The following is a 52,046-nucleotide window of genomic DNA, read 5'->3' on the forward strand; positions in this document are numbered from 1 at the left end:
ACGTCTGCCCACAGCCGGGCCGCCGCTGTCCGCTCCAGCCCCCGACGCCCCGATCAACCCACTTCACGAAGATTATTTCGCTGAGAAAACCTCAGTGCCCCGCTTCCACCCCCGAGCACGCCAGCGAACACAGGGTCCATAGCGATCGGATACACCTGAAACACTCCTGGTCGACTGACGAAATAAGCGTATGGTGAAAATCGTAGACCATTTCGAAGAGCTATGGCCTCCCGCCTTTGGCACTCCCAGAGGAAGCCTGCGAGATTTCCTCGGAGAGTCTCCCCACGAAGACGAAAAGGAAATCCTTCAATACCTCCAGAACGGTCACGACCTCTTCAATGTCATGGGCTCATCCGATGACGCCCTCGGCTCCGGCAGGACAATCCTCGGAGGAGACTCCATCTATTCTGACGGCGAGTGGGTTTGGAGAGGTGACCTCTGGTTCTACGTGTGGAAGCATCACGTCATCCTGCCTACCGAGTTCGTTGACCGAGTGAGGAAGCTCGGCCACTCAGTGCCCGACGAAGACATCCCAAGACTCATGGAAATTGCACAAGAAATCCGCGCCAGAATATAGAATTGAGCCGAGACGGCTGGCAGCCGTCCGGAAAGTTTCGATCAAGGGCGGCTTCGGGATCGAGGCAGGCAGCTTTGTGTTCCCGACCGCCGAGGAGGCAGAACAAATGAGGCCACGCGAGGCCGACACTCGAAAATGGGCAGAAGACAGACACCGGAACGCAATCGAAGTTGCCGGCATGCTCGGCATTCCCCCAGAGGTTTACACCCGCGACCCGATGACTGTGATCCCGGCCCTGGACGACTACGCGTCCCGCGCCCCCTTGAATGAATTCGAGGAGTCCGACTGGATCACGCTCCACCTCGATCTGGTATCTTTCCTTGCCGATTTTCTCACCCAGAAGTACGACGCACGCTGGATACTCGAAGACGACCCGGAAGGTCCCGTTGGACACCGCTACGTCATCGAGGCGACCGGGTTCGACGGACAGACTCACCGAATCGATCCTGTCGACATCGTGAGGATGGAATTTTCCAGCCCTCCCATCGAGATCGCCCGGCTGCTGGCCACCGCAGAGCTCAACCTGGGTCTGGCATCGCACATCAACAGTGACCGACCAGCAGCGCCCTGTCCCGCAGAAAAAACGGAGACATCCACGTAACCAAGGAAAGACGACATCAAATCAATCGTTAAAAGAACGGCCGGGCATATGATGTCATCTGGTACCCGTAGCGGCTGGTTTCCCTCCAGGTTTCCACCAGATGAGGCTGCTGCGCAGCGGCTTTGGGAATGGCTCGAAGAAGAGGGCGGACTCGACGCAGGCGGGATCGACCTGAGCAGCGCCGACCTTTCTCATGGCGACTTCTCGGGATCATGGTTCACCGACGCGAAGCTGGTGAACACAAAGCTTGTCGCGCGGATCTCTACCACTCCGACACACAGGGCGCCGACTTCACCAGAGCCGATCTCACACGCTGCTCTCTGGTACGCGTCACCATGGACAACGCAGTACTGGTAAATGCAGTACTGGACGGAGCCGAACTCGTGAAGGCGTCGTTGTGTGATGCCGACGGCTCCGGGGCGAGCTTCCGCGGAACCAAATTTGTAGACACATTCCTCATCAACACAAACTTCCGCAACGCCGATCTGCGAAACGCCGTTTTCGAGGAAAACTCGTTCAAGGTGACGCTGGACGAGGAGACCAAGCTGGAAGGCGCGAGCGGAACAGTGTTCGGTCCAGCGGTCGTCGTTGAAGGGCAAGCATCCCGCGAGCTGTCTGGGGACGCGCTGGAGCAATGGATTCGCAGCAGAGGAGGAAACCTGCGTGTCCTCACTCCACGCGGGGCATGACCCGGTGGCAGAACGCGGGAAATGGTCTCCCCACGGCTCCCGCCGGGCCAGGCCGCCGCACAGATTCCTCAGGGCCATCAATAACGGTGGAGATCATTCAAAACACTTCCTGGCAGCGAACGGCAGCAAGTTGCTGAAAGGACCCACGACCAAGGTCAGGCTGTAGCGCGGAGTCGTTCCAGGAGTTCAGCCACAGGAGCGATCTCTGCGTAAGTAGAGAGGCTAGGCTCCAGGTCGCGAATCATCGTCACGCACCGAGGGGCGTTGATCCGGGTGGCCAGGTCCAAGGAGAGCGTTGCGGCCGCTGCGGCGATTTCGGGGTCGCCGTCCTGGAGGTAGGTCTCGGCCTGGTAGGCGCGGAAGATAGCGCGTGTCTTGTCACGAGTGGTGGGCAGCAGGGCAATGCCTTCCTCCATGAGCCGGTGAGCTTGTCGGCGCTGGCCGAGTTCAGCGAGACAGCGTCCGCTGTCGGCTGCGAGGTCGGCATGCGACATCCATGAGCACCACTCGGGCGGCGGATCACCTGACGGGCTGTTCAGGGCCTTCTCCGCAGCGGTGAGGGCCTGGAGGCACTGGCCGCCTTCATCGAGTGCGGCAAGAGCGCGGGCCTGGCGAAGGTGAAGAAGGGCCCGCGCGATGGGGTGCTGGGTGCGAGGGATGACGTGTTCGAGAATCGCGGCCGCGGTGCGGGCGTCCTTGAGCCACAGCATTTGATAGGCGAGATCGGAGAGGATGCCGGCCCCGAGGTCACGTTGCCCGGCGGTGTGGGCGTTGTGGAGAGCTGTGTGCCAAAAGCGGCTGGCGGCGGCATGTCGGCGCTCATCGAACTTCTGCCAAGCAATGGCCTGGCAGAGGGATGCGGCCAGGGTATGGAGTCTTTGTTCGGCAGAGTGCGAGTAGCGGCCTTCGCTGATGATGTCGGTGACGGTGCTCAAATGTTCGTTGAGCAGTCGGTGGGTGCGCGTACGGCGTTGGGTGGCGAGGCGGATCAGCTCGGCACTGGTGGTCTCCAACCAGTCGAGTAGTTCGGCGTCGACCGGGAGCCGGGGAGTCCAGCGGGGGGATGGCCCCGGTTCGGTGACGGCCCACTGGTGGGCAAAGCCGGCCAGGGCGCCGCTGGTGTAGGCGATGAACGACCGGCGGTCCAGGGAGTTCATCAGGGCCTCTCGCAGGGAGGGAACGGCGTTGTGCGAGCCGAGGGGCAGCGGCTTGTCCTGGCCGGGGAGCCAGTTGGGCCAGCCGAGATGGGCGACGGCCGCGTAGTCGATGCCGAAGACCTCAGCGATGAGCGGCTGAGACTCTTCTTCGTCGGGGATGGCCCGGCCGGTCTCCCACTTGGAGATCCGTGACCCTCGGGTGCCTGACCGCAGGCCGCGGCGGGCAGCAGCCTGCCGGATGCGACGGGCCAGGTCCTCCTGAGACCAGCCGCGCTGGTTTCTGGCGTACGCGAGTGGGTGGTGGATCTCGTCGTCCACCTGTTCATTGCACCATCCGCGCCGGCTGCGGAGAACGGTTCCTGCAAACCGGGGATAGGGCGGGGATAGGGCTTCACTCTAGGCGTGGCGGTCTGCGGGCGCTGTACTCGTCGTGGTCTCGCCCAGCGCCTGTGAGACCGGGCGGACCGGCTTGGTCCCGTCCGCCGGACTGCGCTCTGGGCCCATCGACGAGGGAGCCGTGCAAGCTCCCCGTTCTCTGGCGGGACATTTCCGATGCTTTCGACGCATAGGAAGGGGGCTGCCATGTCGTACGACCACTGAGCCCGAGGTACCGGGGCGGGTCAGCACGGCGGCCCGCCCCGTCCGTCTCCGAAAGGGATATGAGATGCCGCCTGTGACCAACCGCTATGACCCCCTGGATGCTCGGGTCCTGCGTGACCCGTACCCGGTACTGGCCGAACTGCGGCGAACGGAGCCGGTGTTCTGGCACGAGAAAATGGGCTCGTGGGTGCTGACCCGGTACACCGACTGCGTGCGGGTGCTGCGTGACCACACCCTCTTCGCCCGTGACCCGCGGCGGACCGGGGGCACCGTGCCGGAGCCGAGCCTGAGCGTGCAGACCCTCGACCCGCCGCAGCTGAGCCGGGTGCGGTCGCTGTTCATGGCGGCGCTGCGAGCCCAGGACCTCGCGGCCATCGAGGAACGCGCCCGCCGGCTGGTGACCAGTCGGCTCGACGAGCTGGCCGGAGCCGGACAGTTCGATGTGGTGGCAGAGCTCGCGGTGCCGCTGTCTGTGGCGGTGGTGGCGGACCTGCTCGGGGTTGAGCCTCCGCCGTACGCCGAGTTTGCTGCCGTTTCGGACACCATCATGCGGAGCATGGACGGCGGGCTGGACCCGTCGCTCGTGGAGCCGGGGCGGATCGCCCGCCAGCGGCTGAGCAAATTGGTCGACGAATGGTTCACGGCCTCGTCCCGGCCCGGCCTGCTGGAGCATGTCCGGCAGGCGGCGCCGGATACCGGTCTGATGACCCAGCTGGTGAAGAACACCGCCAGGGTCATGTTCCAAGGCGGCTACAGCACGATGACGGCCGCCCTCGGCAACGCGGTCGCCGTCCTGCTCACCCGTCCCGATGCTCTGGAGCGGATGCGCGATGCCGCGCTGCTGGCCACCGGTGTGGACGAACTGGTGCGGTTCGACGGTCCGGTGCAGGGCACCACCCGCACGGCGGTGCGAGCGTGCCGGATCGGCGGGATCGACATCGCTCCGGGGCAGAAGGTGGTACCGCTGTTCGCCGCCGCCAACCGCGACCCGGACGCCTTCCCCTTTGCGGATCAGTTGGTGCTGGACCGTGCGCCGAACCCGCACCTTGGCTACGGGTGGGGTCCGCACGCCTGCATCGGGACGACCGTCGCCCAAGCAGGCCTGCGCGCCCTGGTCACGGCCCTGGCCAACCACCCAGCCCGGCTGATCGCTGTCAGCGACGCCGTGCGGCGCCGCACGGCGACCATGCGGGCGTATCAGACGCTGCCCGCGCTTCTTCGCTTCTGACCCCTTCCCTCCTCCCGACGGCGGTGTGCGGCCGCCGCCCGGAGCATCCTCCCACCTGCGTCAGGAGATCCGTCGTGCGCATTCTCATCGGCAACCACATAGATCCGTCGATCCGTGAACGCGGCGACATGCGGGCCTGGACACAGCGCTTGTTATGGTTCGCCCGCCCCGGTGACCTGCTCGTCCTGTGCTGCGAGCCGGACAACGCGTTCTGCGACTACGTGCTGGCCCACACCGGCGTGAAGCGGAGCGAGCTGACCATCCTGGTCGCGCCCGCCGGGGCGTGGGGCGACAGGCTGCTCGATCCGGCCTCGCTCACCGACCCCGCCTTCGTAAAGACGGTGCGGGCCGCGCTCGACACCGTGGGCGGAGCCACCGGGGTGAGCGAGGTGTTCGCGCTGTGGCCGTCCGCCTCCGTCTCCCACTTCGCCGCCTCCCTGGGCATCGCGGACCGCTTTCCGGGAGCCGCGTTCTTCGCCCAAGGCGGCGGAGAGATCGGCAACAACAAGGCGAACTTCCGGGCCCTGGCGGCGGCGGCCGGGGTACCGATCCTGCCCGGCCGGGTGTGCCGCAGCCGCGCTGAGGCGGTCAACGCAACCCGAGAGCTGCTGGCGTCGTCCGGCAGCGGGGCTGTCGTGGTCAAGCAGGCCCACAACGGCGCCGGGGTCGGCAACCAGCTCCTCGTACGCGACCCACAGCTGGCAGTGGACCATGTCGGTGCACGCCACCTGCACCATCTGGCGCCCGGTGAGGACGGCATCACGGCGTACTGGGATCAGCGCTGGACGTGGGCGAGCGGCGGTGGCCGGTGGCCGGTCGTCATCGAAACCTTCGCACCCGGCGCAGACGCGGTGTACTCCGAGCACTACGCCACCGACACCGGCACTCAGCCGACCGAAATGGGCCGCCTGTTCTACGTCGGCCGACGCCTGAGCCACCAGGTCGTCCCTCTCGACCGGGTCAGTGACCGGGTGCGGGCGGCCCTGCTGGATGGCGGCACCCGCCTGGCCGAGGCATACCGGGCTTTCGGCTACCGCGGGCACCTGAGCGCGGACGCCCTGGTACTGCCCGACCAGAGTGTGGTGTTCACAGAGGTCAACGCGCAGGTCTCCGGGTCGCTGCACATCTACCAGCAGATCGCCCACCGCGTGGTCGATGTCGCCGCCACCCCGCGCCGCCAGGTGGTCGAGTACCACGTCCCGCCCACCTGGGCTGTGCCCGACTTCACCGCGTTCCTGACCGCGCTGGACGAGACTGGCCTGGCCTACGACCCGGCCACCCGGACGGGGGTGATCGTGTCGATGCCCGCGATCCCCCTCGCCCCCGGGGCGCCGGCGCAGTTCGTTTTCTGCATCGCCTACGACCCCGCCACCGGTTACGAGGACACCTTCGCCCGACTGGGCGAGCGCTTCCAGACTCTGCCCGCTACAGCCATCGACGCCAGTGTGCACGTCGGCCACGCGCCCGTGTCCTTCTCCTCCTGATCAGGAGCTCGATCATGACCACCACCGCGGCCGCCGAAGCGGCCCAGCTCACCCCTCCCTTCGATCTCGATGCGGACCGGCTCGCCGCCGAACTCGCGGCCGTCACCACCCACACCTGGAACGTACAGCGCACGCACACCTACGGCGGACAGGTCGGCCGGCCGGCCCCGATCGACTGGCGTGTCCTGCCGTTGCGCAGTCTCGGCGGCGATGCGGACCGCACCGACCCGGGTGGCCCCGGCCCCCAGCCGTTCGCGCCGACCCGCTGGCTTCAGCACCTGCCCTACCTGGCCCAGCTTCTGCACCAGATCCCGGCCCCGCTGAACGCGGTCCGGCTGATGGCCCTCGGGCCGGGTGCCGTCTCCACCGCGCACTGTGACCCCAAGTACCGGCTCGACCGGGGCATGGTGCGTCTGCACATCCCCATCGTCACCACGCCGGACGCGGTGCTCGTCCTGGACGGCGTCGAACACTGCTGGCAGCCGGGAACCCTGTGGTACGGCGACTTCTCCCGCAAGCACCTGGTCCGCAACACCAGCCCCACGGTGACCCGCATCCACGTGGTCATCGACGCCCTCCTCACAGCCGACCTCGCCACCTGGTTCCCCGACTCCTGGCGGGACTTGTTCACCCACGGGGAGATCCTGCTCAACCGACCCGCTCCATCGGGCACCCCTGCGTGGCCCACGGCACTGCCGTACGACGCGCTTCTGCCGAGCGGTTTCGCCGACTTCGACGCATCCGCCCCACTGGACGGCCCCCTCCTGTCCGCCCGCTTCGACCACACCGCCGACGGCGTCCTCACCTTGACCGTCGCTGAGCGCTCCTTCGCGCTCGTCCCGGTCGGCGACGGCGAGTGGCGGTTCTCCGGCTGGAGCGAGCAGCGCACCCTCCAGCCCGACGACCACGGTGGCCTGCTGCTGCGGGTACGCCGTGGCCGCGCGCTCGCTGACCGGCATGTGCCCGCCGAACCCCGCACCTCCTGATGCGTATTCACCTCGGAAGGAGCATCTTCATGCGTCTGCACAGCTATGAGGACTTCACCCAGCTGAGGGAGATCATCGTCGGGTCTGCGGAGAACTACCTCGGTCACGACCGTGATGTCAGCTTCGAGTTGTTCCACCATGAGAACCTGACCGGTTTCCGCTCGGACTGGGCCTATCCCCGGCTCGCGCAGAACCAGGCCGGCGCCCGCGGACAGAACTGGGCCGTCAAGCAGCGGTACGTCGAGGAACTGCACGAGGACGTCGAGAACCTGGCCACCACCCTCGCCGGCCTCGGGGTCACCGTGCACCGGCCGATCCCGCTGCCGCCCGACGCGGCCCTCATCGCGGGCCTGGGCTGGGAGGCCGCCCCCACCCCTGCCCTGAACATCCGCGACAACACGCTGATCCTCGGAAACCAGATCATCGAGACGCCGCCGGCGATCCGCTCGCGGTACCTGGAGACCCAGCTCCTCCACGGCATCTTCCGCGCCTACTATGAGGCTGGCGCCCAATGGACGGTGATGCCGCGCCCCACCCTCACCGACCTGTCGTTCGATCTCTCCTACGCTCGCGACGCCACCACCACACTGGGCGGACCGACCGAGCCGATCCAGGACCCGCAACCCAGCCCGTACGACGTGGGCCAGGAGATGATGCTCGACGGCGCCCAGGTTCTGCGCCTGGGCCGGGACCTGGTTGTCAACGTCGCCCAGAACAACCACGAACAGGGCCTCAACTGGCTTCAGCGGCACCTCGGCCACGACTACCGCATCCACCGGGTGTGGCGGATGGCGGACAACCACATCGACTCGATGCTTCTCGCCCTGCGGCCCGGCGTGTTCCTCGCCCGGCACGACGGTATCCGCGACATGATGCCCGAATCGCTGCGCTCGTGGCGGTACATCGTGCCACCCGAGCCCGACCCTGGCGACTTCCCTGTCTACGACGACGAAGACCTGGTCCTCACCAGCCCCTACATCGACCTCAACGTCCTGTCCGTCAATGAACACACGGTGCTCGTCAACCAGGACTGCACCGGCCTGGCCAAGACTCTGGAGAACGCGGGCTTCGACGTGGTGCCCGTCCGCCACCGGCACCGTCGCCTCTTCGGCGGCGGCTTCCACTGCTTCACCCTGGACACCCACCGGGACGGCGGCTTCGTGGACTACCTGTCATGACCGGCGCCGCCGTGCTGCTGCTGGACGCGGCGGGCCCGGAATCCGCCGCCCTCGTCCGCGCGGCGTCCAAGCGCGGCCTCCAGGTCCACGCTGCGACCACCACGGCGGACGCACAGGTACCGGCGCCGGAACTGGCCGGGCAGGTCGTCACCGACTTTGCCCGGCTGGACCGGGCCGTGGAGGACATCAGCACGTACGCCCGCCGCCGCAGTGTCGGCGCCGTCCTCACCGCCAACGAGTACCTGACCGAACTCGCGGCGCTCGTGTGCGCCGAACTCGGCCTGCCCGGCAACGCCCCCTCCCTCGCGCACGCAGCTCGCGACAAGGCAGCGATGGCCGGCGTGCTCACCGCGGCCGGCGTACGCATCCCCTGCACACGGCTCGTGCACGATGACACCGATCTGCAGAACGCGCTCGCAGACATGAGAATCGGCCTCCCCTGCGTGATCAAGCCGGTCGACGCGGCGGGCTCGGCCGGGGTCACCGTGGTGACGTCACCAGCCGACACCGCCGCAGCCGCCAACGCCGCCCGCGTGGCGCGCGGGCGGTACGGCGTCAATAACGCGGGCAATGCAGGCATCCTGGTTCAGGCGTATGTCGCCGGCGACGAGTACAGCGTCGAGTCCATCACCCAGAACGCCGTCACCACACACCTTGCCGTCACACGCAAGGTGGTGACCGGCGGCGCCCACCGCGTCGAGACCGGACACAGCCTTCCCGTCCGCCTGCCCCCGGCCACCGAGGCGGCCGTGCACCGGGAGGTGGACGCGGCAATCCGCGCGGTCGGCATCCGCCATGGCGCTTCGCACACCGAGGTTGTCATTGACGCCGACGGCCGATGCACAGTCATTGAGATCGCCGCTCGGCTCGGCGCCGGGCACATCGGGCTCCTGCTCCAGCACGCCCTCGGCATCGACGTCTTCGCGGCCCTGCTCGACGTCGCCTTGGGGCACCCTGCCGCGCTTACTCCCACCGCCCACGGTCACGCCACCGTCCGCTTCATCACCGCCCCGCACGCCGGACGGCTCACCGCTCTCACCGGATTCCCGAAGCAGGGGCCGGGAGTACCGTTCGTCCGCTGGCGGGCGGCGATGGGTGGCCTGGTGAACACCGCCGCCTCCAACGCCGACCGGCTGGGCTGCTTCGTCGTCACCGGCCCGGACGCGGCCGAGGTGGAACAGCGGGCCGACGCACTCGCACGGCAGATCCATGTCCAGGTCGACCCGACGCCCGCACCGGACGACTGTGATCAGCTCAACTCGGCGAGCAGGTCGGCCATCGCCCCGTAGCTCTCGGCGACTGCGTCCGTCTTCCCCAGCCGGTACCGCTCCAGCCGGATCGCCCCCAGGTGCCTCGCCTCGTAGATCCGCGACCGCCACACTGCGGCCGCCGACCGGTCCAGCTGCCCATAGACCTCCCAGAACGCGGTTCGCTCATCGCTCTTGGCCGACGCCATACGGATGGTCCAATCCGCCTCCGGCACCCCGAAAGTGCAACGGTCGAAGTCCAGCACGCCGCTGATGGTCGGCACGTCGGCGTCCCGGTCGAGCAGAGTGTTGACCGTCCAGAGGTCACCAGTCAGAAGACAGGGTTCAGTAACCTCGTCCAGCACGGCCCGGCCCTGACCGGCCGCGGCAGCGACCTTGCGCACGTCCGCCGAGTCCAGGCCCACCCCGTCCAAGTCCGCGGCAATGTCCTCCAGCGACGCAATCACCGCCTCGCTCCACGTGGCGAAGGCAGGACCGGCCACGGGCCCGAAATGCGGTCCCCGCACGTCATGCACAGCGCGGGTGATCGCACCCATCTGCCGGAAGAAGCCCGGCCAGGTGCTGCGCGGGTAGGACCCCAGATGCTCCGGCGCCGGAACACCGTCCAGGTAAGTCTGGATCATCCAGTCCCGGCCGATCACCTGCCCCGTCCAGTCCACCGCAATCACCTGCGGCATCAGATGCGCGATCGGCGCCAGCCACGGCTGGCTGGCATGCTCGTTCCTCATCAGGTGCCGCTCGCTGCGAAACTGCCGCTCTTCCGTCGGCGCGACCCGCAGAATCACCGGTCGATCCCGCCCGGCCAAAGCCACACGGTAGACGTTGTTGTACATGCCTGTACCCAGCTCGACCGCGGACACAGGAACAACAGCATCGCCGAAGGCGCGGCGGCACACCGCCTCGATCTCCTCTGCGGTCAAGGACTGTTGGAACGCGCCTGCCGTCCGTTCAACTGGCTGAAAGTCCATTCCGCTCACACCACCCCAAATACGCCTCTTCCTTCATGAGAAACCTATGCTGCCCCGCCGCCACGACTGTCCGACTCCATCGACATCCAGACAGACGTCCATCGACATCCAGACAGACGCCACGGGCGCCCCAGCACGCACTGGGGCCCGAAAACCGCCGTGGTGGACGCGATCCGGGTGCCCCGGACCGTCCCCGGACGCCCACGGGCGCACCCCGCCCATGTACGGGGCGACACGGGCCACAGCTCCACAGTGACCCGGACCTGACTCAGGAGCCGGAGAGCCGGTCATAGCCGTCCGGAAGGGGCTGTAGCGAATACTGAGCTGTTCTCCTCCACGCAGCCGGTGAAGAGCAAGTCGGACGCGTTCGCCGATGACCTGGAGAAGGTGGCCTCGGCTCTGTCCGAGTACGCCTCCACGGTCAAACCACTGGTCGAACGACTGGAGTCGCTCAAGACGGAGGCCACGGCGTTCGTGAACTCCGTCTCCGGCGACGACGACTGGCGCAAGGACCACGACAAGGTGGAGACCAACAACCGCCTCTGGCGTGAGGTCAACCACACGGTCGCCGCTTTTCAGGCCGCCGAGCGCACCTGCCACAACAAGATCACCGCTCTGATCGGCGGAACGACGCTCACCGTCGACGACGGCTCGCACGGCAAGAACATGTACGGCTACCGGGCCGACGACCTCGACCGTGCCGCGAAGACCCCCTGGGGCGCGCCCGTCGAGCAGGAGTACGAGGGCTGGGACTGGGTGACCCACCAGGCCGGACAGCTTTGGGACGGTTTCTGGACCGACGGGGTGATGGGCACCATCCACGGCCTGGGCACCCTGGTGGGCGCGGACGGCTGGGATGCGGCGGGTGAGGCGTGGAAGAACCTTGCCAAGCTGGGCACCGCCTCGGCCCTCACCAGTGCCACCCTCGGCACGTGGTGGCTGGTGCCCGACGACAAGCTTCCTTCCTGGCTGCGTGACTCGCGCACCGTCTGCAAGCAGACCGTCAAGGGATTCGTCGCCTGGGACACCTGGAAGACCAATCCGTCCCGCGCGGCCGGCGCCGTCGGCTTCAACGTGCTCGGCCTGCTGGGCGCCGACGGCGTCGGAGCAGCAGCCTCCGGCACCGGCAGGACCGCCACGGCAGCCCGTGCCCTGTCGGCCGCGAGCAAGGTCGGCCGGGCCGTCGACCCCCTCACCTACGTCGGCAAGGCAGGCAAGTTCACCTTCGTCAAGGTGAGTGACGCCTTCACCCGGCTCAAGAACGTCAACCCGACCGCTCCGCTGGACGCGGCGGTCACCGGCGGCAGATACACACCGTCCGACCACCCGGTTCCGCCCCTCGAGCGCCCCGCCTCCATACCCGAGCATGCCGTCGAATACATAGACAACGCGGGCAAGCGCGTCTACCTCGACACCAAGACCGGCGACATCCTCAACGCCGACGGCACCGTCCGCCAGCACGCCGGTGAAGCCCCGTACGAGCTCTCTGCGAAGGACCACGCCGAACTCAATTCGGCCAGCCACACCGACCGCTCGGAGGAACTGGTCGAATCCGGCGCCCGGGCTGAGCACGAGCACGGCGTCGGCCCGTCCGCCGGCCATGAGCCACCATCCCACCGCGCCGAAGGCCGTCCGTCCGACCTTGGTCCCGGCGGACATGAAGGCTCAGGCGGAACCGGACACGGTGACCAAGCAGGCCACGGGCACGAAAACCCGACAGGCAGAAGCGATCACACACCCGGCGACACGGACAGTCCTGGCAGCAGCCCGGAGGCTGCCGGTACGGGAACGGAGCCGCACGCGCCGCGTGCCAACGAACCGTTGCCCGAGATGACCCCTGAGGAGCGCGCCGCGCACTGGGGGCACCTAGAGGAGGTCGAACAACGGAACGCGGAGGATTTCGACTCGCTGCAGCGTGATCCCGATAAGAATGGGGGCATAACCCCATCGTCGCAGGACGAGGCGCGAGTGGGACTGGATCTTCGCGAGCAGGGACGTCTCCCCCATGACATCCAGCGACCTTCACAATACGGAAACGGTGAGTTCTACTCGCCCAGCACGGGTCGCTACTACGACATAAAAGGCGTACACTCAGACTGGCCTCCTTTCAATAACGTACGCGACAAGTCACAGCCGTTTCGCGGCGCATATGATCCGGCCAATAATGGGACATGGGTCAAGAAACTTCGACAGCAGATTGTCGACAAAAACAGAATCGTCATCCTAGATGTCAGGAACGCGAACCAGGCAGCGATCGACGACATCAAATCAATCGTTGAAAGGAATGGCTGGACAGATGATGTCATCTGGTACCCGTAACGGCTGGCTCCCTTCTAGATTTCCGCCAGATAAGGCTGCTGCGCAGCGACTTCAGGAATGGCTTGAAGAAGAGGGCGGCCTTGATGCGGTCGGGATCGACCTGAGTGGCGCCGACCTTTCTCACGGCAACTTCTCGGAGTCATGGCTCACTGACGCAAGGCTAGTGAATACAAAGCTTGTCGGCGCAGATCTCTACCGCTCCGACGCACAGGGCGCCGATTTCACCGGAGCCGATCTCACGCGCTGCTCTCTGGTGCGCACCAACATGGACAACGCAATACTGGTAAATGCAGTGCTGGACGGAGCTGAACTCATAAAGGCTTCGTTGTGTGACGTCGACGCCTCCGGGGCGAGCTGCTGCGGAACCAAATTTGCGGACACCTTCCTCATCAACACAAACTTCCGCAACGCCGATCTGCGAGACGCCGTTTTCGAGGAAAACTCGTTCGAGGTGCTGCTGGACGAGAAGACCAGGCTGGAAGGCGCAAGCGGAACAGTGTTCGGTCCAGCGATCATCATTGAAGGGCAAACGTCGCGCGAGCTGTCCGGAGAAACGCTGGAACAATGGATTCACAGCAGGGGAGGAAACCTGCGTGTCCTCACTCCACGCGGGGCGTGACCTAATGGCAGAACGCAGGAAATGGACTCCCGCACGATTCCTGCCGGGCCAGGCCGCCACCCAGATGCCTCAGTCATCAATAACGGTGGAATGACAGCGTCCGCCCACATACCTGCCGGAGCCCCCGCATGACCAAAGAAGTCGTAGCCCTCACCCCGAAGATGCCGGACACCCGTTCTCTGCTGGCCGGTCTCTTCGCGGGTGGCCCCGAGCTGGGTCTGGCCACCGACCAGGACGGTGCCGTCATTCGGCTGTGCACGCGTACCGGCCGTCCTCTGGTCTCCGTCGAGGCTCCGCTGCTTGTCCACACACCGGGTGAGGCCGAACGTCTCCTCGGTCCCGAGGTGTCCGCGCCCACGCCGCCCTACTGGTGGACAGAGACCCGCGCCACGACCGCCGCTCCGGAAGCCGAGCAACTCGCGGGTTCGGTCTGCGGGCGTCTGACGACTCTGCTGGGCGGCACAGTGTGGCCACACGGCGCCGCCACGACATGCACGGTGTCCGTCCCCGACATCCCGCAGCCGGAATCAGAGGAACAGGACACCCTCGCCGCCCTCTCCGTCGACATCCTGACCGAGTCGACGGCCGTCGTCCTCTCCGAGCGTCCCGTCCTCGCCCTCACCACCTGGCTGTCCGACGTGCTGCGCACGACGGCCGCCGCGAACCGCGCCCTGCACCTGGTCACTCCCGCCCACACCCGTCTCACCCTTCCCCTGCGGCAGGCGCTGGCGGGCGCGCCCAACCGGTGGGTGGTCCAGGATCCGGAGGGCGGCTACTACGACGGCCTGTCCGGCGCCCGGCTCGTCTGGCGGGACGGCACGTTCTCCGCCGACGGCGGCACGGTCGCCGAAGCCTTCACTCAGCGGTCCGCGCCCACACAGGAACGCCAGCTCACCGTCTCCTTCCGCACGGTCCACGCCCCCGACGCCGATCTGACCCTCGGTCTCGGGCTGGAGGCAGCCTGGCGGCACCTGACGGGCGCGCCACCCGCCGGCTGGGGCACCGCGGAGCCGGTCAACCTGCCTTGGTCACCCCGCCAGTTGACGGACCTGGCCCGGGACCGCTCTCCCGCGCCGACGCATCTCCTCGCGGTCGGCGATCCGGCCCGCCCGGCCCTCGCCACCCTCCGCGTCTCGCGTACGACGGCGGGTATCGCACAGGAGATCACGCTCACGCTGGGATACAAGTCCACCGAGGACGTTCCACTGGACGCCCTCGAACCGCTCGCCACCACGCTGGTCGAGGAGCACGAGCTGGCGACGATGCTCACCACTCTGCGCGCGGCCCGCGCTGATCTGACCCTGCCACCGTGCCTGGAGGCCCCGCCAATCCCGGTCTCTTTCACCCTCGGCGCCCGGGACGTTCGCACCACCGGCCTCGATCACACCCGTCGACCGCCCATGGCCGTACGCCCCCGGCTGCTGGGCCCGCAATCACGCCCGGCCCTGTATTACCCGCTGGGCGACGGAACCGATGCTCAGGCATGGACGGCTCTGCAAAGGCTCACCACTCATCTCAAGGCCGGAAAAGCAGCTTGAGCCCTGAGGGGCAGGTGCAGTGGCAGAACACGGACCAGGCAATCCACCCGACGGGAAGTCCCCCGGCCAGGTATTCCGCACTCATACACAGCGGGTGAATGCAGGCACATGGGCAGTCTGGGTGGGCGCTCGGGCAGCGCGTTCCCTCCCATACCGCCCACCCGTGCGGAAGCCGTGCCTACGGCCAGTGGGCTCCGGGGCTGCCGATCGAGGGTTTGCGGCAGTCCGGGGTGTGGCGCGCGGGGGTGGTCACGGGCTCGTCGGCGAGCGCGTAGCACAGCTGGGCGTGGAGCAGTTCGGCCTCGGCGGGCGTGAGGTGCAGTGCCACGTCCGCGTCGAAGACCCCGTCGCGGCGCAGCCACAGGTCGATGGCGATGGTTCCGTCGTCCCGCCGGCGGACCGGTTTGCTGGGGACACGGCTCACCTGGACCCGGGCGTTCGGTGTCGTGCTGCTCATCAGGCCGCCGCCCCCACGGGAGCGCCGACCCGGTGGCCGTGGATCACCCAGGGGCCCACGTCGATCCCTTCGAGCGCCAGGACGAGTGCGGCGCGGCGTTCCTCCTGCCGTTGCCAGCGTTCATGGGCGAGCAGGTAGGGGCGTACAAGGGGGCCGGTGTCCTGGAGAGGAGCCGAGGTTTCGGACCTGGTCCGGGTGCGGGGCCTGGCCGGAAGGGCGGCGCACAGTCCAGGTACGGCGGTGTGGCGGATCAGCAGGCGCAGTCCGGACAGGGTGCGCGGGGATGCGGGTGCGTGTCTCGGTCGTCCCGGCCTGCGGCGTCGGCCGGTGGCTGGAAGGAGAAGGGACAGAAGGGGCAGGATCAGGGCACGTGTTCGTTCCACGGCACACCAAATAGGCTTGGGCATGCTGACGCTCCTTGGCAGCGTTGGCTGGCCCCGGGGTGATGGCGCACCACCGGGGCACTTTTTGCATGCGGTAATCGCCTGACTACCGCACGAAGTCAGGCTAGCGTCAACAGTGCTGCCTCATCAACATTGATGCCGTCAGAGCAGGTCGTCGAACTCCCCCGCCTTGGCCCCGGCGAGGAAGGCCGCGAGCTTGGCGCGCGTGGTCCTGACGACGACATCGGGCTCGTCGCTCTCCCTGACAAGCACCAGATCGCCGGCCGTCGCCAACTCCAGGCAGTTGCCGGACTGTTCGGAATATGACGATTTGCGCCATTGGATGTCCATGCTGATTCACGCTCTCACAGTTCCTGCAACACCTTGTGGATGAAGTCGCGGGAAGGGCCCGGCTCCAGGGACCGCTGCTCCACGCGGTCCAGTACAGCGCGGTAGTTCGTCAGATGCGTCTCCGAGTCCAGGAACGTGACTCCGTTCGGCACGTCGATCTGCACGGTGTCGAGCTGCCGCACAGGACCGCAGGCGTACATGGTCGAACTGCCCGCGCTCGGGAACCCTCCCGCCGAGAAGGGCACCACGCGGAGCGTCACCGTCTCCCGCTCCGACTGCTCCAGCAAGTGCTCCAACTGCCGTCGCACGACATCCGGTCCACCAAAGAGCATCCGCAGCGCGGCTTCATGGAGGAGAAAGGAACAAGGAGGCGGATCCGCGCGGTCCAACAGCTTCTGGCGACGCATGCGGAAGGCGACCTGGAGGTCCAACGCCTCGAGGGACAGCGGCGGTACGGCCTCCCTGAACACGGCACGGGCGTAGTCCTCGTGCTGGAGCAGACCGGGCAGATGCGTGATCTGCACGTGCCGAAGCGCAGTGGCGTGATGCTCCAGTTCGGCCAGATCGAGCATGTAGGAGGCGATGGAGCCCCTGAACTCGTCCCACCAGTGGGAGCCGGACCGCTCCTTGGCCATGTCCGCAAGTGCGTCGACGTAGGCGGGATCGGGACAGGAGTAGTTGGCCGCCCACACCCGCACTCGGTCGGCGCTCACACCGAACCGGGCGGACTCGGTGTTGCTGATCGCCGTCTTGTCCACACGGTGCAGCGCGGCGGCCTCGGTGAGGGAGAGCCCGACGTGCTCACGCATCCGGCGAAGCTCGATCCCGAGCCTCCGCTGTCGAGCGGTCGGTGGCTTCCGGACCGGCACGAAGTCTCCTCCTTGGCTCCAAACTGCCCGGCCGACCATCTTTCCACCAGGCGGATCAATGCGGAACGGCCGGTACGGTTCACCGCACCGGCCGTCCTGCCACATCTCCCGACGGGCGACGCCTACAGAAACGAGTTGATCTGGATTGTCTCGTCGCGGCCCAGCCCACGCCGATCGCGGAGATCCGAATTCGCATATTTCCGTGTACTACGTCGTGAAGCGGTCGAACTCGCCGGCCTTCGCCCCTTCCAGGAAGGCTCGCAGCTTGCGGCGCGTGGTCCGTACGACGACCTCCGGGTCGTCGCTCTCCCTCAGAAAGATCCGGTCGCCCTGCTCGGCGATCTCTATGCAGCTTCCGGTGTCCGCCGAGAAGGACGACTTCTGCCAGTGAAGTTCCACCTGCTCCTGCCTCAGGTCTCTTGTGCCACCCGCCGGATGAAGTCGAGGGACCCGCTGGGTTCCAGGGCCCGTTCCCGCATCCGGTCGAGAACGGTGCGGTGGTTCGCCAGGCAGGTCTCGGCGTGCGGGAAACTCACGCCCGAGCGGGCCGACTCCGTGTTGCTGACCGTCGTGCGGTCCGTACGGTGCAGGGCGGCGGCCTCGTTGATGGACATGCCGATGTGCTCGCGCATTGTGCGCAACTCGGCACCCAGACGACGCTGTCGTTCGGTGGGCGGCTTGCGTACGGGCATCGGGCAGCTCCCCCTGTCACCGCTTTCGACGATGCGGAACGGCCGGTACGGTTCACCGCACCGGCCGTCCTGTCAAATCTCCCGACGGGTGACGCCTACAGAAACGGGTTGATCTGGATCGTCTCGTCGCGGCCCGGGCCCACGCCGATCGCGGAGATCGGGGCGCCGGACATCTCCTCCAGGGCCTTGACGTAGTTCTGCGCGTTCTTCGGCAGGTCGGAGAAGGTCTTGGCCTTGGTGATGTCCTCCTGCCAGCCGGGCAGGTACTCGTAGACCGGCTTGGCGTGGTGGAAGTCGCTCTGCGAGTACGGGAGTTCCTCCACGCGCCAGCCGTCGATCTCGTAGGCGACGCAGACCGGGATCCGCTCCCAGCCGGACAGGACGTCGAGCTTGGTGAGGAAGAAGTCGGTCAGGCCGTTGACGCGGGTGGCGTAGCGGGCGATCACCGCGTCGAACCAGCCGCAGCGGCGGTCGCGGCCGGTCGTCACGCCCCGCTCGCCGCCGATGCGGCGCAGCGCCTCGCCGTCCTCGTCGAACAGCTCGGTCGGGAAGGGACCGGCGCCGACGCGGGTGGTGTAGGCCTTCAGGATGCCGATGACACGGCTGATCCTGGTCGGGCCGACGCCGGTGCCGGTGCAGGCGCCGCCCGCGGTCGGGTTGGAGGAGGTGACGAAGGGATAGGTGCCGTGGTCGATGTCCAGCAGCGTTCCCTGTCCGCCCTCGAAGAGGACCACCTTGTCCTCGTCCAGCGCCTGGTTGAGGATCAGGACCGTGTCGGCGACGTACGGTTTGATCTGCTCGGCGTAGCCCAGCAGCTCCTCGACCACCTGGTTCACGGCGATCGCGCGCCGGTTGTAGAGCTTGGTGAGGATCTGGTTCTTGACGTCGAGGGCCGCCTCCACCTTCTGGGTGAGGATCGACTCGTCGTACAGATCCTGCACCCGGATGCCGACACGGTTGATCTTGTCCGCGTAGGTCGGGCCGATGCCCCGGCCCGTGGTGCCGATCTTGCGCTTGCCGAGGAAGCGTTCCGTCACCTTGTCGAGGGTGACGTTGTACGGCGTGATGATGTGTGCGTTGCCGCTGATCAGCAGCTTGGAGGTGTCGACACCACGCTCGTTCAGACCGCTCAGCTCGGAGAGCAGGACCGACGGGTCGATCACGACGCCATTGCCGATGACCGGAATACAACCGGGTGACAGGATGCCGGAAGGAAGGAGGTGCAGTGCGTACTTCTGGTCACCGACGACGACGGTGTGGCCGGCGTTGTTGCCGCCCTGGTAGCGCACTACATAGTCCACCGAACCACCGAGCAGGTCGGTGGCCTTCCCCTTCCCCTCGTCACCCCACTGAGCACCGAGCAGCACAAGTGCGGGCACGCGCGTACACCCCTTCCGGGCGGGGCATGTCCAAGGTCAGGGGCGTACGCGGGCTCACGGTCACGTACTTCCGCGACCACGGCCGAGCCGTACGACCCATCGGACCGGATGCCCCGGAATAGACGAAGCCCCCGGGCGCAATCGCGCAAAGGGGCTCTTGCACAAAGATGCTACCCGAGGAAGCGAGGCAGGACCGAGGTGGCGACTCATCCCACGTCCGATCAGCTGCTGGTGGTCATTGACCCGGTCGCCCGGCGGACGGACGGGGAATCCGTACGCATTGCGAAGGACGTGCTCAGCGGGGGTGCCGTCCTCAAGGTGTGTCTGCCGGAGGGGCCGGAGGAGTTCGCCCGCGCGCTGACGCGGCGCGGTGCCCGGCGGCCGGTGGTGATCGGTGACGACAGGGCGCTGCTGCGGGCGGTGTCGGTGCTGCACCGGCAGCGGGAACTGGCCGCGTACGCGCTGTCGGTCGTACCGGTCGGGGGTGCCGTGTCCCTGGCCCACTCGCTCGGTGTGCCGACGGGGGTGGTGGCGGCGGCACGGGCGGTGCTGGACGGCGTCGAGCGGCGGCGGGATCTGCTCGTCGACGACAGCGACGGCGTGGTGCTGGGGACGCTGCGGATCCCGCCGGTCTCCCCGCACAGCGCCCCGGCGGGGGCCACGGCCGTCCCGGCGGGGGCCGGACACCCGTGGCTGCGGACCTGCCAGTCCCTGGTGCGGACGCTGGTGGCCCGTCCGCCCCGGACGACGAACGGGACGGGGCCCGCCCGGCTGCGTGTGGAGGTCGACGGGACGACGGTCGTGGACCTGGACCAGCCGGTGGAGGCGGTGACGGTCACGCCCGAGGGCTCCGGAAGGGCGGCGGTGGAGGTCCGGCCCCTGTCGGGACCCGGCGCGGAGGCCTCCCCCCTGCTGGCGCGGGGGCGCACGGTGACCGTCGCGGGCGCGGACTTCCGGTACCGGGCGGACGCGGTGGTGTCGGGGCCGGTACGGACCCGGACCTGGCGGGTGCGGGAGGACGCCTGGCGGCTCGTGCTGCCGGCCGCGGCGCGGTGACGCCGGGCCTCACACCGCCCCGCCCAGGTGCTTCTCCCGGTACGCGCGCCACCGCTCCATGATCCCCGCCACGTCCCGCTCGACGAACTCGAAGAAGACCAGCGTCTCGGCCAGCCTGCGCCCCGCGGGGGTCTCCTCGCCCAGGCCGGCGACGCCCTGGCGCAGGGCGTCCTGCCACCGTTTGATGAGCGACTGGCGGTTGGTGAGCGCCTCGTACCACTGATCGCTGTGCACCCGGTAGCGCTCCCGGCGGGAGCCGGGTTCCCGCTCCCGTGACACCAGGTGCACCTGGGAGAGGTAGCGCACCGCGCCGGAGACGGCCGCGGGGCTGATCTTCAGCTGGCCGCTCAGCTCGGCGGAGGTCAGGGCGCCCGAGTCGGAGGCGAGCAGCGCGGCGAAGACCCGGGCCGGCATGCGCGGCACGCCCGCCTCGACGAGCTGGGCCGCGAAGTGTTCCACGAACCGCGACACCGTCTCGGGGTCCCGCTCCACCGTCTTCGACTCCGCCATGCCGTCCAGCCTAGTCGGAGTTCATCCTATTTCTTAACTTCACAAATTTCTGAAAGAAGCGTACGTTGGCCGGCATGACGCAGGCAATCACGGTCCGCGGGCTGCACAAGTCCTTCGGCCGGACCCACGCTCTGGACGGTCTCGACCTGGAGGTCGCCACCGGCGAGGTCCACGGCTTCCTCGGGCCGAACGGCTCCGGCAAGTCCACCACCATCCGGATCCTGCTCGGTCTGCTCCGCGCCGACTCGGGCGTCGCACGGATACTGGGCCGCGATCCCTGGACGGACGCGGTGCAGGTGCACCGCCGGATCGCCTATGTCCCCGGGGACGTGACCTTGTGGCGCAACCTCTCCGGGGGAGAGGTCATCGACCTGTACGGCAGGCTGCGCGGAGGGCTCGACCGGCGGCGCCGGGACGAGCTGATCGAGCGGTTCGAGCTGGACCCGACGAAGAAGGGCCGGACGTACTCCAAGGGCAACCGGCAGAAGGTCGCCCTGGTCGCCGCCTTCGCCTCCGATGTCGGCCTGCTGATCCTGGACGAGCCGACCTCGGGCCTGGACCCGCTGATGGAGGAGGTCTTCCAGCGCTGCGTGGCCGAGGCGCGCGACCGGGGCCGCACCGTGCTGCTCTCCTCCCACATCCTCAGCGAGGTCGAGGAGCTGTGCGACCGGGTGAGCATCATCCGCAAGGGCCGCACCGTGGAGAGCGGTTCGCTGGCCGATCTGCGCCATCTCACCCGCACCAGCATCACCGCCGAGCTGGCCGGGCCGCCGGACGGGCTCGCCCGTCTGCCCGGCGTCCACGACCTCGACGTCCAGGGCCACCGGGTCCGCCTCCAGGTGGACACCGACCGGCTGACCGAGGTGCTGCGCCTGCTGAGCGGGGCGGGCGTACGGTCGCTGACCTCCACCCCGCCGACGCTGGAGGAGCTGTTCCTGCGGCACTACCAGGAAGAGACCGGGGAGGCTGAGAAGACCGGCGCGGCCGGCGCGGCCGACAAGGCCGGTGCCGGGCCGGGTCCGGGAGCCGTGGAGGTGGCACGGTGACCGCCGCGGCCCCGCCCGCCCTCGCCGTGCCGGGCGGTCGCTCCCGTCCTCTCGCCGGCACGGGGATCCTGCTGCGGTTCGCCCTGCGCCGCGACCGCGTGATGATCCCGGTCTGGGTCGCGGTCAACGCGCTGATGGTGCTGTCCGTGCCGGGCGCGATCACGGGCCTGTACGCCACCCCGGCCGAGCGCGCCGAGCTGATGCGCCAGATGGCGACCAACGCCTCCCTGCGCGCCATGATCGGCCCGGTGTTCGGCGACTCGGTGGGGGCGCTGACGGCCTGGCGGGCCGGGGGGTACGCGGGCATCCTCGCCGCCGTCATGAGTCTGCTCGTCGTCATACGGCACACCCGGGACGAGGAGGAGAGCGGACGGCAGGAACTGGTGTCGTCCGGCAGGGTGGGCCGCCGGGCCCCGCTGACGGCGGCGCTGCTCACGGCGGCGGTCGCGAACACGGCCCTGGCTCTGCTGATCACGGCCGGTCTCGCCGGACAGGGCGCCTCGGGTGCCCTCGCCCTCGGGCTCGGGGTGGCGGGCGCGGGCATGGTCTTCGCCACGACGGCGGCGATCGTCGCCCAGCTCACTCAGAGCGCCCGGCTGGCCCGCGGCCTGACCTCCGCCGTCCTGGGCATCGCCTTCGTCCTGCGGGCGGCCGGCGACTCCGCGACGACGGGGGACGCTTCCCCCGCGCTCGGCGCGGGAGGAGAGCCGGCCGGGGGAGAGTCCTCCGTGCCGACCTGGCTGTCCCCGCTGGGCTGGCTGGAGAATCTGCGGGCCTTCGCCGCCGAACGCTGGTGGGTGCTGCTGCTGTTCGCCGCGGCGACGGCCGTCCAGGCGGGGATCGCCTACGCACTGGCCGGGCGCCGGGACCTCGGCATGAGCTTCCTGCCGACCCGGCCGGGTCCCGCCCGGGGCCGTATCGGAACGGCGGGCGCGCTGGCCTGGCGACTGCAGCGGGGCAGCGTGCTCGGCTGGAGCGCCGGCTTCTTCGTCACGGGGGTCGTCTACGGCGGGATGGCGGACGGCGCGGCCCGGCTGGTCGGCGACAACGCCAGGGCACGGGAGATCTTCCAGCGGATGGGCGGGCAGGCCGACCTGACGGACTCCTTCCTCGCCGCGATGGCCGGGATGATCGGGCTGGTCGCCGCGCTCTTCGCCGTCTCCTCCGTGCTGCGCCTGAGCGGCGAGGAGAGCTCGGGCCGCGCCGAGCCGGTGCTGGCGGGCGCGGTGGGCCGGCTGCGCTGGGCCGCCGGACATCTGCTGATCGCCTTCGGCGGCTCGGTCCTGATCATGCTCATGGCCGGGCTGGGCCTCGCGGTCGGCCACGGCGGGCAGCTCGGGCCGGTGCTCGGCGCGTGCCTGGTGCAGGTGGCCGGGGTGTGGGTGATCGGCGGCATCGCCGTCCTGCTCCACGGCGTCCTGCCGCGGGGCGCCGTGGCCGCGTGGGGCGTGGCCGGGGCGGTGCTGCTGATCGGCTGGATCGGTCCCGCGCTGGACGTCCCGCAGCTCGTGCTGGACCTCTCCCCCTTCGGGCATCTGCCCAAGCTGCCGGGCGGGCGGATGGAGTGGGGGCCGGTGGGTGTGCTGTCGGCGCTCGCGGTGCTCCTGGTGGCCGGAGGGCTGACGGGTCTGCGCAGACGGGACATCGGCGGCTGAGCCTGCGGCCCGGCCGGACCGCCGGGCCCGGCCGGTGTACTGCGGGCTCAGCCGGCGTACTGCTTGAGCTCCCCGGTGTCGAGGTCGAAGCCGAGGGGCTCCGGCAGCGAGAGCGTGACTCCGAACGCCCTCTTGTCGGCCCTGCGGTATCCCTCGCCCGGGGCGGGGTCGCTGTAGAGCGTGACGGAGGCGTCGTCGCGGTCGATCAGCAGGTAGAAGGGAATGCCCGCGTCACCGTAGGCCAGGGGCTTCTCCTTACGGTCACGCTGATCGGTGTACGAGTCGTACGACGTGACCTCCAGGACCAGGAGCACTCCCTCGGTCGACGCCCACTCGCCCTGCCCTGCGAAGTGCGCGGCGGGCACCAGCACCCCATCCGGACGCGCTCGTCCTTTGCAGTACTTCTCCACCCTCAGACCTCGCCCCTGGTACAGGTCCAGGTCCGGCCGCGACTGCATGCACCGGCGCATCAGCCACATCACGATGGTGTTGTGGTTGCCGTCCGTCATGCCCTCGATCCCGACCCGTCCGTTGATGAATTCCAACCTGACGGCGTCGAACCTTTTGGCCACGTGTGCGGCGAGCTCCTCGAACTCCTCCACGGACATCTGAGGCGTGTGCTGCGCCTTGACCGTCACGGTGCCTCCTTCAGCAGGCCGGCACCAGCTTGCCGAGCCTGCGACCATGACCGGACGTACTCGTACGGAGATCATCCGAAGGGATGAACCGCCCCCGGCCTCAGCGCACCACCACGCTCAGCCCCTCCAGCCCCGGCATCACGAAGGTCGGCTTCCGCCGCGGCTCCTCGGCCAGGTCCAGCGTGGGGGCCTGTTCCAGCAGGGCCCTCATGGAGGCCTCCAGTTCGACGCGGGCCAAAGGCGCGCCGATGCAGTAGTGGATGCCCGCGCCGAAGGAGATGTGGGGGTTGTCCCGGCGGGCGAGGTCCAGGCGCTCGGGGTCCGTGAAGACCGCCGGGTCGCGGTTGGCCGAGCCGAAGAGCAGGGCGACCTCCGCTCCCCTGGGGATCGTCGTGCCGCCGATCTCGATCTCGTCCAGGACCCAGCGCTCGAAGAGCTGGTGCGGGGTCTCGTAGCGCATCAGCTCCTCGATCGCGGTCGGGACCAGGGAGTGGTCCGCGCGCAGGGCGTCCAGCCGGCCGGGGTTGCGGAACAGCGCCCACCAGCCGTTGACCGTGGCGTTCACCGTGGCCTCGTGACCGGCGTTCAGCAGCAGCACGGCCGTGGAGATCATCTCCTGTTCCGTCAGCCGGTCGTCCTGGTCGTGCGCCGCGATCAGCCCCGAGATCAAGTCGTCACCCGGGTTCTTGCGGCGCTGTGCGATCAGCTCCCGCAGATAGGCGGAGAACTCGACCGATGCCCGCACCGCCTTCGCCGCCGCCTCCTCGGACGGGTTCAGCTCGTACATTCCGCAGATGTCCGCCGACCAGGGCCGCAGCAGGCCCCGGTCCGCCTCGGGGATGCCCAGCATCTCGGCGATCACGGCGACCGGCAGCGGCTCGGCGACGTCCGTGAGCAGATCGCCGCCGCCCGCCTCGACCAGCGAGGCGACCAGGTCGTTCGCCAGCCGGTGCACATACGGCTTCATCCGCTCCACCGTGCGCGGGGTGAACGCCTTGGACACCAGCCGCCGGATCCGGGTGTGGTCCGGCGGCTCCAGCTCGAGCAGCCCGTGGTCGTTGAGGACGTGGAACGGCTCGTGCTCCGGCGGGGGCGGCGTACGGCCGAACTCCTCGTGCGTGAACCGGTGCAGATAGGTCCGGCCCAGCCTGCGGTCCCGCAGCAGCGCGGAGACATCCGCGTGGTGCGGGACCAGCCACTGGTCGCTGGGCTCGAAGTAGTGCACACGGCCCCGTGCGCGCAGTTCGGCGTAGGCGGGGTATGGATCGGCGACGAACGCCGGGTCCCACGGGTCGAAGGGAAGGTCGGAGTCGGCGGCCATGCCCGGACGCTAGCCCGGCCGCTCCGTTCCGGCCAGAGGGAATCCGGTCCGGCCACAGGGGTTCCGGTCCGGCCGGAGGGATCCCGGCCCGCCCGTCCGGCGGCAGGGGGCTCACCCCGGTGTGACCAGCCGCGTCTCGTACGCGAACACCGCCGCCTGGGTCCGGTCCCGCAGCCCCAGCTTCACCAGGATCCGGCTCACATGGGTCTTGATGGTCGACTCGGCGACCACCAGCCGCTCGGCGATCTCCGCGTTCGACAGCCCCTGGGCGATCAGCACCAGCACCTCCGTCTCCCGCTCGGTCAGCTCCCCGTACGCCGTCTGCGCGGAGGCCGTCGGCCGCGGGGGCTCGGCCAGCCTCGAGAACTCCGTGATGAGCCGCCGGGTGACCGAGGGCGCGAGCAGCGCCTCGCCGGCCGCGACCACCCGCACCCCCTCGGCGAGCTGCCGCGCCGAGGCGTCCTTGAGCAGAAAGCCGGAGGCACCCGCCCGCAGCGCCTGGTACACGTACTCGTCCAGGTCGAACGTGGTCAGCACCAGCACCTTCGCCGTGCTGTCCGCGGCGACGATCTCCCGGGTCGCCTCGATGCCGTTCATCTCCGGCATGCGGATGTCCATCAGCACCACGTCCGGGGCCAGTTCGCGGGCCCGCTCCACCGCCTCGCGCCCGTTGACGGCCTCGCCGACGACCTCGATGTCGGGCATCGCGTTCAGCAGGACCGAGAAGCCCTCGCGCACCATCATCTGGTCGTCCGCGATCAGTACGCGGATCGTGCCGGCCGTCATGCGGCGGCTCCGTCGCCGTCCGTGCGCTCCGTCGCCACGGGGACCGGCAGGAACACCGCCACCTCGTACCCTCCGTCGTCGGTCGGACCCGCTGTCATCTCACCGTTCAGCATCGACACCCGCTCCCTCATGCCGGTGATGCCGTGCCCGGCCCCCGGCGAGGGCTTGACCAGGGACGGCGCGGGCGGCGGGCCGTTGACCACGCGCAGGGCGAGCCCGCCGAGGACGTAGCCGACCTCCACCCGGGCGCTCGCGCCGGGCGCGTGCCGCAGGGTGTTGCTCAGGGCCTCCTGGACGATCCGGTACGCCGACAGCTCCACTCCCTGCGGCAGCTCGCGCACCGCGCCCATCACCGTCTTCTCCACGCTCAGGCCGGCCTCCCGCACGTTCTCCAGCAGGGTGTCGAGGTCGGCGAGCGTGGGCTGCGGGGCCTGCGGGGCCTCGTAGTCCTCGGCGCGGACGACCCCGAGGACGCGCCGCAGCTCGGTCAGGGCCGCCACCGCGTTCTCCCGGATCGTGGCGAAGGCCTTCTCCAGCTCCGGCGGCGGGTTCTCCACCCGGTAGGGGGCGGCCTCGGCCTGGATGGCGACGACGGACATGTGGTGGGCCACGACGTCGTGCAGCTCGCGGGCGATCGTGGTGCGCTCCTCCAGCAGGGTGCGGCGGGAACGCTCGTGCGCGGTCTCCGTCTGCTGGGCGGTCACCTCCTGCTGGGCGTCACGGCGGATGTGCCAGACGGTGACGACGAGCAGGAGCATCGCGGAGAGGACCAGCATGGGGGCGAGGTTGCCGGTCGACCCGTAGCCGAAGAGAATCTGGGCGAACACCCCGTAGACGGCGGTGAGCACCCAGGTCCACGCCGCCGTGCGCGGCCGGGTGCGTATCGCGACGACGGTGAGCACCGTCAGATGGGAGACGAAACTGCCGGGCTGCCACGGCCAGACGCTCCAGTAGCCGTCCATGAGCGACGAGACCATGGTCGCCACCAGGGACATCCAGAAGGCCCCGACCGGGCGGAGCAGGGTGAACACCACCGGGATCAGGGCCAGCAGACCGGCCACCGGCGCCGCCGCGCCGTCGCTGTGGCCCGTCCAGGCCACGCTCATCGCGATCAGACCGAGCCCCACCACCACGGCGTGCGGGGCCCAGGCCGCGTACTGGCGCATCCGGCCGGGCAGCCGCCGGGTCAATGGGCCGTCGGTGCTCGCCCGGCCCAGCGGCCGGTAGGCGAACATCTCGTGGAACAGGTCCTGCCGCAGCCCGTGCAGGGCGTCCGCGGCCAGCTCGTACTCGGGGCTGCGCGGCTTGGCCGCGCCGGACGCGCCGCCCGGTCTCATCCGCTGTGTCTGGGTCGTCTCGGTCACGGTGAGCACGGTAGGCGGAGGCAAGGGCCACGGTCGTCCCCAGTGAGAAGGGTTTCCCGCGCTCCGTCTCAGGTACTACCGGGACGACCGGACCCCTGTACCTCGGTATGACCGGACCCCGTACCCCCGGTACGACCGGATTCCCGTGACGGCCCCATGGCCCGGTACGGCCGGCCTGTCCTGACCCGGTACCCGGTATACGGCCGGGCCTTGTGACTCACCACGCCAGCTGTGCGATCTCCTCCGCCACCACCGCGCAGGCGTCCGTCGCCGGATCGATCAGCGGGAAGTGGCCGACCTCCTCCAGGAGGGTCAGGCCCACCACTTCGCCCGCCTTCGCCGCCGCCTCCACATAGGACTCCGCGACCGCCTGCGGCACGACCACGTCGTCGCGTCCCTGCACCAGGGTCGTCGCGATCCCGGTCGGCAGCAGCAGGGCCGGGTCGGCGCAGGGCCGGCGTTCCCCGAAGTGCTCGTCGCCGCCCAGGAACTGGCGTATCGCCCCGTCGCACACGTCCAGCTTCTCGGCGGCCTCGAAGTCGGCGATCGGGGCGAGGGCGACCACGCCGCGCAGCGGTGCGGGTTCGTCCGTGCGCCAGGGCGCGTCCGCCGGGAGCCTGTGCCGGGCCGCCGCCCACAGGGCCAGATGGCCGCCCGCCGAGTGGCCGGTGATCACCGTGCGCCGCAGGTCGGCCTGCGGGAGCGCCTGCCCGGCGAGCGAGGGCAGGGCGTCCAGGGCGGCGGCCACGTCGTCGAGGGTGTCCGGCCAGCGGCCCGCGACCGGGGCCTCGCCGTCGGCCTGCGGCGCCGCGCTGCCGCGCCGGTACTCGACATTGGCCACGGCGAAGCCGCGGCGGGCGAGGAAGTCCGCGAAGGGAGTGATGTGGCGGCGGTCGTACGGGGCCCGCCAGGCGCCGCCGTGCAGCACCACCACCAGCGGGGAGGAGCCGGTCGGGGAGGGAACGGCGGCCGTGGCGCGCGGCGCGTAGAAGTCGATCACCTGGTCGGGGTGGTCGCCGTAGGCGGCCGTGGCGTCGGGGTCGACGGGTGCGTGCGAGAAGAGCGACTCCTGTTCTGCGGCATCACGGGCCATGGCATCGCGTGCGGCGGCGTCGTCCGACATGCTCCAACCTCTCAGCGCTGAAACGGCGTTGCCGACCAGGGGGAAACAGGCCGTCGGCGGGGACGTTATCAGGCCAGTCGCGGGTGCGGACATGGGGAGGTGACGCTGGGTGAACGCCGGGCGGTGGGCGGCTGCGCACCGCGGTCGAGGGAGGGTGTGCGACACCTCTCTTTTCCGGTACCGGTTTTCCGATACCGAGCCGGAATAGCCGAGGTGTTGAAAAATTTTTGTTTCTGTGCTATACTGTGCGAATTCGCGATTATGGTGGGGCTGTGACCGTGAAAAATCCGAGCAGCACCGCCCTGATGGCCGCGGCCGCACGCGCCGCCCACCTCGTCGTCGACCGCCCGCCGTTGATCTTCTCCGACACGCTCGCCGAGGCCCTGCTGGGCGACCAGGCCGAAGAACTCCTGGGCTACCACCGTGCCTACGGGGACCAGCTCGTCCTGGCCGCCGCCCGGGCCCAGGCCGTCTGCCGCAGCCGCTGCACCGAAGAGCGCGTCGGCCGCGCCGTCCGCTCCGGCGTACGCCAGTACGTCATCCTCGGCGCCGGCCTCGACACCTTCGCCCACCGCTCCGAACTCGCCGGCCGGGTCAGGGTCTTCGAGGTCGACCACCGCGCCACCCAGGAGGACAAGAAGGACCGGCTGGCCGCCGCGGGCATCCCGGTTCCCGGCAATGTCGCGTACGTCCCGCTGGACTTCGAGCGCGAGGACCTGACCAGCAGCCTGTGCGCCCATGGCTTCGACCCGGGCCGGCCGTCGGTCGTCGCCTGGCTGGGCACGAGCATGTACCTCACCGCCGAGGCCGTCGCCGGCACCCTCGACGCGCTGGGCGCCTTCGCCCCCGGCACGCAGCTCGTCATGGACTACCTGCTCCCCGAGGGCCTGCGCGACGCCACCGCGCGGCAGTACGTCGACGCCGTCGCGTCCTTCGCCACCGAGCGCGGCGAGCCGTGGCGGACCTTCCTCACCCCGGACGACCTCGACGCCCGGCTCACCGCCTGCGGCTTCGAGACCGTCGCGCACATCCGCCAGCACGAGATGGTCGACGCCGCCCTGTGGGACCGCCAGGACGCACTGGTACCGCTCGACTTGTCCCGTATCGCCCACGCGCGGATACGCAGCTGAAACCCGAGCAGGACCCGAGCGGACGCGGCCGGCCCCTGGCGGAAGTGCACCGCCGCGCCGCCGCGTCCTCCCGGCCGGCCGGTCCCGGTGGCGGCGGCAGGTGAAACCGGCACCGGGACCGGTCCGTCTACGAGCCCAGCGTCTCCGCCAGCACCCGTGCCGCCCGCTCCACGTCCGCGAAGCGGACATACAGCGGGGTGAAGCCGAAGCGCAGCACGTCGGGACGGCGGAAGTCGCCGACCACACCGCGCGCGATCAGCCGCTTCATCACCTCCCCGGCGTCCGGGCAGCGCAGGGCCACCTGGCTGCCCCGCTCCTCGTGGGCCACCGGGGTCAGGGACTCCACGCGTCCGGCGGGGACGTAGGCGGCGACGCACTCCAGGAAGAAGTCCGTCAGCGCGAGGGACTTGGCGCGTACGGCCTCGATCGGCACCCCCTCCCAGACCTCGAGCGCCGCTTCCAGGGCGAGCAGGGAGAGGATGCCGGGCGTGCCCACCCGTCCCCGCAGCGCGCCCTCCGCCGGCTCGTACACGTCCTTCATGCCGAAGGGGTCGGCGTGCGAGTTCCAGCCGGGCAGCGGGGAGTCGAAACGGTCCTGGAGGTCCTGGCGGATGTACAGGAACGCCGGTGAACCCGGGCCCCCGTTCAGGTACTTGTAGGTGCACCCGACCGCCAGGCCGACGCCGTGCTCGTCCAGCCCCACCGGCAGGGCGCCCGCGCTGTGGCACAGGTCCCAGACGGCGTACGCGCCCGCCGCGTGCACGGCCGCGGTGAGGGACGGCAGGTCGTGCAGACGGCCGGTGCGGTAGTCGACATGGTTGAGCAGGACCGCGGCGGTGCGCGAGGACAGGGCCCCGGGCACCTCGGCCGGGGTCACCGGGCGCAGGGCGCAGCCCGTCAGCCGGGCGACCGAACCGGCGATGTAGCCGTCCGTGGGGAAGGTCGTCGCATCGACCAGGATCTCGTCCCGGCCGTCGCCGTGGTCCTCCCGGGCCATCCGCACGGCCGCCACCAGCGCCTTGAACACATTGACGCTGGTCGAGTCGCCCACCACGATCTGGCCCGGCGCCGCACCGACCAGGGGGGCGATCCGGTCGCCGACCCGTTCGGGCGCGGTCCACCAGCCGCTCTCCTCCCAGGAGCGGATGCGCAGTTCGCCCCACTGACGGCGCACCACGTCGGCGATCCGGTCCGGGACGTTCGCGGGGAGGGCGCCGAGCGAGTTGCCGTCCAGGTAGACGCCCTCGTCCTCGTCCAGGACGAATCGTCCGCGCAGTGCGGCCAGTCCGTCCTCCGCGTCCAGCTTCCGCGCTCTGGCGGCCAGTTCGGAGGAAGCCGACGCGGGGACGTGTGACTCAGACATGGGACCTCGCTGTCCACAGCTCGGGGAAGACGCTCTTCTGTGCCCGCTTCTCCAGCCAGGCCACCCCGGCGGAGCCGCCCGTGCCGGGCTTGGCGCCCATCGCACGGCGGGTGGCGACCAGATGGTCGTTGCGCCAGCGCCAGACCAGTTCGGCGATGTCCGTCAACGCCTCTCCCAGATGGGCGAGTTCGTCGTCGGGGTCACCGGAGTAGATCGTCGCCCAGACGGCCTCGACCTCCGGTGAGGGCTCATAGCGCTGCGAGAGGTCACGGTGCAGCACGGCGTCCGGGACGGCGTGACCGCGCCGGGCGAGCAGCCGCAGCACCTCGTCGTACAGGCTCGGCTCGTGCAGCGCCTTCTCCAGCTCCGCGTGGACACGGGGGGTGCCGCGGTGCGGGACGAGCATGGACGCGGACTTGTCGCCGAGCAGGAACTCCAGACGGCGGTACATCGCCGACTGGAAGCCGGAGCCCTCGCCGAGGGCGCCGCGATAGCGGTTGAACTGGGCCGGGGTGAGCCGGCCTATCGGCTTCCAGGAGGCGTTCAGGGCCTCCAGCTCCCAAGCTGAACGTTTCAGCGCGGCGAGTGCCGTCGGTACGTCGTCCGCGCGCAGGGCACGGGAGGCGGTCTGCCACTCGTGGACGATGACGGTGAACCACAGCTCCATCACCTGGGTGGTGACCAGGAAGACCATCTCGCCGGGGTCGTCCGAGCGGGTCTGCTGGAGGTGGGTGAGCACGTCCGCCTTGACGTAGTCCTCGTACGGCGTCGTGCCCTCGAAGTCGAGATGCGGGGTCGCGGGCTCATGGGCCTGGACGGCCTCAGGGTGCTGAGGGGTCGGATGAGCCTGGTGGGCCATCGCTGTCTCCTGTTGTGCTCCGGGTAGCGGTCCGCCCCTGCCGATGCCGGCACGGGGGCCCCGGTCCCCACTCGCATCCTGCGCATCGCACGCCCGGAACGCAAGGCCCGTCCGAACGATCGGACGGGCCGGATTCGCCGTACGCCCCTCAGCCCAGCGTCTGCGCCGCCGTCTGTGAGGAGTCCTTCAGGAACTGTGTGCAGCGCTCGTACTCGTCCTGCTCGCCGATCGCCCGCGCGGCGCGCGCGAGGGCGTGCAGGGCACGCAGAAAGCCGCGGTTCGGCTCGTGCTCCCAGGGGATCGGGCCGTGTCCCTTCCAGCCGTTGCGGCGCAGCGCGTCCAGCCCCCGGTGGTAGCCGGTGCGGGCGTAGGCGTACGACTCGACGGCCGCACCCCGCTCGAACGCCTCGTCGGCCAGATGGGCCCACGCCAGCGACGACGCCGGGTACCGCGCGGCGACCTCGGCGGGCGGGGTCCCCTGGGCGAGCAGCTCGCGGGGCTCGGGGTCGTCGGGGAGGTGGGTGGGGGGCGGTCCGGCCAGGAGATTCTCGTGCATGCTCATGCCTTCAGTCTGCGGTATCGGCACCGGTGGCGGACCGGTTCCCGTCCCGTGCCCGGCGGCCCTCCAGCGGCGGTGCCGTCACGCAGCCGTGGGTGCGGCACTCGGGACGGCGGCAGTCGGGGGCCGGACGGCGGACGGTCGCGAAGGCGAGGGCCGCGCCCACCACCAGGACCGCCGCGCACATCGGCATCGCCCGCCGGAACGCGGCGTCGAAGGCGTCCGCCGAACGGTACGCCTCCGGGCCCATCCCGGACAGCAGCGGCAGCGCGGCCACCGCGAGCAGGCCGGCCGCGCGGGCGGCGGTGTTGTTGATGCCGCTGGCCAGGCCGGCACGGGAGGTGTCCACCGAGGCGAGGACGGCGGCGGTCAGCGGGGCGACCAGGGTGACCATGCCGGCGCCCATGACGAGCAGGGCCGGCAGGACGTCGGCCGCATAATCCGCGTCCTTGCCCACGCGCAGCATCAGCAGCATCGCCGCCGCGCAGAGGAGTGGTCCGGCGGTGAGGGGCACACGCGGACCGATACGGTCGGCGAGGGCTCCCGAGCGGGCCGAGAAGAGCAGCATGAGGACGGTGATCGGCAGCAGGGCGGTGCCCGCGGCGAGCGGCGAGTAGCCGGCCACCACCTGGAGTTGGAGCGCGGTGAGGAAGAAGAAGCCGCCGAAGGCCGCGTACACGCACAGGGTGACCGCGTTGACCGCCGTGAACCGGCGGGAGGCGAAGATGTCGAGCGGCATCATCGGATCGGGGCGGCGCTTCTCGACGTACACGAAGGCGGCGGCGGCCAGCACCCCCGTGGTCGCGGTCAGGACAACGGCCGGAAGGCCGCCGCGGGCCTCGATCAGGGCGTAGGTCACCAGGGCGAGGGACAGCGCGCCGAGCGCCGCGCCCAGGACGTCGAAGCGGCCGCGGGCGGCGGATCCCCCGGGCGCCCGGCCATGGGCGGCGGGCTCCCCGGGCGCCCGGCCATGGGCAGCGGGCTCCCCGGGCGCCCGGCCATGGGCAGCTGACCCCCCGGGCTCTCGGCCGTGCTCGGGCAGGAGGGTGCCCCCGGCCGACTCGGGGACATGGCGTACGGCGACGGGCACGCAGACCAGGGCCAGCGGGACGTTCAGCAGGAAGACCCAGCGCCAGCCGGGTCCGGCCACCAGCCAGCCGCCGAGGAACGGGCCGACGGCCGCACCGATGCCGCCGAGACCGGACCACAGGCCCACGGCTCTGCCCCGGTCGTCCGGATGGAAGGAGGCCTGGATGAGGGCGAGGGAGCCGGGGGTGAGGAGGGCGCCTCCGATCCCTTGCAGGGCCCGCGCGGCGACCAGGACGGCCGCGTTCGGGGCGAGGCCGCACAGCAGGGAGGCGACGGCGAACCATACGACCCCGAGCACGAAGACGCGGCGGCGGCCGTAGCGGTCGCCGAGCGCGCCGCCGAGGAGGAGCAGCCCGGCCAGGGTGACCATGTACGCGTTGACCGTCCACTGCAGCACGGCGAGGCTCACGTCCAGGTCGCGGCCGATGCGGGGCAGGGCGACGTTGACGACGGTCGAGTCCAGCAGAACCATGCCGGCGCCGAGCACGGTGGTGAACAGGATCCAGCGGCCGGCGGGGGTGGAGACCCTGACGGCCGGGGTGTGCTGTGCGAGGACAGCCATGCTGGGATCATCCCCCGCCGGCCGGTGCCGGACCACACGGCCGACGGGCCCGGTGCCGGAGCACCGGGCCCGTCGTGGGGAAGCGAGGGGGGAGAAGCGGCGTTACTTGATCTTCGTGCCCGTCGAGCGCAGGTGGCCGCAGGCCTCCACCACGCGCTTGGCCATCGACGCCTCGGCCAGCTTGCCCCAGGTGCGCGGGTCGTAGGCCTTCTTGGAACCGACCTCGCCGTCGACCTTGAGGACGCCGTCGTAGTTCTTGAACATGTGGTCGGCCACCGGACGCGTGAAGGCGTACTGGGTGTCCGTGTCGATGTTCATCTTCACCACGCCGTTCTCCAGGGCGGTACGGATCTCCTCCAGCGTGGAGCCGGAGCCGCCGTGGAAGACGAAGTCGAACGGCTTGCTGTCGGCCGGGCGGCCGAACTTCGCCGCGACGCCCTCGTTGAGCTCCTTCAGCAGCTCCGGACGGAGGACGACGTTGCCCGGCTTGTACACGCCGTGGACGTTGCCGAAGGACGCGGCCAGCAGGTAGCGGCCCTTCTCGCCCAGGCCGAGGGCCTCGGCGGTGCGGATCGCGTCCTCGACGGTGGTGTACAGCTCGTCGTTGATCTCGTGGGAGATGCCGTCCTCCTCACCGCCCGTCGGGGTGATCTCCACCTCGAGGATGATCTTCGCGGCGGAGGTGCGGGCCAGCAGCTCCTGCGCGATCTTGAGGTTGTCGGCCAGGGTCTCGGCGGAGCCGTCCCACATGTGGGACTGGAACAGCGGGTTCTTGCCGGCCTTGACGCGCTCCTCGGAGATCGCGAGCAGCGGACGTACGTACCCGTCGAGCTTGTCGTTCGGGCAGTGGTCGGTGTGCAGCGCGATGTTGACCGGGTACTTCTCCGCGACGATGTGCGCGTACTCGGCCAGGGCCACGGCACCGGTGACCATGTCCTTGCTGTACTGGCCGCCCAGGTACTCCGCACCACCGGTGGAGATCTGGACGATGCCGTCGCTCTCCGCCTCAGCGAAACCACGCAGAGCCGCGTGCAGAGTCTGGGAGGAGGTCACGTTGATGGCCGGGTAGGCGAACTTGCCTGCTTTCGCCCGGTCGAGCATCTCGTTGTAGATCTCGGGGGTTGCGATGGGCATCGGTTCGCTCCTTGTTTCTGCGGGGTGCGTCTGCGTTTTACGGCCCTGACCTAGGTGACATCATCGTCGGCCCCATCTTCGCAGACGTTGCCGGAAGAGTCGGGCACCCTGTCCACTCTGTGAATAAACCGGGTTGCCCGGTACCGCGGCCGGTCCCCCGCCGCCCTCTCAGTCCAGCCCCAGTTCGTCCTTCGAGTACGCGAACAGGTACGGCACCCCGGCGCCCTCCCGGATCTTCTCGGCCGCCCCGGTCGCCCGGTCGACGATCGTCGCCACGGCCACGACCTCGGCGCCCGCCTCGCGCACGGCCTCCACGGCGGTGAGCGGGGAACCCCCGGTCGTGGAGGTGTCCTCGACGACCAGCACCCGGCGGCCCTTGATCTCCGGGCCCTCCACCCGCCGTTGCAGGCCGTGCGCCTTGGCCGCCTTGCGCACCACGAAGGCGTCCAGCCTGCGCCCCCGTGCGGCGGCGGCGTGCAGCATCGCCGTGGCGACCGGGTCGGCGCCCATGGTCAGGCCGCCGACCGCGTCGAAGTCGAGGTCGGCGGTCAGGTCCAGGAGCACCTGGCCGACCAGCGGGGCCGCCTCGCCGTCGAGGGTGATGCGCCGCAGGTCGACGTAGTAGTCGGCCTCCAGACCGGACGACAGCGTCACCTTGCCGTGCACCACGGCCTTGTCCTTGATCTGCTGCAGCAGCTCGCCGCGAACGTCGCTCATGCCAGTCAGCTTAAGCGCGGTCACAGACGACGCCAGGTCCAGGTGGTCGTGGCCTCCAGCGGCTCCAGGGGCGTGACCAGACGGGGCCGGGTGTTCAGTCCGTCGGGGGGTCCGCTCTGCGGCTCCACGCACACGGCGGCCTGCTGCTCGTCGTAGACGACGACCCACTTCAGGGGGCTGGTCACCCTCAGCTCCAGCTGCCCGGGCCAGGTGAGGGTGGCATCGACGCCGTCGGGCATGCCGAAGCAGTCGTCCCAGGGGCCGGGCCGGGGATCGATACGGCGGCCGGTGGGCAGCTGGTCCTCCCCGCGCTCCTCCTGCCAGGCGGGCCGGAAGTCGAGCCGTACCTCCTCGCCCTCCTCCCCGCCCTTTCCCTCGAGCCTGCGGTTGAACCACGGGTGCCAGCCGATCTGAGCCGGGAAGGAGGACTCGTACGTCTCCAGGGACATCCTCAGCGTCAGGGCGTCCTCGGTCAGGGCGATCACCTGGGTGACGCGGCCGGGGTGGGGCCAGGGGTCACCCAGGTCATAGGTGATCACCGCCTCGTCCGCCGAGGTGCGGGCCGTGCGCCAGGCGCCGTCACGGGCGAGGCCGTGGATGGCGTGCGGCGGGGAGTTGAGCGGCATCCGGTGAACGGTGGCGCCGTCCTGGAACCGGCCGTCGCGCAGACGGCCGCACCAGGGAACCATCGGAAAGCACCCGAAGCGCTCTCCTTGGCGGAGCAGTTCCAGCCCTCCGACGCGGAGCCCCGCGATACGCCCTCCGTTGCCCGGCCGCACGGTCACTTCCGCATCGCCCGCGGTCAGCGTGATGTCATCGTTGCTCACGCGACGAGGCTACTGTGCGGATCAAGGAACACGGTTTCCGCCGGGCGACGGGGGCACGGACGGGTGAGCCGCAGGGGACGGAGGTTCAGCGGCGGCGCCTGAGGAACCGGCCCACGACGATCGCCGACGCCACGACCAAAGCCGCCGCGGGGGCCGCCCAGCGCAGACTGGGGGCGGTGGAGACGGTGAGCGGGGCGGGGACGGGGGCGTAGCGGCCGCGGGGCGGGGCGTGGTCCACCTCCTCGGTGCTGCGCCCGATCATCGTCCGCCGTGCGTGCGCCGCCTCGGCGGGCGGCTCGGGGCTCTCGGCGAAGTCCCTGGTGACGGGCGGCGCGCCCTCCTCGCCGTATGCGTCGTATTCATCGAATTCGTCGTATGCGTCGCCCTCGTCGCCCTCGTCGCCCTCGTCGCCCTCGTCGTCCTCGTCGGCCAGCGGGTCGAAGGCGGAGGGGGGAACCTCGGTGCCGAAGACGGAGGCGGACCCGGGAAAGCGGGCCTCGGGAACCTCGCCGCCCCCGGCGTCCCCGGCGGGCGGAGGTGCCGGCGCGTCGTCGGCGTCCGGGGCGGCCTCGAACTCGCCGGTGCCCAAAGGGGCGAAGTCCTCGGTGGCCAGGGCCTCGGGGGTCGGCGGCTCGGGCACCTCCGACGCCTCGGGCGCCTTCGGCGGCTCGGACGTCTCCGGCGGCCCGGAGGGCTCGGGTTCGGCGGCCAGATTCTCCGCGAAGCGGTTCAGCAGGCGGATCACCGCCGTGTGCACGGCCTCCGGGGGCAGCTCGGTGATACGGCCGTCGGCGGAGGCGGTGCCGTCGAAGGTGAGCGCGGTGCCGTCGTCGGTGTCGCGGAGGCCGAGGGTGAGGGCGAGTTTCACCGAGCCGGTGCCGCGCGACTCGGCCCCGTCGCCCTCGACGGCGTACGAGCCGTCGTCGCGGGCGGAGATACGCAGAGTGCCGCGGTAGGTGATGGAGTGGCTGCCGATCCGCACCTTCAGCCGGCCGGTGACGGGATCGCCGTCCGTGTCCCGCTGGAGCCCGGGCACCGCTCGGGCGACCCGCGCGGGATCGGCGAGCGCCGCCCGCAGTTGCCGGGCCGGGACCGGAACGAACACCTCGTGCTCCATGTCGCCGAGCGTACCCAGGGCCGCTCCCGGATACCCCTTTTCCCCGGGGCTCCCCCGGGCACGACGCGTCCCGTGCGCACCCGTGGTCCAGGGGCGTCGCGTCAGCCGGTGTACCGGGGGTGGACCAGCGTCGAGGGCGGCAGACGGGGGATGCGGGTGCGGTCCGCGTCCCGGGCGGCGGCCGTGAGCGACGCCGGGGTGAGCGTGCGCGGCCGGGGGGCCCGGGGATCCAGGCCGAGGGCGGGGGTCGTACGGGCCGCCAGGACGAACCCCCAGTCGTGTACGGTCCGGCCGGTGGTGCCGGACGAGCCGGAGTCGCGGTCGGCCACGCGGTACGGCACGGTGCGCAGTCCGGCCGCGCGGATCGTGGACTCCACCGTCCAGAACACGCGCGGGCGGGAGGAGACCGGGCCCGCGTGCACCACCAGCCGCCCGCCGGGCGCCAGGGCCCGCCGGGCCAGACCGTAGAACTCCTGCGCGTACAGCTTCGTACTCGAGGTGTGGCCCGGATCGGGCAGGTCCTCGATCACCACGTCGTACGCCGCCGTCGGCGTCCTCCGCAGCCGGCAGAAGGCGTCGGCGGTGCTCACATGGACGCGTGGGTCGTCGTAGACATGGGCGTTGAGCCGGGCGAGCGCCGGATCGCCGCGGGCCAGCCGGACGATCTCCGGCGTGGGGGCGACGACGTCCACCCGCTCGACACCGGGGTGCCGCAGCACCTCGCGGGCGGCGAGTCCGTCGCCGCCGCCGAGGATCAGCACGCGCGCGTGCGGCCCGGCCATCGCGGGGCGGACGAGTGCCTCGTGATAGAGGTGCTCGTCGTGGCCGCCGGCACGCAGCCGTCCGTCGAGGAACAGCTTCGGCGAACGCCCGTGGGTGCCGTCGGTGAGGACCACTTCCTGTTCGCCGGTCCGCAGCGCCACCCGGACGTCCCCGTCGTACACCGCCCGGCGCGCGGCCCGCTCGAAGTCCCCCACCAGCGCGGCCAGCGAGGCGAGCAGCCCGAGCACGGCGAGGTTGGCGACGAGCAGCAGCCACCGGCCGCGCGGGGTCACGTCCCGCCGGAACAGCCAGAACACGAGCCCGCCGCCGACCACGGCGTTCACCGCGCCGGTCAGCAGCGCACCGGTCAACTGCCCGAGCATCGGCAGCAGCAGGAACGGAAAGGCCAGCCCGCCGACGAGCGCGCCCACGTAGTCCGCCGCGAACAGGTCCGCGACCGCCCCGCCCGCGTCCTGGCGGCGGATGCGCTGGATCAGCTCCATCAGCAGCGGCACCTCGGCGCCGATCAGCAGCCCCATGACGAGGGAGAAGACGGCCAGCAGACAGCGCGGCCCGTCCGCCCACATGCCGCCCCAGTCGCCGGTCCAGGCGAACACCGCGTACAGCACCATGGCGCTGCATCCCCCGACCAGGGCGAGCGTCGCCTCGATCAGGCCGAAGCCGATGGCGGCGTGCCGGCGCAGCCGCTTGGCGGCGAGCGAGCCGATCCCCATCGCGAACACCATGACGGACAGCACGACGGACGCCTGGGTGACCGAATCGCCCATCAAGTACGAGGCCAGCGCCACGAGTTCGAGCTCGTAGACGAGTCCGCAGGCCGCGCAGACGAAGGCACCCGCGAGCACGAGGAACCGGCCGGTGCCCGGCCGGACGGGAAGCCTCGCGCAGCCGCCGAAGGACGGTGGACCGCCGGAGGACGGTGCTGGGCCGGGCGGGGTCGGGGCGGGTGGGGCCGGGGCGTGCGGTTCGATCACGACTGCGACGTTACGTCACGGATGCAGGACGCTCCGTCACTCACACGTGTGAAAAGGATGATGCGGGTGCGTTCTGTGTTTATCCGCGCTCGCCCGTGCTCACCTCGCACACACCAGTGCGGACCGGCGCACTCCCACCCTTGTCCGGGTCGACACCAACTGGCCTTCCTGCGGGTAGGCATGCCAGGTCCGCCAGTGCACCTGGCCCTCGTGCCACTGTGCCAGCATCGCGGTGAACGCGTGCGGACTGCCCGGGAAGACGCCCGCGAGACCGTGCGGATGGTCGGAGACAAGGGCCAGCAACTCCTGGGCGCGGCCCGCGAACGAGCCCGGCGAGAGCTTCTCGACGCGCGCCGCGAACTCGTACTCCCAGTCGTCCACCCGCTTGGCGACGCCGAGCGGCAGCGGTGTGCTGGAGCCCGAGAGGCACGCCACGGTCTCCGAGCAGTCGCCCTGTTCCCCCTCCAGGAGCACCTGGTGGGACGCACCGAGAAGTCTCAACTGGATGTTTGCTCCGGCCAGTTCGAGGTCCAGGGTGGCCAGTGCGGGCAGCGGCTCGCGCCCCAGGGCCCAGGCGAGATCAGCCGCGCGCGTGTCGGTGTAGGAGGTGTTGAGGGTCGTGAGCATGGATCGGCTCCGCTGGCACGCAAAGAAAAAGACGGAGAGGCATGGGCCACAACTCCCCGTCGGCACGGGGACAACGGCCCGGTCAGCCCAGTTCGGGAGGGGGGTTGCAGAACGTCCGAGGGGCTGCGCAGGTTGTTGTAGAGGGAACCACGAACGGCGGCTCCGCCACAGCGTTTTTACCCAACTTCGTGCGATTTACATCCCTCAGAGGGCCCCACAGCTCAACTGTTCAACCCCGCCCGTGCGCCAGGGCGCGCGTCGGGGCCACGGCGCCCGCCGACACATGTCTCGGCGGGCGCCGACCGGATGCGGATCCCCCGCGCAGCTCAGCTGCCCCGTGTCAGCTGCCTCCGCCGCATCCGCCCCCGCCGCACGACGACCCACCGCATGACGACCCGCCTCCGCACGACGACCCGCTTCCGCCCGAGTCACCGGACGAGCAGCCGCCGTCCGCCGCGGCCCACCAGCTGGTGGTGGTGGCGCCGTCCCCGCTCCCCCCGCCGAGTGACCGCGCGCGCCGCCCCCCGTGCACCTTGGCGTACCGGTCACGGTGCGCCCTCCGGCGCGCGACGGCCATCCCGACCAGGAACAGCACCACGATCACCGCCAGAGCCACGGCCACATAGATGCCAACCATGGCGTCCCCTCCTTTCGGTCCCCCGTGGGCGCCACACTCGTGGGTGAGCAGGACATGCCCGGCCCCCGAACCGGCCAAAGCACACTTGAGGAACTCCAGAGCTTCGGCGCAGGATGGCCGGCATGACCTCCAGCGCACGCCCGCTCCTCAACCGCCGGCTCGCCGAGTTCGGGACGACGGTCTTCGCCGAGATGTCCGCCCTGGCCGTGTCGACCGGATCGATCAACCTGGGGCAGGGCTTCCCCGACACCGACGGCCCCGAGGAGATCCGCGAGGCGGCCGTGCGCGCGCTGCGCGACGGCCGGGGCAACCAGTACCCGCCGGGTCCGGGCATCCCCGAGCTGCGCCAGGCCGTCGCCGCGCACCAGCTGCGGCGCTACGGGCTCTCCTACGACCCGGACACGGAGGTGCTGATCACCGCGGGCGCCACGGAGGCGATCGCGGCCGCGCTGCTGGCCCTGGTCGAACCGGGCGACGAGGTGATCGCCCTGGAGCCGTACTACGACTCCTACGCGGCCTGCATCGCGATGGCGGGCGGCACGCGCGTACCGGTGACCCTGCGCCCCCACATCGAGGACGAGGAGGCCGCCTTCCGCCTGGACCTCGACGAACTGCGCGCGACGGTGACCGACCGGACCCGGCTGCTGCTGATCAACACCCCGCACAACCCGACCGGCACGGTCCTCACCCGCGAGGAGCTGGCCGCGATCGCCGAGCTGGCCGTCGAGCGGGACCTGCTGGTGGTCACGGACGAGGTCTACGAGCACCTGGTCTTCGACGACGCCGAGCACATCCCCCTGGCCACGTTCCCCGGGATGCGCGAGCGCACGGTGACGATCGGCTCGGCCGGCAAGACGTTCTCGTTCACCGGCTGGAAGGTCGGCTGGATCACGGCGTCCCCCGGTCTGGTGACGGCGGTGCGCTCGGCCAAGCAGTTCCTGACGTACGTGTCCTCGGGGCCGTTCCAGTACGCGGTCGCCGAGGCGCTGGCGCTGCCGGAGTCGTACTTCACCGCCTTCCGCGAGGACATGCGGGCCCGCCGTGAGGTACTGGCGGAGGGGCTGGCCGAGGCGGGCTTCAGGGTGTTCCGGCCGGCGGGCACGTACTTCATCACGACCGACATCCGCCCTCTGGGGGAGACGGACGGCTACGCCTTCTGCCGCTTCCTGCCCGACCGCGCGGGCGTGGTCGCCATCCCGAACGCCGTCTTCTACGACCACCGCGCCGAGGGCGCCCCCTTCGTCCGCTTCGCCTTCTGCAAGCAGCCGACGGTGCTCCAGGAGGCGGCCGAGCGTCTGAAGGCCCTGGCGGCCGGCTGACCTCCCGCAAGGGGCCCGGCACGGCGAGAGCCCGGCCGGTGCGCGGTGCCGATGCCTGCGCTCCGGGCCGGGCTCTCGCCGTCTGCAAAGGGCCCTGGAAGGGCTGAAAGGGCCTGAAAGGCCTGTGCGGCCCTGGGGGCCGTGTCCGCTCCGGCGAGCGGGCACCGCCCCGGGACGGTTGTGGGACTACTCCTCGTCGTCCTCGTCGTTCTCGGGCCGCTCCGCGTTGTTGATCTCCTGTTCGATGCCGAGCTGCTCGACGAGCCAGCGGTCGAACTCGATGGCGGCCCGCACCCAGCTGACCGTCGAGGAGACGAAGTGCTCGAGGCCCACGCCCATGCCGATCAGCATCTGCGCCTCGCCGATCAGGCGGACGGTGCCGTCGTCGTGGGTGTGGGTGTAAACCTTGGGCCAAAGGGTCCTACGGTTCCAGTCGTCGATGGCCTCGAGCAGCTGGGGCTTCTCGTCGATCTTGTGGGGGCGGTCGTAGAACGTCCGCACCGAGAAGACCTGCTGCTCGGCCTCGCCGCGGAACATGAAGTAGGTGCGGAAATGCTCCCACGGCGCCGCGAGGTCACCCTCGTCGTCGACGACGTACTTGAGCTCCATCTGGTCCAGGAGCTGCTTCACGAGGTCCTGATCCGGGACGACGGGGCCCGCCGGTCCTTGGGGCTGCGGCTGGGGCTGGCCCCCGAAGTTCGGAATCGAGGACGGGTCGATGCTCACCGTGTTTTTCCCTTCGTACGGATCCCGCCATCCTCCCTCATCCGGGGAGGGGGGTGGCAAGCCCCACAGCCCCCTGTCAGCCCTCGGCTGACAAGATCCGGTCACCCGGACAGCCGCACTCCCGGCCCTCCGCACCGTCCGGCCCCCCTCCCACGCTCGCCGGAAACCCGCCGGAAACCCGCCGGGAAAGGGGCCGGCTCGCCGGGGAAGGGGGCCGAAAAGGGCCGGGACGCCGTCAGGAGTGTCGTTACAGGCTCTTCGCCTCCTTGGTGGCCGGACCCACCAGCAGGCCGTCGCCGAAGCGGTCGACACGGACCGTGTCGCCGTCCTTGATCTCGCCGGCGAGGATCTCCTTGGCGAGACGGTCGCCGATGGCGGTCTGGACCAGGCGGCGCAGCGGGCGGGCGCCGTAGGCCGGGTCCATGCCCTCGTCGGCGAGCCAGGCCAGGGCCTCGGGGGTGACGTCCAGGGTCAGACGGCGCTCGGCCAGACGGCGGGCGAGGCGGTCGATCTGGAGGGCGGCGATCCGGGTCAGCTCCTCCTTGGTCAGGGCGGAGAAGACCACCAGGTCGTCCAGGCGGTTGAGGAACTCCGGCTTGAAGGAGGCACGGACCGTCTCGAGCACCTGCTCCTTCTTCTCCGTCTCGCTCGTCAGCGGGTCGACCAGGTACTGGCTGCCCAGGTTGGAGGTCAGCACCAGGATGGTGTTGCGGAAGTCGACCGTCCGTCCCTGACCGTCCGTCAAGCGGCCGTCGTCCAGCACCTGCAGGAGGATGTCGAAGACCTCCGGGTGGGCCTTCTCCACCTCGTCGAGGAGCACCACGCTGTACGGACGGCGGCGGACCGCCTCCGTGAGCTGGCCGCCCTCCTCGTAGCCGACGTACCCGGGCGGGGCACCGACCAGCCGGGCCACGCTGTGCTTCTCGCTGTACTCCGACATGTCGATGCGGACCATGGCCCGCTCGTCGTCGAAGAGGAAGTCGGCGAGCGCCTTGGCGAGTTCGGTCTTGCCGACACCGGTCGGGCCGAGGAACAGGAACGAGCCCGTCGGCCGGTCGGGGTCCGCGATGCCCGCACGGCTGCGGCGTACGGCGTCGGAGACGGCCCGCACGGCCTCCGTCTGGCCGATCAGCCGCTTGCCGATCTCCTCCTCCATGCGCAGCAGCTTCTGCGTCTCGCCCTCGAGGAGACGGCCGGCCGGGATGCCGGTCCAGGAGGCGACCACGTCGGCGATGTCGTCCGGGCCGACCTCCTCCTTGACCATGGTGTTCCTGGCGGCCTCCTCCTCGGCCTGCGAGGCGGCCTGCAGCTCCTTCTCCAGGCTGGGGATCTCCCCGTACAGCAGCTTGGAGGCGGTGTCGAAGTCGCCGTCGCGCTGGGCGCGTTCGGCCTGGCCGCGCAGGTCGTCCAGCTTCTCCTTCAGCTCACCGACCCGGTTGAGGGCCTGCTTCTCCTTCTCCCAGCGGGCGGTCAGGCCGCGCAGCTCCTCCTCCTTGTCGGCGAGATCGCGGCGCAGCTTCTCCAGGCGCTCGCGGGAGGCGGCGTCGGTCTCCCGGTCGAGCGCCAGCTCCTCCATCCGCAGCCGGTCGACGGCACGCTGGAGTTCGTCGATCTCGACCGGCGAGGAGTCGATCTCCATGCGGAGCCGGGAGGCGGCCTCGTCGACGAGGTCGATCGCCTTGTCGGGCAGGAAGCGGGAGGTGATGTACCGGTCGGACAGGGTCGCGGCGGCCACCAGCGCGCTGTCCGCGATCTGCACCTTGTGGTGGGCCTCGTAGCGGCCCTTGAGCCCGCGCAGGATCGCGATGGTGTCCTCGACGTTCGGCTCGGCGACCAGCACCTGCTGGAAGCGCCGCTCGAGGGCCGGGTCCTTCTCGATCCGCTCCCGGTACTCGTCCAGCGTCGTGGCGCCGACCATGCGCAGCTCACCGCGGGCCAGCATCGGCTTGAGCATGTTGCCGGCGTCCATCGCGGAGTCGCCGCCGGCGCCCGCGCCGACGACGGTGTGCAGCTCGTCGATGAAGGTGATGATCTGCCCGTCGGAGTCCTTGATCTCCGCCAGGACGGTCTTCAGCCGCTCCTCGAACTCGCCGCGGTACTTGGCGCCCGCCACCATCGCCCCGAGGTCGAGGGCGACCAGCCGCTTGTCCTTCAGCGACTCGGGCACGTCGCCCTTGACGATCCGCTGGGCGAGCCCCTCCACGACGGCGGTCTTGCCGACGCCGGGCTCGCCGATGAGGACCGGGTTGTTCTTCGTGCGGCGCGACAGCACCTGCACGACGCGGCGGATCTCCTGGTCCCGGCCGATGACCGGGTCCAGCCTGCCCTCGCGCGCCGCCGCGGTCAGGTCCGTGCCGAACTTCTCCAGGGCCTTGTACTGGCCCTCCGGGTCGGGTGTGGTCACCCGGCGCCCTCCCCTCGCCTTCTGGAAAGCGTTCTGCAGCTTCTGCGCGGTGGCCCCCTGCCGGGCCAGCACCTCGCCGGCCGCGCCGCCCTTCGCGGCGATGCCGATGAGCAGGTGCTCGGTGGACAGGTACTCGTCGCCCAGCTCCTTCGCCCGGCTCTGCGCGTCCGCGAGCACGGCCAGCAGCTCACGGTTCGGCTGCGGGGGCGCGACGGTGGAGCCGGTCACGCTGGGCAGGGACGCGAGCACGCGCTCGGCGCCGGAGCGGACGGCCGCCTGGTCGGCGTCGACGGCCGCCAGCAGGTCGACGATGTTCTCGTTGTCCCGCCCCTCGAGCAGCGCGAGGAGCAGGTGGGCGGGTGTGAGGTCGGGGTGCCCCTCCCGCACGGCCTGGCTGCCGGCCGCGTTGAGGGCGTCCCGGCTCCTGTTGGTCAGCTCGGCGTCCACGGTCGCTTCTCTCCTCCTTGGCTCCTTGAACCCCTGGTCCCTTGTCCTTGACGTCTGCCCTTGACGTCCTTGTCGTCTCTTGACGTCCTCGACTGTCCTCGGCGTTCTTGACTCCCCTTGACGCCTTGGGCGCCCCGGGTGCCCTTGCCCCTTCGGTGCCCTCGACGCCCCCGGCCCCTCGGCGGCCCCTCGGTGCCGGTCCGGCGTCAGCGCTCAGCCACGTCTCCCACCGCTGACTCAGTCAACGTATACAAAGTTGAGTCTATTCCACTCAAGGTTTCTTCGGGAACTCCGCCGTGGACCGAGCGGCGGGAGCAGCAGGGGGTGAAGCGGGCTAGGTTCCGGGGCCATGGCCACCACCACGTACTCCCAGGACCCCGGTGCCCCCGACGCGTCGTTTCTGGCCTTCTGGCGGGAGCGGCACCTGTGCACCCTGACCACCCTCCGTCCCGACGGCACCCCGCACGTCGTTCCCGTCGGGGTGACATACGACCCGCGGGAACGGCTGGCTCGGGTGATCACGAACGAGTCGAGCGCGAAGGTGTCCCATGTGCGGGCGGCCGGCCCGGAGGGCGCCCCGGTGGCGGTGTGCCAGGTGGACGGGCGGCGCTGGGCGACGCTGGAGGGACGCGCGTTCGTCCGGACGGACCGGGAACGGGTCGCGGAGGCGGAGCGGCGCTATGCCGAGCGGTACGAGCGGACGCCGGCGCCGAACCCGTCCCGCGTGGTGATCGAGATCGAGCTGACCCGGGCGATGGGGCGCGGCTGAATACAGGCGCCCCTTTTCAGCCCATGTTTCAGCCCATGACCGTATGCGCTGATATCCGGAGATTTCCGGGAAAACTGCAGCGGCGTCACCGTGTTCAGGTCACGGTGACGCCGCTGCGGGGGGGGAAGCACCTGAGCGATCTTTTATGACGGGGGAATCGCTTCAGGCACTGCGGGGGGTGGCGGAGATGGTCTTGAGGGCAGCGGCCTCCGAGGCCGCCTGCCGGTCCTCCCGCTGGTCCAGGTTCACAAAGATCATTCCATAGCGGATGGCACACCGCACGGGCTGCGGCGCCCCCCGAGGCCGCCGCAGACACCGGTACGCCCGCACGTCTCCGTCCTCTTCCCGCGTGACGACGACCGGCTCCCCGAAGAGAGTCACCATCAACGAGTCACCGTTGTGGGGGATGGCGGTGACCAGGTCGATGAAGTGCCAGCCGGAGCGATAGGCGGTGGCCATTTCACGGCGGAAGGACCGGTCGTCGGGTGGTGTGGTCACGTCAGCTCCCGGCTCCGCCGGTGGTCCCGCTGACGCCGCCGACCACATCGGAGTTCGCACCCACCGCCGGCCAGTAGGTGTTCGCCCGGGCCTCGCTCTCCGCACCGGAGAGACCACTGAGCGCACCAAGGGCGGCGACGACGGAGAAGGCGGCGACAAGCACCGAGCGAAGCAGTCTGTTACGCATAATCGGCTTCGTCCTCACTCGAAGGTCCCCTTTCCCCCGTCAGGTATGACGATGGCTCATTCGGGCACGTCATGGCCACCCGAACGGTGCATCATGTTCCTGCATATTCAGGACCCTGGGGGGTGGAGATTTGACAACAAAACGGGCAACCGTGACACATCCCCATGCGATGACCGAGCTGTGCGAGGAGGGCAGCCGTCTGTATGCCGCCGCCCTCCGTGCGGGACGGATCTCCCGTGAGGACGCCGAACCCGCGCCCTGCTTGCTGGAGTTCGCCCTGCTCCACCCCGATCCCGACGACTCGGACTGGCTGCGTCCCGTACCGCCGGCCGTCGCTCTGGCGCAGCGGCTCAACCCTCTGGAACGCGAGATCACCGAGCGCAGACGGATGGCGATCGACATCGCCGACGCCTTCGAGCCGTTCATGGCCCTCAGCGGTCAGCCCGTCTCGAGCAGTGACTCGATCACGGTCCTCGAGGGCAGCGAACGCATCAACACGGCGCTCAACCTGGCCACGGCACAGTGCCGGACCGAGGTGCTCACGGTCCAGCCGAGCGGCCGCATCTCCGAAGAGAGCCTCCTTCGGGGACTGGAGCGCGACAAGCCCCTGATAGAGCGCGGCGTCCGGATCCGCACCCTGTATCAGCACACCGCCCGCTACAGCCAGGAGAAGCTGGCCTACGCCGCACACCTCGCCGACGGCAAGGTGGAGTACCGCTCCATCGACGAACTGGTGGAGCGTCTGATCATCTGCGACGACACGGTCGCCTTCATCCCCGCCCAGGACGATCAGCAGGTCGCCCTGGAACTCCGCCACCCGGGTCTCGTCCGTTATCTGATCAAGGTCTTCGAGTTCATGTGGAGCCGCGCGGTCCCCCTGAGCGTCGGCACCCCGTACGAACCCGCCCCCGACGGCATCACGGAGATCCAGCACTCCATCGCCAAGCTCCTCGTCGAGGGGCACGTCGACGAGGCCATCGCCCGCCGGCTCGGCATGAACGTCCGCACCTGCCGGGCCCACATCGCCAAGCTGGCCTCCGCCCTGGGCAGCGGCAGCCGGGCCCAACTCGGCTATCTCATCGCGCGGTCCGGCATCCTGGAGCAGAATCCTTGAAGAGAACCCCTTGAAGAGGAAGCACAACAGCAGCTCCCCCAGCAGGAGTTCAAAAGCCGGCGGAGGAAACCCGGTGCACTCGGTGGAAACCCGGTGCGCCCGGCGCCGTACCCCGCACGTTCCCGCGCGCTCCTCCGGCACACAGCGGCGCAGGTCTCAATCCCCGCCTGCCGCAGGCGACTTCGGGCGACGCCGGGACCCGTTCCCGGCCGGGCCGCCGGCCGTCTCGCCTCGGCGGGGCCGGCAGGGCGCGGCTCGGTGGTCTACGAGGCGGCCGTGGACTCCTGACCGGGGGTGCCGCCGGGAGTTCCGGGCGACGACGCTCCCGGGGTGCGGGGCGGGCCGTCCAGCCCCGCCTGGGCGATACGGACCCCCAGCTGCGTACGGCTCGTCGCGCCCAGGGTCTCCGACAGACGGGCGATGTGCGCCCGGCAGGTGCGCACGCTGATGCCCAGCCGTTCGGCGATCACCGCGTCCTGGTGACCCTCGGCCAGCAGCGCGGCGATGGCCCGCTCGCGGTGGGATATGCCCTCGATGCCCGTGTCGGGCAGGGGTGTGGTCAGCGGGATCGCCAGCTGCCAGAGCCGTTCGAAGACCGTCACCAGATACTCCACCAGCGCGGGATGGCGCAGCTCCAGCGCCATGGTGCGGTCGGCGTTGGCGGGCACGAAGGCGACCGTGCGGTCGAAGAGGATCAGCCGGTCGATGACCTCGTCGAGCGTACGCGCCTCGACCGCGTCGCCCATCAGCTCCAGGTAGGTGAGCAGCCCCTGGCCGTGCCGGGCCACATGGGTGTAGAGGTCCCGCATGCGCACCCCGCGGTTGCGCAGCGTCAGAGCCCGGTGCAGTCCCTCCGACAGCTCGTGCTCACGGCGGATGCCGCCGGGCTGGACGGTCAGCACCTCGGTGGTGCACGCCTGGGTCGCCTCGTCCATGGCCGACTGAATGCGGGACAGTCCGTCGAGGACCCGGATCGCCGTGCCCTCGGTGCCCGTGGAGGACTCCCGCATCCAGCGGCCGAGCCCGGCGTACCGCTCGACGGCGGACACCATCGAGCCCACCCGCCGATGGCTCTCGCTGATCTCGTCGTACATCCCGCGCAGCAGCCGGGTCATGACCTCCTGCGGCGCGGTCGGCACCAGGAAGTCCATGTCATCGGGGTCCGGGTGCAGCAGGGCCAGTTCGAGCAGGCAGGGCACCGGCTCGGCGTCCCGGCGCGGCACCCGGCCCCGTCGTACGGCCCGGGAATACACACGGTCCCCGGCCTCGCACAACCGGTCGGCACCATGTGGATGCTCGTCCGTTCCGTGCCCGGCCATGGCCCATCACACCCCCGGTTTCCTCCTCTTCCGCAGCGGAAACTATGCGCGGACCGGACCGGCTGTGCAACACGGCTCCCACCGGCGCGGGCACCGGAAACTGCCGGTATCCGCCGGTGTGTCCCGACTGCTTGCCGGCGCATCACCGCAGGGCGGGGACGGAAGGAACGGCCCCGACGGGGCACATCGGGGCGTGGGGCGGCGACGCGAAGACAGCGGTGTGGAAGGCAGCGGTGTGAAGACCGCGGCTACTTGAGGCCGACCTCCGCGCAGGCGTCCCGGTACTTGCCGGTGCAGATGTCGGACACCTTGTAGATGCCGTCCTCGATGACCGTTTCCTTGATGTTGTCCTTGGTCAGGGCGACCACGGGCACCAGCTGCGCGGGGATGTCCTTGTGGGTGGGGCTGCTGACCTTGTCCCGGGTGAGGGCGTCGAACTGGATGTCCTTGCCCTGGACCTTGGCCACGGCCATCTCGGCGGCGGTCTCGGCCTCGGCCGGGTAGGACTTGTAGACGCTCATGTACTGCTCGCCGGTGATGATCCGCTGCACGGCGGCGAGTTCGGCGTCCTGGCCGGTGACCGGCGGCAGATCGGTGACGCCCGCGTTCTTGAGGGCCTGGATGACGGCGCCCGCCATGCCGTCGTTGGCCGCGTAGACGCCGGCGATGTTGTCCTTGCCGATCGCGTTGATCGCCTGAGTCATGTTCGCCAGGGCGTTCTCCGGCTTCCAGTCCTTGGTGTCGTAGGACTTGGCGATCGTCACCTTCCCGTTGAGCTGCGCGAGCGCGCCCTCCTTGAACTGCCTGGCGTTCGGGTCGGTGGGCGAGCCGTTCATCATGACGATCTTGGAGGAGGTGTCGGTGCCGGACCCCATCCCCTCCAGCAGGGAACGGCCCTGCACCTCGCCGACCAGCTCGTTGTCGAAGGAGATGTACGCGTCGATCGGGCCCTCGGCGAGCCGGTCGTAGGCGATGACCGGGATGCCCGCGTCCTTGGCCTTCTGCACCATGCCGGCGATCTCATGGGAGTCGACGGCGTCCAGCACGATGATGTCGACCTTGGAGTCGATCATCTTCTGCATCTGGCCGGCCTGCTTGCTCGCGTCCGCCTCCGCGTTCGCGTAGTCGACCTTGCCCTGGCCCCGGGTCAGCTCGGCGACCTTCCGCTTGAAGATGGGGTAGTCGAAGTCGTCGTACCGGGTGTTGGCCGTCTCCGGGAGCAGCAGACCCACCGTCATGTCGTTGCCCTTGCTCGGGCTGGCGTCGGCACTGGTCCCTGAATCGCCCGCCCCGCAGGAGGCCAGCGAGAAGATCAGCGCGGGCGCGGCCACGGCTATGACGATACGACGCATCGAGGTGCTCACTTCTGGTGCCTTCCGGACGAGGGCGCAGCATTGCGACCCAGGTGACTGAAAAGCCAACGCGGAGGCGGCCACCAACGTCAAGCGGAGCCACTTAACGAGATGGCAACATCACGCTCTGCTGCCTTTGTGAAGGCCCCACGCGGCTTTGCGGAATCCCCTCCAAACGCTCTTTACGGGCCCTTCACCGGGCGGCGGCACTGCCGTACGGAGGCCCGTACAACCAACTCCCCTCCCCGCGAGTCGTGGTCACGGGAGCCTAGCCTCCCCCTGCTCCCGTCTCGCTCGGAGGTGCGATGAACCCGGCCGGACGCATGACCGCCGCCGCCCCCGCCCTCACGGCCGCCTCTTGTGTCCCGCCTGTTCACAAGCGGCATTTCTACGCGAACAACGCGTTCCCCGGCAAGCCGACGGAGACGGACCGCGACAGCGCGGTCCACGGGGGCCGGGCACCGGCGCCCCGTCCGGCGGACACGACGGCGGCGGCCCCGCCCTCCCGAAGGAGACCGGGGCCGCCGCCGTACGAGCACGGATACTAGGGGGTGTCGTTTGGATCATGCCGCAGGTCGCGGGGTTCGGCACGCGCATCTGCGGCGTTGTCGTCACTCGCCGACGCTCCGCGTCGGCTCCCTCCTCCGCCTTGCATCTGCACGCACCGAACCCCGCTCACCTCGGTCACCAG

Annotated in this window: 50 protein-coding genes; 18 read left to right on the forward strand and 32 right to left on the reverse strand. The window is 70.0% G+C overall.

Features of this window, described 5'->3' with window-relative positions; translation table 11 throughout:
• Positions 1-190: 190 nt before the first annotated feature.
• The 3 genes from ABD224_RS22300 to ABD224_RS22310 all read left to right on the forward strand — a co-directional run bounded on the left by ABD224_RS22300 (position 191) and on the right by ABD224_RS22310 (position 1,867).
• Complete coding sequence (locus ABD224_RS22300; RefSeq protein ID WP_344052649.1) at positions 191-577, forward strand: hypothetical protein; 387 nt, start codon at positions 191-193, stop codon at positions 575-577.
• The gene (locus ABD224_RS22305) at positions 549-1,178 is read left to right on the forward strand and encodes a hypothetical protein (RefSeq protein WP_344052651.1); all 630 of its coding nucleotides are present in this window, start codon (positions 549-551) and stop codon (positions 1,176-1,178) included. Before ABD224_RS22300 ends, ABD224_RS22305 begins: the two co-directional genes overlap by 29 nt.
• Before the next feature lie 212 nt (positions 1,179-1,390).
• Positions 1,391-1,867, forward strand: a complete 477-nt coding sequence (locus tag ABD224_RS22310; protein ID WP_344052653.1) for a pentapeptide repeat-containing protein — start codon at positions 1,391-1,393, stop codon at positions 1,865-1,867.
• A 155-nt stretch (positions 1,868-2,022) separates the two neighbouring features.
• On the opposite strand, the gene ABD224_RS22315 is transcribed toward ABD224_RS22310, so the two are convergent.
• Positions 2,023-3,342 (reverse strand): helix-turn-helix domain-containing protein, encoded by a 1,320-nt coding sequence (locus tag ABD224_RS22315; protein ID WP_344052655.1) that lies wholly within the window; start codon positions 3,340-3,342, stop codon positions 2,023-2,025.
• Positions 3,343-3,688: 346 nt separating this feature from the next.
• Here ABD224_RS22315 and ABD224_RS22320 point away from each other — a divergent pair, with 346 nt between their 5' ends.
• From ABD224_RS22320 to ABD224_RS22340, 5 genes are all read left to right on the forward strand, one after another.
• Positions 3,689-4,852: a cytochrome P450 gene (locus tag ABD224_RS22320; RefSeq protein WP_344052657.1), complete on the forward strand. Its 1,164-nt coding sequence runs from the start codon at positions 3,689-3,691 to the stop codon at positions 4,850-4,852.
• A gap of 74 nt (positions 4,853-4,926) precedes the next feature.
• A complete protein-coding gene (locus ABD224_RS22325) occupies positions 4,927-6,336 on the forward strand; it encodes a preATP grasp domain-containing protein (protein WP_344052660.1) in 1,410 nt (469 codons plus the stop codon).
• Positions 6,337-6,350: 14 nt separating this feature from the next.
• Positions 6,351-7,322 carry an aspartyl/asparaginyl beta-hydroxylase domain-containing protein gene (locus ABD224_RS22330; protein ID WP_344052662.1) on the forward strand — a complete coding sequence of 324 codons (972 nt, stop codon included), beginning with the start codon at positions 6,351-6,353 and terminating at the stop codon, positions 7,320-7,322.
• 29 nt (positions 7,323-7,351) lie between these two features.
• Positions 7,352-8,500: a glycine amidinotransferase gene (locus tag ABD224_RS22335; protein ID WP_344052664.1), complete on the forward strand. Its 1,149-nt coding sequence runs from the start codon at positions 7,352-7,354 to the stop codon at positions 8,498-8,500.
• Positions 8,497-9,789, forward strand: a complete 1,293-nt coding sequence (locus ABD224_RS22340; RefSeq protein ID WP_344052666.1) for an ATP-grasp domain-containing protein — start codon at positions 8,497-8,499, stop codon at positions 9,787-9,789. Before ABD224_RS22335 ends, ABD224_RS22340 begins: the two co-directional genes overlap by 4 nt.
• On the opposite strand, the gene ABD224_RS22345 is transcribed toward ABD224_RS22340, so the two are convergent.
• On the reverse strand, positions 9,750-10,688 hold the full coding sequence (locus tag ABD224_RS22345; RefSeq protein ID WP_344052668.1) for a phosphotransferase family protein: 939 nt from the start codon (positions 10,686-10,688) through the stop codon (positions 9,750-9,752). The two genes, ABD224_RS22340 and ABD224_RS22345, sit on opposite strands and share 40 nt — an antisense overlap.
• A 393-nt stretch (positions 10,689-11,081) precedes the next feature.
• On the opposite strand from ABD224_RS22345, the gene ABD224_RS22350 reads away from it, so the two are divergent.
• The 3 genes from ABD224_RS22350 to ABD224_RS22360 all read left to right on the forward strand — a co-directional run bounded on the left by ABD224_RS22350 (position 11,082) and on the right by ABD224_RS22360 (position 15,212).
• Positions 11,082-13,055 (forward strand): hypothetical protein, encoded by a 1,974-nt coding sequence (locus ABD224_RS22350; protein ID WP_344052670.1) that lies wholly within the window; start codon positions 11,082-11,084, stop codon positions 13,053-13,055.
• The gene (locus tag ABD224_RS22355) at positions 13,021-13,674 is read left to right on the forward strand and encodes a pentapeptide repeat-containing protein (protein ID WP_344052672.1); all 654 of its coding nucleotides are present in this window, start codon (positions 13,021-13,023) and stop codon (positions 13,672-13,674) included. The genes ABD224_RS22350 and ABD224_RS22355 overlap by 35 nt, the downstream gene beginning before the upstream one ends.
• A 128-nt stretch (positions 13,675-13,802) precedes the next feature.
• Positions 13,803-15,212, forward strand: coding sequence for a DUF6177 family protein (locus tag ABD224_RS22360; protein ID WP_344052674.1), 1,410 nt, complete (start codon positions 13,803-13,805; stop codon positions 15,210-15,212).
• A 178-nt stretch (positions 15,213-15,390) separates the two neighbouring features.
• Here ABD224_RS22360 and ABD224_RS22365 read toward each other — a convergent pair whose 3' ends face one another.
• From ABD224_RS22365 to ABD224_RS22395, 7 genes are all read right to left on the reverse strand, one after another.
• A complete protein-coding gene (locus ABD224_RS22365; protein ID WP_344052676.1) occupies positions 15,391-15,669 on the reverse strand; it encodes a hypothetical protein in 279 nt (92 codons plus the stop codon).
• A complete protein-coding gene (locus ABD224_RS22370; RefSeq protein WP_344052678.1) occupies positions 15,669-16,076 on the reverse strand; it encodes a hypothetical protein in 408 nt (135 codons plus the stop codon). Before ABD224_RS22370 ends, ABD224_RS22365 begins: the two co-directional genes overlap by 1 nt.
• A gap of 138 nt (positions 16,077-16,214) precedes the next feature.
• On the reverse strand, positions 16,215-16,403 hold the full coding sequence (locus tag ABD224_RS22375) for a DUF397 domain-containing protein (protein ID WP_344052680.1): 189 nt from the start codon (positions 16,401-16,403) through the stop codon (positions 16,215-16,217).
• 14 nt (positions 16,404-16,417) lie between these two features.
• On the reverse strand, positions 16,418-17,272 hold the full coding sequence (locus ABD224_RS22380; protein ID WP_344052682.1) for a helix-turn-helix domain-containing protein: 855 nt from the start codon (positions 17,270-17,272) through the stop codon (positions 16,418-16,420).
• Between the two features lie 207 nt (positions 17,273-17,479).
• Positions 17,480-17,671, reverse strand: a complete 192-nt coding sequence (locus ABD224_RS22385; RefSeq protein WP_344052684.1) for a DUF397 domain-containing protein — start codon at positions 17,669-17,671, stop codon at positions 17,480-17,482.
• A gap of 11 nt (positions 17,672-17,682) precedes the next feature.
• Positions 17,683-17,964 carry a helix-turn-helix domain-containing protein gene (locus tag ABD224_RS22390; protein ID WP_344052686.1) on the reverse strand — a complete coding sequence of 94 codons (282 nt, stop codon included), beginning with the start codon at positions 17,962-17,964 and terminating at the stop codon, positions 17,683-17,685.
• 95 nt (positions 17,965-18,059) lie between these two features.
• Positions 18,060-19,343, reverse strand: coding sequence for an adenylosuccinate synthase (locus ABD224_RS22395; protein WP_344052689.1), 1,284 nt, complete (start codon positions 19,341-19,343; stop codon positions 18,060-18,062).
• A gap of 198 nt (positions 19,344-19,541) precedes the next feature.
• On the opposite strand from ABD224_RS22395, the gene ABD224_RS22400 reads away from it, so the two are divergent.
• Positions 19,542-20,399, forward strand: a complete 858-nt coding sequence (locus ABD224_RS22400; protein WP_344052691.1) for a diacylglycerol kinase — start codon at positions 19,542-19,544, stop codon at positions 20,397-20,399.
• A 9-nt stretch (positions 20,400-20,408) separates the two neighbouring features.
• Here ABD224_RS22400 and ABD224_RS22405 read toward each other — a convergent pair whose 3' ends face one another.
• On the reverse strand, positions 20,409-20,909 hold the full coding sequence (locus ABD224_RS22405; RefSeq protein ID WP_344052693.1) for a GbsR/MarR family transcriptional regulator: 501 nt from the start codon (positions 20,907-20,909) through the stop codon (positions 20,409-20,411).
• Positions 20,910-20,983: 74 nt separating this feature from the next.
• Here ABD224_RS22405 and ABD224_RS22410 point away from each other — a divergent pair, with 74 nt between their 5' ends.
• Positions 20,984-21,955: an ABC transporter ATP-binding protein gene (locus tag ABD224_RS22410; protein WP_344052695.1), complete on the forward strand. Its 972-nt coding sequence runs from the start codon at positions 20,984-20,986 to the stop codon at positions 21,953-21,955.
• Positions 21,952-23,610: an ABC transporter permease gene (locus ABD224_RS22415; RefSeq protein ID WP_344052697.1), complete on the forward strand. Its 1,659-nt coding sequence runs from the start codon at positions 21,952-21,954 to the stop codon at positions 23,608-23,610. Before ABD224_RS22410 ends, ABD224_RS22415 begins: the two co-directional genes overlap by 4 nt.
• 47 nt (positions 23,611-23,657) lie before the next feature.
• Here ABD224_RS22415 and ABD224_RS22420 read toward each other — a convergent pair whose 3' ends face one another.
• From ABD224_RS22420 to ABD224_RS22440, 5 genes are all read right to left on the reverse strand, one after another.
• Positions 23,658-24,248 carry a Uma2 family endonuclease gene (locus ABD224_RS22420; protein WP_344052699.1) on the reverse strand — a complete coding sequence of 197 codons (591 nt, stop codon included), beginning with the start codon at positions 24,246-24,248 and terminating at the stop codon, positions 23,658-23,660.
• Between the two features lie 100 nt (positions 24,249-24,348).
• Positions 24,349-25,569 carry a cytochrome P450 gene (locus ABD224_RS22425; RefSeq protein ID WP_344052701.1) on the reverse strand — a complete coding sequence of 407 codons (1,221 nt, stop codon included), beginning with the start codon at positions 25,567-25,569 and terminating at the stop codon, positions 24,349-24,351.
• 111 nt (positions 25,570-25,680) lie between these two features.
• Positions 25,681-26,355, reverse strand: coding sequence for a response regulator (locus ABD224_RS22430; protein ID WP_344052703.1), 675 nt, complete (start codon positions 26,353-26,355; stop codon positions 25,681-25,683).
• On the reverse strand, positions 26,352-27,719 hold the full coding sequence (locus ABD224_RS22435) for a sensor histidine kinase (RefSeq protein ID WP_344052705.1): 1,368 nt from the start codon (positions 27,717-27,719) through the stop codon (positions 26,352-26,354). The genes ABD224_RS22430 and ABD224_RS22435 overlap by 4 nt, the downstream gene beginning before the upstream one ends.
• 217 nt (positions 27,720-27,936) lie before the next feature.
• The gene (locus ABD224_RS22440; protein WP_344052707.1) at positions 27,937-28,842 is read right to left on the reverse strand and encodes an alpha/beta hydrolase; all 906 of its coding nucleotides are present in this window, start codon (positions 28,840-28,842) and stop codon (positions 27,937-27,939) included.
• Between the two features lie 272 nt (positions 28,843-29,114).
• On the opposite strand from ABD224_RS22440, the gene ABD224_RS22445 reads away from it, so the two are divergent.
• On the forward strand, positions 29,115-29,972 hold the full coding sequence (locus ABD224_RS22445; protein ID WP_344052710.1) for a class I SAM-dependent methyltransferase: 858 nt from the start codon (positions 29,115-29,117) through the stop codon (positions 29,970-29,972).
• Positions 29,973-30,099: 127 nt separating this feature from the next.
• On the opposite strand, the gene kynU is transcribed toward ABD224_RS22445, so the two are convergent.
• From kynU to ABD224_RS22500, 11 genes are all read right to left on the reverse strand, one after another.
• Positions 30,100-31,335, reverse strand: a complete 1,236-nt coding sequence (kynU, locus tag ABD224_RS22450; protein ID WP_344052712.1) for a kynureninase — start codon at positions 31,333-31,335, stop codon at positions 30,100-30,102.
• A complete protein-coding gene (locus ABD224_RS22455; RefSeq protein ID WP_344052715.1) occupies positions 31,328-32,194 on the reverse strand; it encodes a tryptophan 2,3-dioxygenase family protein in 867 nt (288 codons plus the stop codon). The genes kynU and ABD224_RS22455 overlap by 8 nt, the downstream gene beginning before the upstream one ends.
• Positions 32,195-32,342: 148 nt before the next feature.
• On the reverse strand, positions 32,343-32,756 hold the full coding sequence (locus ABD224_RS22460) for a DUF3151 domain-containing protein (protein WP_344052717.1): 414 nt from the start codon (positions 32,754-32,756) through the stop codon (positions 32,343-32,345).
• 4 nt (positions 32,757-32,760) lie between these two features.
• Positions 32,761-34,404: an MFS transporter gene (locus tag ABD224_RS22465; protein WP_344052719.1), complete on the reverse strand. Its 1,644-nt coding sequence runs from the start codon at positions 34,402-34,404 to the stop codon at positions 32,761-32,763.
• 102 nt (positions 34,405-34,506) lie between these two features.
• Positions 34,507-35,538, reverse strand: coding sequence for a class II fructose-bisphosphate aldolase (fbaA, locus tag ABD224_RS22470; RefSeq protein WP_344052721.1), 1,032 nt, complete (start codon positions 35,536-35,538; stop codon positions 34,507-34,509).
• Positions 35,539-35,706: 168 nt separating this feature from the next.
• Positions 35,707-36,255 (reverse strand): orotate phosphoribosyltransferase, encoded by a 549-nt coding sequence (pyrE, locus tag ABD224_RS22475; RefSeq protein WP_344052723.1) that lies wholly within the window; start codon positions 36,253-36,255, stop codon positions 35,707-35,709.
• 20 nt (positions 36,256-36,275) lie between these two features.
• A complete protein-coding gene (locus ABD224_RS22480) occupies positions 36,276-37,082 on the reverse strand; it encodes an aldose epimerase family protein (protein ID WP_344052725.1) in 807 nt (268 codons plus the stop codon).
• A gap of 85 nt (positions 37,083-37,167) precedes the next feature.
• A complete protein-coding gene (locus tag ABD224_RS22485; RefSeq protein ID WP_344052727.1) occupies positions 37,168-38,199 on the reverse strand; it encodes an SRPBCC domain-containing protein in 1,032 nt (343 codons plus the stop codon).
• 101 nt (positions 38,200-38,300) lie between these two features.
• Positions 38,301-39,956: a polyamine aminopropyltransferase gene (locus ABD224_RS22490; RefSeq protein ID WP_344052730.1), complete on the reverse strand. Its 1,656-nt coding sequence runs from the start codon at positions 39,954-39,956 to the stop codon at positions 38,301-38,303.
• Between the two features lie 99 nt (positions 39,957-40,055).
• Positions 40,056-40,583: a DUF2617 family protein gene (locus ABD224_RS22495; RefSeq protein ID WP_344052732.1), complete on the reverse strand. Its 528-nt coding sequence runs from the start codon at positions 40,581-40,583 to the stop codon at positions 40,056-40,058.
• Positions 40,584-40,923: 340 nt separating this feature from the next.
• Positions 40,924-41,220 carry a hypothetical protein gene (locus ABD224_RS22500; RefSeq protein WP_344052734.1) on the reverse strand — a complete coding sequence of 99 codons (297 nt, stop codon included), beginning with the start codon at positions 41,218-41,220 and terminating at the stop codon, positions 40,924-40,926.
• A 113-nt stretch (positions 41,221-41,333) separates the two neighbouring features.
• Here ABD224_RS22500 and ABD224_RS22505 point away from each other — a divergent pair, with 113 nt between their 5' ends.
• Positions 41,334-42,539: a pyridoxal phosphate-dependent aminotransferase gene (locus ABD224_RS22505; protein ID WP_344052736.1), complete on the forward strand. Its 1,206-nt coding sequence runs from the start codon at positions 41,334-41,336 to the stop codon at positions 42,537-42,539.
• Between the two features lie 186 nt (positions 42,540-42,725).
• On the opposite strand, the gene ABD224_RS22510 is transcribed toward ABD224_RS22505, so the two are convergent.
• Positions 42,726-43,265, reverse strand: a complete 540-nt coding sequence (locus ABD224_RS22510) for a YbjN domain-containing protein (protein ID WP_344052738.1) — start codon at positions 43,263-43,265, stop codon at positions 42,726-42,728.
• A gap of 247 nt (positions 43,266-43,512) precedes the next feature.
• Positions 43,513-46,116 carry an ATP-dependent chaperone ClpB gene (clpB, locus tag ABD224_RS22515; protein WP_344052740.1) on the reverse strand — a complete coding sequence of 868 codons (2,604 nt, stop codon included), beginning with the start codon at positions 46,114-46,116 and terminating at the stop codon, positions 43,513-43,515.
• A 349-nt stretch (positions 46,117-46,465) separates the two neighbouring features.
• Here clpB and ABD224_RS22520 point away from each other — a divergent pair, with 349 nt between their 5' ends.
• Positions 46,466-46,885, forward strand: a complete 420-nt coding sequence (locus tag ABD224_RS22520; protein WP_344052742.1) for a pyridoxamine 5'-phosphate oxidase family protein — start codon at positions 46,466-46,468, stop codon at positions 46,883-46,885.
• Positions 46,886-47,047: 162 nt separating this feature from the next.
• On the opposite strand, the gene ABD224_RS22525 is transcribed toward ABD224_RS22520, so the two are convergent.
• Both ABD224_RS22525 and ABD224_RS22530 read right to left on the reverse strand, forming a co-directional pair.
• Positions 47,048-47,383 (reverse strand): hypothetical protein, encoded by a 336-nt coding sequence (locus ABD224_RS22525; RefSeq protein WP_344052744.1) that lies wholly within the window; start codon positions 47,381-47,383, stop codon positions 47,048-47,050.
• Position 47,384: 1 nt separating this feature from the next.
• Positions 47,385-47,570, reverse strand: a complete 186-nt coding sequence (locus ABD224_RS22530; RefSeq protein ID WP_344052746.1) for a hypothetical protein — start codon at positions 47,568-47,570, stop codon at positions 47,385-47,387.
• A gap of 169 nt (positions 47,571-47,739) precedes the next feature.
• On the opposite strand from ABD224_RS22530, the gene ABD224_RS22535 reads away from it, so the two are divergent.
• A complete protein-coding gene (locus ABD224_RS22535) occupies positions 47,740-48,684 on the forward strand; it encodes a helix-turn-helix transcriptional regulator (RefSeq protein ID WP_344052753.1) in 945 nt (314 codons plus the stop codon).
• A gap of 263 nt (positions 48,685-48,947) precedes the next feature.
• On the opposite strand, the gene ABD224_RS22540 is transcribed toward ABD224_RS22535, so the two are convergent.
• Positions 48,948-50,003, reverse strand: coding sequence for a helix-turn-helix transcriptional regulator (locus ABD224_RS22540; protein WP_425581034.1), 1,056 nt, complete (start codon positions 50,001-50,003; stop codon positions 48,948-48,950).
• 248 nt (positions 50,004-50,251) lie between these two features.
• Positions 50,252-51,367, reverse strand: coding sequence for a sugar ABC transporter substrate-binding protein (locus ABD224_RS22545; RefSeq protein WP_344052751.1), 1,116 nt, complete (start codon positions 51,365-51,367; stop codon positions 50,252-50,254).
• Positions 51,368-52,046: the final 679 nt, after the last annotated feature.

The organism is Streptomyces thermoalcalitolerans, from assembly GCF_039525155.1.
In the GTDB taxonomy this organism is placed as follows: domain Bacteria; phylum Actinomycetota; class Actinomycetes; order Streptomycetales; family Streptomycetaceae; genus Streptomyces; species Streptomyces thermovulgaris.

Excerpts from the sequence above, each read along its gene's own strand:
- ABD224_RS22300 (WP_344052649.1), top strand. The coding sequence starts at position 191 with ATGGTGAAAATCGTAGACCATTTCGAAGAGCTATGGCCTCCCGCCTTT.
- ABD224_RS22310 (WP_344052653.1), top strand. The coding sequence starts at position 1,391 with ATGGTTCACCGACGCGAAGCTGGTGAACACAAAGCTTGTCGCGCGGAT.
- ABD224_RS22320 (WP_344052657.1), top strand. The coding sequence starts at position 3,689 with ATGCCGCCTGTGACCAACCGCTATGACCCCCTGGATGCTCGGGTCCTG.
- ABD224_RS22330 (WP_344052662.1), top strand. The coding sequence starts at position 6,351 with ATGACCACCACCGCGGCCGCCGAAGCGGCCCAGCTCACCCCTCCCTTC.
- ABD224_RS22335 (WP_344052664.1), top strand. The coding sequence starts at position 7,352 with ATGCGTCTGCACAGCTATGAGGACTTCACCCAGCTGAGGGAGATCATC.
- ABD224_RS22340 (WP_344052666.1), top strand. The coding sequence starts at position 8,497 with ATGACCGGCGCCGCCGTGCTGCTGCTGGACGCGGCGGGCCCGGAATCC.
- ABD224_RS22355 (WP_344052672.1), top strand. The coding sequence starts at position 13,021 with ATGGCTGGACAGATGATGTCATCTGGTACCCGTAACGGCTGGCTCCCT.
- ABD224_RS22360 (WP_344052674.1), top strand. The coding sequence starts at position 13,803 with ATGACCAAAGAAGTCGTAGCCCTCACCCCGAAGATGCCGGACACCCGT.
- ABD224_RS22365 (WP_344052676.1), bottom strand. The coding sequence starts at position 15,669 with ATGAGCAGCACGACACCGAACGCCCGGGTCCAGGTGAGCCGTGTCCCC.
- ABD224_RS22370 (WP_344052678.1), bottom strand. The coding sequence starts at position 16,076 with ATGCCCAAGCCTATTTGGTGTGCCGTGGAACGAACACGTGCCCTGATC.
- ABD224_RS22375 (WP_344052680.1), bottom strand. The coding sequence starts at position 16,403 with ATGGACATCCAATGGCGCAAATCGTCATATTCCGAACAGTCCGGCAAC.
- ABD224_RS22390 (WP_344052686.1), bottom strand. The coding sequence starts at position 17,964 with ATGCCCGTACGCAAGCCGCCCACCGAACGACAGCGTCGTCTGGGTGCC.
- ABD224_RS22405 (WP_344052693.1), bottom strand. The coding sequence starts at position 20,909 with ATGGCGGAGTCGAAGACGGTGGAGCGGGACCCCGAGACGGTGTCGCGG.
- ABD224_RS22410 (WP_344052695.1), top strand. The coding sequence starts at position 20,984 with ATGACGCAGGCAATCACGGTCCGCGGGCTGCACAAGTCCTTCGGCCGG.
- ABD224_RS22425 (WP_344052701.1), bottom strand. The coding sequence starts at position 25,569 with ATGGCCGCCGACTCCGACCTTCCCTTCGACCCGTGGGACCCGGCGTTC.
- ABD224_RS22430 (WP_344052703.1), bottom strand. The coding sequence starts at position 26,355 with ATGACGGCCGGCACGATCCGCGTACTGATCGCGGACGACCAGATGATG.
- ABD224_RS22440 (WP_344052707.1), bottom strand. The coding sequence starts at position 28,842 with ATGTCGGACGACGCCGCCGCACGCGATGCCATGGCCCGTGATGCCGCA.
- kynU (WP_344052712.1), bottom strand. The coding sequence starts at position 31,335 with ATGTCTGAGTCACACGTCCCCGCGTCGGCTTCCTCCGAACTGGCCGCC.
- ABD224_RS22455 (WP_344052715.1), bottom strand. The coding sequence starts at position 32,194 with ATGGCCCACCAGGCTCATCCGACCCCTCAGCACCCTGAGGCCGTCCAG.
- ABD224_RS22460 (WP_344052717.1), bottom strand. The coding sequence starts at position 32,756 with ATGAGCATGCACGAGAATCTCCTGGCCGGACCGCCCCCCACCCACCTC.
- ABD224_RS22465 (WP_344052719.1), bottom strand. The coding sequence starts at position 34,404 with ATGGCTGTCCTCGCACAGCACACCCCGGCCGTCAGGGTCTCCACCCCC.
- fbaA (WP_344052721.1), bottom strand. The coding sequence starts at position 35,538 with ATGCCCATCGCAACCCCCGAGATCTACAACGAGATGCTCGACCGGGCG.
- pyrE (WP_344052723.1), bottom strand. The coding sequence starts at position 36,255 with ATGAGCGACGTTCGCGGCGAGCTGCTGCAGCAGATCAAGGACAAGGCC.
- ABD224_RS22485 (WP_344052727.1), bottom strand. The coding sequence starts at position 38,199 with ATGGAGCACGAGGTGTTCGTTCCGGTCCCGGCCCGGCAACTGCGGGCG.
- ABD224_RS22495 (WP_344052732.1), bottom strand. The coding sequence starts at position 40,583 with ATGCTCACGACCCTCAACACCTCCTACACCGACACGCGCGCGGCTGAT.
- ABD224_RS22500 (WP_344052734.1), bottom strand. The coding sequence starts at position 41,220 with ATGGTTGGCATCTATGTGGCCGTGGCTCTGGCGGTGATCGTGGTGCTG.
- ABD224_RS22505 (WP_344052736.1), top strand. The coding sequence starts at position 41,334 with ATGGCCGGCATGACCTCCAGCGCACGCCCGCTCCTCAACCGCCGGCTC.
- ABD224_RS22520 (WP_344052742.1), top strand. The coding sequence starts at position 46,466 with ATGGCCACCACCACGTACTCCCAGGACCCCGGTGCCCCCGACGCGTCG.
- ABD224_RS22530 (WP_344052746.1), bottom strand. The coding sequence starts at position 47,570 with ATGCGTAACAGACTGCTTCGCTCGGTGCTTGTCGCCGCCTTCTCCGTC.
- ABD224_RS22535 (WP_344052753.1), top strand. The coding sequence starts at position 47,740 with ATGACCGAGCTGTGCGAGGAGGGCAGCCGTCTGTATGCCGCCGCCCTC.
- ABD224_RS22540 (WP_425581034.1), bottom strand. The coding sequence starts at position 50,003 with ATGGCCGGGCACGGAACGGACGAGCATCCACATGGTGCCGACCGGTTG.